This window comes from Chryseoglobus sp. 28M-23 (assembly GCF_014789785.1).
Lineage (GTDB): Bacteria > Actinomycetota > Actinomycetes > Actinomycetales > Microbacteriaceae > Microcella > Microcella indica.
Genome location: NZ_CP061846.1, coordinates 2,434,341 through 2,490,956, shown reverse-complemented (window position 1 = coordinate 2,490,956; position 56,616 = coordinate 2,434,341). Strand labels below are relative to the sequence as shown.

Genomic DNA, 56,616 nt, shown 5'->3' with positions numbered 1-56,616 from the left:
AGCGCCTCGTCGACACGAGCGGCATCGAGGGGGAGCCCGTGCTCGACGCGAGCGGCACCATGACGCTCGAGGCGATCAGCATGGTCGTGCTGCGCGAGTGGGTCGTCACCGAGCCGACGCTCGACGACTCCGTCGCCGCCTCGCTCTCGCCGCCCGCGCAGCTCGACCCCGTCGGCTCCCCCGTGGTGACGCCGTGAGCGAGCTGCCCCGCTCCACGTACCGCCTGCAGGTGTCTGCCGAGTTCCCACTCGACGACGTCGCGGGGCTCGCCGACTACGTGAACCGCCTCGGCGCCGACTGGCTCTACCTCTCGCCGCTCCTGCAGGCGACGCGCGGGTCGAGTCACGGATACGACGTCGTCGACCACGGCCACGTCGACGAGGAGCGCGGCGGCCTCGTCGGCCTCACGCACGCGATCGGGTCGGCTCGAGACCACGACTTGGGGGTGCTCGTCGACATCGTGCCCAACCATGTCGGCGTCGCCGACCCTCGTCAGAACTCGTGGTGGTGGCAGCTGCTGCGCGACGGGCGCGACTCGCGCTACGCCGAGGCCTTCGACGTGGACTGGGAGTTCGGCGGTGGCCGCGTGCGCCTGCCCGTGCTGGGCGACGATCTGCCGACCGTGATCGAGGCCGGGCAGGTCACGCTCCTGCCGCACGCCGTTGGCGGGCCCGCCGTGCGCGTCTACGAGACCGAGTACCCGCTCGCCGAGGGCAGCCTGCCCCGGCCCGGCACCGACCTCACGGCGCCGGAGGCGATCGCCGAGGTGCTCGCCCACCAGCACTACGAGCTCATGCACTGGCAGCGCGCCGACGCCGAGCTCAACTACCGCCGCTTCTTCGCCGTCAACACTCTCGCCGCGATCCGCGTCGAGGAGCCCTGGGTGTTCGACGAGTCCCACGCCGAGATCGTGCGCTGGGTGCGCGAGGGGCTCGTGCAGGGCATCCGCGTCGACCACCCGGACGGCCTCGCCGACCCGGGGCGCTACCTCGACCGCCTCGCCGAAGTCGTGCAGGGGGCGCCCGTGTGGGTCGAGAAGATCCTCGAGGGCGAGGAGCCGCTGCCCGCCTTCTGGCAGACCGTCGGCACCACCGGGTACGACGCTCTCGCGACGATCGACCGCGTGCTCGTCGACCCCGCCGGGCGCCTGCCGCTGAGCGACCTCGACGCCGGGCTGCGCGCCGAGGACACCGAGGCGGCCCCGCGCCGCCTCGACTGGCACGCGCTCATCCGCCGCACCAAGCGGCGCATCGCCGACACGATCCTGCACAGCGAGGTGCTGCGCCTCGAGCGCGAGCTGCCCGAGCCCGTCGAGAACGCCGCAGACGCGCTCGCCGAGCTGCTCGCCGCGTTCCCCGTCTACCGCTCCTACCTCCCGGCCGGCCACGAGCACCTGCAGGAGGCCTTCGACACGGCACGGGATGCTCGACCCGACCTCGAGCCGGCGCTGCGCGCCCTCGAGCCCGTGCTCGCCGACCCCGGTCAGCCCGCCGCGATCCGCTTTCAGCAGACGAGCGGCATGGTCATGGCCAAGGGCGTCGAGGACACGGCCTTCTACCGATACTCGCGCCTCGCCTCGCTTACCGAGGTGGGGGCCGACCCCGGCGAGTTCTCGATCACGCTCGAGGAGTTCCACCGCCGGCAGGCCGTGCGCCAGGCGGCCTTCCCCGCGTCGCTTACGACGCTCTCGACGCACGACACGAAGCGCGGGGAGGACACGCGGGCGCGCATCCACGTCATCGCGGAGGACCCGCAACGCTGGGAGTCGCTGCTCGGCGAGCTGCGCGAGCGCGTCGCGGTGGGCGACGGGGTCTTCGAGAACATCCTGTGGGAGTCGCTCATCGGCGCCTGGCCTCTCAGTCGCGAGCGCGCGCACGCCTACGCCGAGAAGGCCTCCCGCGAGGCGGGCACGTCGACCGGGTGGGCCGACCCGGACGAGGAGTTCGAGGCACGCCTGCACGCCGCCGTCGACACGGCCTTCGACGACACCGACGTGTCGACCCTCATCGAGGCCTTCGTCGCGACGATCGCGCCGGCCGGCTGGTCGAACTCGCTCACCGCGAAGCTCGTGCAGCTCACGGCGCCGGGCGTCCCCGACGTGTACCAGGGCAGTGAGCTGTGGGAGACGAGCCTCGTCGACCCCGACAACCGTCGCCCCGTCGACTACGCGGTGCGGCGCGAGCTGCTCGAGCGCATCGACGCGGGGGAGCTGCCGCCCGTGGACGAGTCGGGCGCGGCGAAGCTGCTCGTGACCGCGACGGCGCTGCGCGCCCGCCGCGACCGCCCGGAGCTCTTCACCCGGTACGCGCCCCTGCCCGTCGTCGGTGCGGCGGAGCGCCACGCGATCGTGTTCGACCGCGGGGGAGCGGTGACGATCGGCACGCGACTGCCCGTGAGCCTCGCCGCCCTCGGCGGCTGGGGCGACACCGCGATCGTGCTGCCCCACCGCCCGTATCGCGATCTCATCACTGGTACGGCATACGACGGCGGCGAGCTGCCGCTGGCACGGGTGCTCGAGCGCTACCCCGTTGCGCTGCTCGTGGAGGAGGAGCTCGCCGAGGAGGGCACGTCATGACGTCGGATGCCCGGGTCTGGGCCCCTCTCGCGACGCAGGTCGCCCTGCACCGCGTACGGGGCTCCGAGACCGCGCGGGTCGAGATGCACCCCGACGGCGAGTGGTGGGTCGCGCCCGGTGCTCTCGAGCTGGGCGACCGCTACGGATTCCTGCTGGACCCTGATGAGAACTCCAGCGATGAGCACCCCTTGCCCGACCCGCGCTCACGCCGCCTGCCCGACGGGGTGCACGGGCTCAGCGCCCTCGACGACCCGGCCGCCTTCCCGTGGAGCGACGCAGCGTGGACTGGCCGCCAGCTCGCCGGGAGCGTGCTCTACGAGCTGCACATCGGCACGTATTCCCCGCAGGGCACGTTCGACGGCGCGATCGCGCGGCTCGACCACCTCGTCGAGCTCGGCATCGACACGATCGAGCTTTTGCCGGTCAACGGGTTCAATGGCACCCATAACTGGGGCTACGACGGCGTCGCCTGGTACACGGTGCACGAGCTCTACGGCGGACCGGAAGGCTACCGGCGCTTCGTCGACGCGTGCCACGCCCGCGGTCTCGCTGTCGTGCAGGACGTCGTCTACAACCATCTCGGCCCGAGCGGCAACTACCTGCCCCGCTTCGGCCCGTACCTGCTCGAGGCGAGCGCGAACACGTGGGGCGACTCGGTCAACGTGCGCCACTCCGAGGTGCGGCGCTACGTGCTCGACAATCTCGCCATGTGGTTCGACGACTTCCACGTGGACGGGCTGCGCCTCGACGCCGTGCACGCACTCGTCGACGAGCCCGAGAACCACATCCTGCAGGCCATGGCGGAGGAGACGGATGCGCGGTCGGCGCACCTGCGCCGCCCGCTCACGCTCATCGCCGAGAGCGACCTCAACGACCCCCGGCTCATCCTGCCGCGCGAGGCCGGGGGATACGGCCTGCACGCGCAGTGGAGCGACGACCACCACCACGCGATCCACACGGCGGTCACCGGAGAGGCGAACGGCTACTACGCCGACTTCGCGAGCGAGGGAGCCCTGGCGAAGACGAGCGCGCACGGCTTCTTCCACGATGGGAGCTACTCGAGCTTCCGCGAGCGGGAGCACGGGCATCCCGTACCGAGCGAGGTGCCCACCTGGCGACTGATCTCCTACGCGCAGAACCACGACCAGATCGGCAACCGTGCCGCGGGCGACCGGCTCTCGCAGAGCCTCACCGAGGACCAGCTCGCGGTCACGGCGGTGCTGAACCTCACCACCCCCTCCACGCCCATGCTCTTCATGGGCGAGGAGTGGGGCGCCTCGACGCCGTGGCCGTTCTTCACCTCGCACCCCGAGCCCGAGCTGGGCCGGGCGACCGCCGAGGGGCGCCTCGCCGAGTTCGTGAAGATGGGCTGGGACGAGTCGGTCGTGCCCGACCCGCAGGACCCCGCGACGTTCGCGAGTGCGCGACTGCAGTGGGAGGAGCTCGATGACGACCGCCACGCTCGGCTGCTGCACCTGCACCGCGCCCTCCTCGCGCTGCGCCGCGCGACGCCCGAGCTGACCGACCCGCGCTTCGCCCACACGAGCGCCGAGTCGCGCGGCCCGGCGCGCGACACCGCGCCGAGCCGATTCCGCATGGACCGCGGGGCCGGTCTCGACCATCCCGCTGCGGGACTCGTGAGCGTGTGCGTCGCCTTCGGTGAGCCGGCGACCTTCCCGATGGAGGCGGCCGATGGACGCGGCGAGCGGTCAGCGCACATTCTTCTCGCGACGACGCCGGATGCTCGCTTCGAGCACCTCGACCGCTCCGACGGCGCTGAATTCTCGTTGCCGGCCTGGTCGGCCGCGGTCGTGCGTGTGCGCTGAGCCGGGCGGTTCGTCGCGCTAGGAAGGCAGCCCCGCGCCGCCCGCCAAGCCGATCGCGACGAGCAGCAGCACGGGGGCGAGCCCCAGGATGATGCTCACGCCGAGTGCGAGCGTCGCGATGCCCTTGCCGCCGAGGCGGGGCGCGCGGTGCAGCGCGCGCAGCGCGAGCACGGCGGTGAGCGCGGCGACGGCGGCCGCGAACGCGAGCGCGAGCAGCACGAGGGCCGTGTCGTCGACGCCGCGCACGCTCACGAGACCGGAGGAGGCGAGCAGCTGCGTGACGAAGCCGAGAATCGTGAGGGCGATGCCGAGGCGCGCGAGCCGGGCATCCCGATTGGGGCCCGGCCGCAGCGAGCGCGCGACGGCGGGACTGAACGCCGAGAAAGGGTCGGGCTCGCGGTGGGCGCGCCCGGTGAAGGCGGTGCCGTCGAACCAGCGCTCGTAGCCTGCGCGCTCGGGGTCGGGCTGCCAGCCGGGCCCGACGGCGTCGAGATCGTCGTCACTCATCGGAGAGCCCTCACAACTCGTAGCGGTAGGCGAGCTCGGACGGGTACTCGCCGCGTGCGGTGAGCTGCGCGGCGGCCGCCGCCAGGTGGTGCAGCGTGAGGCCGAGGGATTGCGGGCCGAAGGAGACGCGGCCGACGCCGAGCTCGGCGAGCCGCTGCAGAGGAAGGTAGCCGGGGTGGGCGAAGACCGCGATCGGTGCCCGCACCGCGGCGACGGCGTCGGCGACTTGTCGCGAGGTGCTGAGGCCGAGCATGAAGATGCTCGTGGCCCCCGCATCGACGTAGGCGTTGGCGCGGTCGATCGCCTCGTCCCAGTTGTCGGGCGAGCCCGCGAGAGTGTCGGTGCGCGCGTTGATCGCGAGGGGCACGCCTGCGGCATCGGCGGCCGCGCGGGCCGCGGCGACGCGCGCGGCCGCCTCCTCGAGCGGGCGGCGCTCGCTCGTCGCGCCGCCGAGCGAGTCCTCGATGTTGATACCCGCCGCGCCCGCGTCGATGAGCCGCGCGACGTTGTCGCGCACCCCGGCTGCGTCCCGTGCGTACCCGCGCTCGAAGTCGACGCTCACCGGTAGCTCGGTCGAGCCGGTGATGCGCCGCGCCGCGTCGAGGGCCTGCTCGACGGTCATGCCCTCGCCGTCGGGAACCCCGAGCGCGAAGGCGACCGAGTGGCTCGCGGTCGCGAGCGCGCGCACCCCCGGTGTGCGGGCGACGATGCGGGCCGTCATGGAGTCCCACACGTTCGTCACGATGAGCGGGTCGCCGGGCACGTGGAGGGCGCTGAGCGCTTCGGCCTTCTGCGCGGTCGTGGGGGAGCCAGGGGTCATGGGTTCACTCTGCCAGGTGATCGGGGTCGAATTCCCGGGAAGCTCCTGCGACCATGAGACATGACCGCCGTGCGCCTTCGCGACTACCAGCCCGCCGACATGGATGCGATCCTGCGCCTCTGGGACGAAGTGCGCGAGGAGGGCGTCGAGCCCGTGTACGCGCTCGCCGAGGTGCTCGCCTCGTGCGAGAAGGATCATGCCGTCATCGCCGTGCGCGGCGAGGAGGTGCTCGGCGTCGCCGTCGCGCGGGCGGCCCACGATCAGGGGTGGATCGTCTTCCTCGCCGTGACGTCCTCGGCGCGCGGATCGGGCATCGCCGGCTCTCTGCTGGCAGCCCTCGAGCAGCGCATGGCGCCGCAGGGTCTCACGCGGCTGTCGATCCTCGTGCCGGATCAGCAGCAGCAGTTCGGGGCGCTCACGAAGGCCGGGTTCGAGGATCGAGCTCACTTGAGCTACTTCGAGCGCGAGATTCCCGTCAAGCAGCGTGAGCTGTCGGTGCTGCGCGACCTCGGTGGGCGCATCCTGCCTCGCGATCTGTGGGGATCGATCGCGGGCATGCACGCGGAGAAGGAGCTGCTCGAGCGACGACTCGTCCTCCCGCTCGCCGACCCGGCTCTCGCGGAGCAGTTCGGTGTGGAGCCGCCACGGTCGATCGTGCTCTTCGGCCCTCCCGGCACCGGCAAGACGACCTTCGCGAAGGCGGTGGCGTCGCGCCTGCAGTGGCCCTTCGTCGAGGTCTTCCCCTCGCGTCTCGCGCACAGCCCCCAGGGTCTCGCCGGGGGGCTGCGGGAGACGTTCCTCAACATCGCGGAGCTCGACCACGTCATCGTCTTCATCGACGAGGTCGAGGAGATCGCGGCGCAGCGCGGCGGGGAGCCGCCGTCGGCCATGCAGGGCGTCACCAACGAGCTGCTCAAGATCATCCCGGCCTTCCGCGACTCCCCGGGGCGGCTGCTGATATGCGCGACGAACTTCATCCGCGCACTCGACGCGGCGTTCCTCCGCCACGGTCGATTCGACTACGTGATCCCGATCGGGCTGCCGGACGCCGCGGCTCGGGAGGCGATCTGGTCGCGGTACATCCCCGAATCGGTGCAGGGCAGCCTCGACGTCGCGCAGATCGTCGCGAGCACCGACGGCTACTCGCCGGCCGACATCGAGTTCGCGGCGCGGTCGGCCGCCCAGGCCGCGCTCGAGCAGTCGGTGTTTGGCGAGGGCGGGGAGCACAAGCTCGGACCCTCCACCGAGGACTACCTCGAGGCGATCGCGAAGACCCGCGCGACGGTCTCGTCGGTCGTCTCCACGCAGTTCGAGGAGGACATCGAGGCGCTCGCGCGCACGTAGCCCTCTAGCTGCGGGAGGCGAGGGAAGCGTGCTCGCCGGGCTTCACGAAGAGCATGAGCACGAAGCCGATGGCGAGGATCACGACGATGCCGAGCACGCCCCACAGGGTTGCGTTGGGGGAACCGAGAGCCGACGCCGTCGAAATGAACCCGGCCCATGCGGCAGGGGCGAGGAAGCTGACGGCGCGACCCGTCGTGGCATAGAGGCCGAAGATCTCACCCTCGCGTCCGGCGGGGGTGACGCGCGCAAGGAGCGAACGACTCGCGGCCTGCACGGGACCGACAAAGGCGGTGAGGGCAAGGCCGAAGATCCAGAACACGACGACGCCCGCGGGCTCGAGCAGGAAGACCAGAACGCCCGAGACACTGAGCCCGGCGAGAGCGAAGAGGATGACGCGGCGTGCGCCGAACTTGTCGTCGAGGCGACCGGCGAAGATCGTGGAGACTCCCGCAATGAGGTTCGCGGCGATGCCGAAGATGATGACCTCGTTGGCGCTGAAGCCGAAGGCGACGGAGGCGAGGATCGCGCCGAACGTGAAGACACCCGCAAGCCCGTCGCGGTAGACGGCGGCGGCGAGCAGGAACCAGAAGGTCTGACGGGCCGTGCGGAACAGATCGACGATGTCGTGCCACAGCACCACGTAGGAGCGGAAGAAGTTGACGCGCGGGCGGCCGGCGGCGGGCTCCGACTCGGGAACGTTGAGGAAGATCGGGATGGCGAAGATGAGCGTCCACACCGCGCAGCCGAGGGCGATGATGCGGAAGGGCAGGCCGTTGTCGAGCGGCAGGCCGAAGAAGTCGAAGGTCTGCGCGACGACGACGATGATCATCGCCACGATCCCGCCGAGGTAGCCGAAGCCCCAGCCGAGTCCGCTCACGCGGCCGATCGTCGCGCGGGTCGAGACCTGCTTGAGCATGGCGTTGTAGTTGACGCCCGCGATCTCGCCGAAGACCGAGCCGGCGGCGATGAGCATCGCGCCGAGCCAGAAGAACTCCGGCATGGCCTCGACGAAGAACAGGCCAGCGGTACAGACGATGAGGAGACCCGTGCCGATGCCGAGCCAGAGCTTGCGATTGCCCGCGGCGTCGGCGCGCTGGCCGAGCACGGGGGCGACGAGGGCGATGAGAAGGCCCGCGATGAGAGTCGCGACGCCGTAATTCGCGGAGAGCCCGTCGATCGCGCGCCGGTACTCCGGGTCTTCCGTACCGAGCGCGACCACCGCCGGATCGATGAAGGCATCGGATGTCAAGTAGAGGGCGGCGAAGACGAAGGTGAGGATGACCGTGTTGAAGGGCTGCGTCGCCCAATCCCACAGTGCCCATGACCACACCTGCCGGCGGGGAACGGGCTTCTCGCTGAACGGTCCACCCGCGGCGGCGACGGCACCCGTGCGGGCGACCGTCGGCGGCTCGATGGAAGAGGAGGGCGTGTCGACATCGTTGTCGCCGGGCTTCTCAGTCATGCGCTCACGCTACTGCGAGCCGGTGAACAGCCGGTAGCGATCGCGCGCACATTCGCAAGACCAAGCGCCAGAACCCTGAGAGTTGAGCCAGGGCAGCTCAAGTTTTCGCCCCTCGACTTGACACCGAGCATCCGGTCTCTCAAACTTGATATCGCGCGACTCAACCTTTCGCGCCCCCGACTTCAGAGCGTCACCCCAACACCAGAAGGAGCACCACCATGGCACGTGCCGTCGGCATCGACCTCGGAACCACCAACTCCGTCGTCTCCGTCCTCGAAGGTGGAGAACCCACCGTCATCGCCAACGCAGAGGGCTTCCGCACCACGCCCTCCGTCGTGGCCTTCACCAAGGACGGCGAGGTGCTCGTCGGCGAGACCGCCAAGCGCCAGGCCGTCACCAACGTCGACCGCACCATCGCGAGCGTCAAGCGCCACATGGGCACCGACTGGACCCAGGCGATCGACGACAAGAAGTACACGCCGCAGGAGATCAGCGCGCGCATTCTCGCCAAGCTCAAGCGCGACGCCGAACAGTACCTGGGCGAGAGCGTCACCGACGCCGTCATCACCGTGCCCGCCTACTTCAACGACGCTGAGCGCCAGGCCACGAAGGAGGCCGGCGAGATCGCGGGGCTGAACGTGCTGCGCATCATCAACGAGCCGACCGCGGCGGCCCTCGCCTACGGGCTCGACAAGGGCAAGGAGGACGAGCTCATCCTGGTCTTCGACCTCGGTGGCGGAACCTTCGACGTGAGCCTGCTCGAGGTGGGCAAGGACGACGACTTCAGCACCATCCAGGTCAAGGCGACCTCCGGTGACAACCGGCTCGGCGGCGACGACTGGGATGAGCGCGTGGTCGACTACCTCGTCAAGCGCTTCAAGGACTCGACGGGCGTCGACGTCACGAAGGACAAGATCGCCAAGCAGCGCCTCAAGGAGGCCGCCGAGCAGGCGAAGAAGGAGCTCTCGAGCTCCACGAGCACCAACATCCAGCTGCCGTACCTCTCGCTCACCGAGAACGGCCCAGCCAACCTCGACGAGTCGCTGAGCCGCGCCAAGTTCGAAGAGCTCACGAGCGACCTGCTCGACCGCACCAAGAAGCCCTTCGAAGATGTCATCAAGGAGGCCGGGGTCAAGGTCGACGACATCGCCCACGTGGTGCTCGTCGGCGGCTCGACCCGCATGCCCGCGGTCAACGAGCTCGTCAAGAAGATGACAGGCGGCAAGGAGCCCAACAAGGGCGTCAACCCCGACGAGGTCGTCGCCGTGGGCGCGGCCCTCCAGGCGGGCGTCCTCAAGGGCGAGCGCAAGGACGTCCTGCTCATCGACGTCACGCCCCTCAGCCTCGGCATCGAGACCAAGGGCGGCATCATGACCAAGCTCATCGAGCGCAACACGGCCATCCCGACCAAGCGCAGTGAGACCTTCACGACGGCGGACGACAACCAGCCCTCCGTGGCGATCCAGGTCTTCCAGGGCGAGCGCGAGTTCACGCGGGACAACAAGAACCTCGGCACGTTCGAGCTCACCGGCATCGCGCCCGCGCCTCGGGGCATCCCTCAGGTCGAGGTGACCTTCGACATCGATGCCAACGGCATCGTGCACGTGAGCGCGAAGGACAAGGGCACCGGCAAGGAGCAGTCGATGACCATCACGGGCGGATCCTCGCTCGAGAAGGACGACATCGAGCGCATGATCCGCGAGGCCGAGGAGCACGCCGCCGAGGACAAGGAGCGTCGCGAGAAGGCCGAGTTGCGCAACAACTCCGAGCAGCTCGCCTACTCGATCGAGAAGCTCATCAAGGAGAACGAGGAGAACCTCCCCGACGACGTCAAGAGCGAGGTGCAGGCCGATGTGGATGCTCTCAAGACGGCGCTCGCCGGTGACGACGACGACGCCGTGAAGTCGGCGTTCGACACCCTCAACCAGTCTCAGACGAAGCTCGGCGAGGCCATCTACGCGGCCTCGCAGGCGGAAGCCGCCGCGGGCGAGCAGCCCGAGGCGCCGGCCGAGGACGACGATGAGGACGTCGTCGACGCCGAGATCGTCGACGACGAGGACGAGAAGTCTGACTCGGACGCCGACAAGGACAAGAAGTAAGCCGATGGCGGCCAAGAAGCGCAAGAACGAGGACGGGGCGGAGGTGCCCGAGGAGGGCACCCCCACCCCGGCCGCGGCCGACGAACACGGTGACGAGCACAGCGATCAGGCTGCTCGCGACGACGACGCCCCTCTCGCCGAGGACGGCGCGACGACGGATGCCGAGGAGCTCGACGAGCTCTTCGCCGTCGAGGATGCCGACGTGGAGGTCTCGGAGTCGGGCAACTCTCTCGACGCCGACATCGACCACATCCTCTCGGAGGCTGGGGCGAAGGAGATCGAGGAGTACCGGGACCGCGCTGCGCGCGCGGAGGCCGAGCTCGCGAACTTCCGCACGCGCGTCGAGCGCGATCGCGCGGCGAACCGCGAAGCGGTCGTCGCCGAGGTGATCCGCTCCCTTCTGCCGGCGATCGACGACCTGGATCGTGCGGCCTCGCACGGCGACCTCGAGGGCAGCCCGCTCGAACTCGTGGCGCAGAAGATGCGCAGCAGCTTCGAGCGGTACGGCCTGCGACGCGTGGGCGAGATCGGCGAGCCTTTCGACCCGGCCCTGCACGAGGCTCTCGTGCAGCTGCCGAGCGCGAAGGCGACGTCGAACACCGTCGCCGATGTGATCGAGGTCGGCTACGCCCTCGGGGAGAAGCTCGTGCGCCCGGCGAAGGTGGCCGTCTCGGTTCCCGAGAACTAGGAGGGCGACATGGCCAGCAACGACTGGTTCGAGAAGGACTTCTACGCCGTTCTCGGCGTGCCGAAGGACGTCTCGGCGGCAGACCTCAAGAAGGCCTATCGTGCCCTCGCTCGCAAGTACCACCCTGACTCGAACCCCGACGACGCGACTGCGGAGGCGCGCTTCAAGGAGATCAGCGAGGCGCACGCCGTCCTCGCCGACCCGGCCCAGCGCGCCGAGTACGACCAGTTGCGCGCGATGGGCTCGGGAGCCCGTTTCACCGCCGGCGGCGGCGGGCAGGGCGGATTCGAGGACGTCTTCGGCGGCATGTTCGGCGGCGGCGCCGGTGGTCGCCGCGCCCAGCAAGGCGGCGCTGGCGGTTTCGAGGACATCTTCGGCGGCATGTTCGGCGACGGCCGGTTCGGCCAGACGACGGGCGGTTTCCGCGGCTACGGCGGCCCGACCAAGGGTCGCGACCAGACCGCCTCGGTGTCCCTGGAGTTCCTCACCGCGATCCAGGGGGACACCGTCACGCTCGAGCGGCAAGGCGGCAAGCCGCTCACGGTCAAGATCCCCGCGGGGGTCTCGGACGGTCAGAAGATCCGCCTCAAGGGCAAGGGCGAGCGCAGCATCGACGGCGGTCCCGCCGGTGACCTCGTGCTCACGGTCTCGGTGCGCAAGCATCCCGTCTTCGAGCGGGACGGTCTCAACCTGCGCGTCGACGTGCCCGTGACCTTCGTCGAGGCGACCCTCGGCGCGACGATCGAGGTGCCGACCCTCGGGGGCGACCCGGTCAAGCTCAAGGTCGCTCCGGGAACACCGAGCGGCCGCGTGCTGCGCGTGAAGGGCCGCGGCGTGACGACGCCGAAGGGAACGGGCGACCTGCTCGCGACCGTGCAGGTCGCGGTGCCCGCGCACGTGAGCGCCGAGGGTACGAAGAAGCTGCGCGAGTTCGCGGCGACGCTGCCGGCCGAGAACCCTCGAGACGACCTCATCGCTCGCGCCCGCGGGTAGCGCGCGACACAATGAGCCGAGGCGGGAGCGACGTGGGAGGAGACCAGGTGGACGAGGACACCCCCATGTTCGCGATCGCGATCGCTGCGGAGCTGGCCGGGATGCACCCCCAGACCCTGCGGCAGTACGACCGCCTCGGGCTCGTGTCGCCGACGCGCACGGCGGGGCAGAGTCGCCGCTACTCGATGCGCAACGTCGTGCAGCTGCGCGAGATCGCCCGACTCAGCGGCGAGGGTCTCAACCTCGAGGGCATCCGCCGCATCCTCGAGCTCGAGAACGAGGTCACCGAGCTGCGTCGCCGCGTGCGCGAGCTCGAGACGGCGCTCGCCGACGAGCTGCTCTCCAAGCCGGGGCGCCGCGTCTTCGCCGCCGGCGCGGAGGGCGAGGTCATCTCGCTCAAGGCGGGAACGCGCGCGCAGAAGTCGAACCAGGTCGTCGTCTGGCGACCGTTCCGCCGGGGCTGATTCGCCCGATCAGGGAGCGATGTCGAGCGGAGCCGAGATCGTCCCGCTCACCCTGAAGGCGTCCCCTTGCAGATCCACATCGACGCAGACGCTCTCCCCCAGCTGCCGTACCTCGACCGCTCCCGTCGCATCCGGCGCGAGCATGTCGAAGCGTTCGGGTGTCCAGTGACTAGCGATGATCGGCGGGTCACCGGCACCGAACTCCACTGAGTCGCCGGCGGCGAGGGAGAGTGGTTCGCCCATGCCGCTCGGGTCTCCCAGATCGATCCACAGGAGCGTGCCATCAGGCGCCATCTCGGGCTGGCGCCCGGGAGCGGTGAGCCCGTCTTGCGCGTAGTCGGTGGCGAACAGGGCGATGACGCGACCCTCGAGCTGCAGCTGGGCGCTCGCGTTCGACAGCTCGACGGCACCATCGGCGCGGTCGCTTACGAGCGCGACCGACGTCGTGCACGTCGGCCCGCTGCCCGCCGTGCACCCAGCGAGGGCCGCGACCGCGGCGACAGTGAGTGCTAGCCCTGCCACTCGAGGAGGGGTCATCAGCGCAGCTCGAAGCTCGCAGCGAGCGCAGGAAGTCGGTCGGCGGCACCCGGGTCGGACTTGACGTGGATGAGCTGGTACAGCGTCGTGTCGTCGACGAAGGCGAGCAGCTCCAGCAGGGCGCCGTCCTGGTCGGCCTCGACGACGACCGCGGGGAGGCCTCGGAAGGTTCCGTCGCCATCCAGGAGCGGGGAACCCGCCACGACCGATCCCAGGCTCGCTCCCGTCTGGAGCAGGTTCGCTGCAGCCTCTCCGTCGCCCTCGGGCAGAGCCACGACCTGCACGAGCATGGCCTCCGTGTCGGTCTCCCAGACAGTGAGATCTGCCGTGAGCTCCCCGATGCCGTCCACGGGAAACGGCTGCTGGCTCTGCGTGACCTCACCGGGGAAGGCAGCGCTCCAGGTCGAGCCATCGACTCGCACGTCGGTGCTCGACTGCTGCTCGTCGACGGTGCGCACTCCCTCTTCCGTAGTGGTGGTGACGCAGCCGCCGAGGGCGAGAGCGACGACGATGGCGATGGCGGATGTGGTCAGGAGGCGAGGCATCATGCCTCCGACCGTAAGCGTGCTCGCGACACCGCGGCCATGGGCAATATTTCCTAGTCCGCGATGGCTGAGTCGGTGTCGGTTAACCTGTCATGACCATGGTGCGCCTCCTCGAACGATCGCAGCTCGTGGCGCGCTATCAGTCGAGCTGGTCCCACGTGGTCGACGGCGCTGTACGCATTCACGTGGTGCAGGGCTCGCCCGGCATTGGCAAGTCGACTCTTCTCGCCGAGCTGAGCGCCCGCATCGGCGACGGCGCGAGACTGGTGCGGGGGGTCGCGCGCGAGGACGCGCGTGGACTGCGAGCGGCGGCGGAGGCCGCGCGACCGCACCGATTGGATCGCTGTCTGGACCCCTTGCGAGCGGCGGACGCGCTCACGCGCTCCTGGGCCCGTCAGGCCCGCAAGGCACCCATCGCGCTCTTGCTTGACGATCTCCACGAACTCGATCCAGCGAGTCTCACGGCCATCGGGACGGCCCTGCGCCGCTACGGCGGTCAGGGCCTTCTCGTGGTCGCGGCTGGCCGCCCCTCCGACGCCCTCACGCAGTTCGCGGACGGCTTCGATCTCGTCGCCCTCGCGGGACTGCCACCCGTGGATGCTCGGCGGCTGCTCCTCGAGAGCGCGGGGCGGCCCATCGACGAGTCAGTCGTGTCGAGGCTCATGGAGCTCGCTGAGGGAAACCCGCTGGCGCTGCGCAATCTGCCAGGTGCTCTGACGACTCAGCAGCTGGCTGGAACCGATCCTCTTCCCGAGCCCATGACGCTCCTGGGTGACTTGCGGAGCCTCCTGACACGGCCGCTCACCCGACTCTCGCCCCCGGCACGCGCCCTGCTGGAGGTCGCGATGGTGTCGATCGACGGCGAGTGGGGCGTGGTGCGCGACGTGGTGGGGGACACGCGAGCGACGGCGACGGCGTTCGGCGAGCTCGAGCGCGACGGCCTCCTGACGGTGCGGGAGGGGCGCCTGCAGCCCTTCCATCCGCTGCTGCGGGACGCGGTCCGTGGCAGCGTGGACGCCGCGCGGCAGCGCACCATCGCGGGATCCCTCGCCGAGGTGCGTTCTCTGCCCGCCGGGCAAGCTCTCCTCTATCGCGCCCTCGCCGCGGTCGGTCATGACTCGCGTCTTGCCCGAGAACTGGTCGATGCGGCGGAGGCGGCGTTGCGCCAGCGTGCGGCCGACACGGCCGCCGTGCTGTTCGAGCGGGCGGCGGACCTCGCTCCTCCTGGGGCGGAGGGTGCCGCGGTGCGTCTGCGGGCGGCGGAGGCCCACGCCATCGCCGGTGATGCGGCGCGCGGTCGAGCGCGTCTCGCGAGGCTTCTGGAGACCGAGAGCCCGGCGCTGAGCGACGACCAGCTCGTGACGGCAGAGATGCTCCTTGCCGCATTGGAGGCAGTCGGCGGCGATGCTGCGCGGTCGCGCGACCGTTTGGAGTCGGCACTCGATCGCGTTCCTGCGGCCCGGCGGGCCTCCGTGCTCGGTGCCATGTCGATACCCCTCGGAATGCTCGGCGACGTTCCAGCGTTGCTCGACACGACCGACCGCGCTCTGCGCGAGGTGCCTGCCGACGAGGGCGAGCAGGGGGCGCTGCGCGTGGTGCGTGCTCACGCCGTGAGCGCCGTCGACGAGGGCGCGGGCGCCGATTTCCTCACCGACGTCCTCGCGAGTCTCGACGTGCGCTCCGCAGTGCGCTCCGACCCTCTGTTCGGTCTGCACATCGGCCGGGCTTTCGGCTACGCGGAGCGCTACGTCGAGGGCGCGCGCCTCATGGCCGCGATCGTCGCCGGCGCGAGACGAGCGGGCGCGCGCACGACTCTGGCCATGGCGCACGGCGCACTCGCCGACCTGCGCCTGCGCTCATCCCGACTCGACGATGCCCTGGTGCAGCTCGACGAGGCGATAGCGATCAGTCTGGGGGCGGGGCAGCGTGCTTTCGCACCGTTCTGGCTGGGCATGCGCGCCCGCATTGCGGGCTATCGGGGCGAATTCGCGGCCGCGAGGGACGATCTGACCCTCGGGTACGAGATCGCCGATGATCTGGGCGTCGAAGGTGCTCGGTACTTCCTCGATGCGCACGCGGGAGTGGTCGCGGCGACGGCGATGGACTGGCAGGAGGCGGTGGAGTGCCTCGAGCGAGCGCGGTTCTTCGAGCAAGCCAACGGAGGGCTGACGCCGCAGGTCGCGCGATGGGCGTACGAGCTCGTCGACGCCTACTGCGCTCTCGGAGAGACGGGCGCGGCCTGCGATCTCGTCGACGACCTCGAGTCCTTCGCCCGCAGGCCGGGTGCGCGCCGGTGGACCAGGGCCACCGCGGAGCTCGCTCGCGGGCTCGTGCTGCTCGAGCGCGACCCGGCGCGGTCGGTGGGCTCAGCGGCGGCGGCGGCACGCTCACTGCGCGCAGCCGACGATCGCCTCGACCGTGTTCGCGCGCGAATGCTGCAGCTGCGCGCCCTGCATGCGGTCGGTGACAGTGAGTCAGAACGACGACCTGTGACGGCGGAGATGCAGCACGGCCTCGCAGCCCTTCGGCTACGGCCCTGGGCTCACCGGCTCGACCAGGAACTGCAGACTCGGGGTGGACGGGGCGCCACTCGAGGGGCGAACGCCGACGCGCTGACAGCGGCCGAACGCCGAGTGCTCGATGAGGTCGCGCGCGGCCTCGGCAATCAGCAGGTTGCAGCTCGGCTCGGCATCAGCGCGAAGACCGTGGCCAACCACCTCTATCGCATCTACGAGAAGCTCGGCGTCTCGTCCCGCACCGAGGCAACCCGACGCCACCTGCTCGGCGAGTGACTCTCCCTGCGTGCGAGGCGGCGCGCTACCCGCGCACCGTGACGTCGACCCCGATCGTGCCGGTCAGGCTCTTCTGGTCGTCCTCGTACTCGATCTCGGCGCACAGCCGATCGCCGACGCCCGTGACGGTCGCCTGACCGGTCACTCCCGCGTTCTGGCCGTACTCCGCGTCGGCGGCCGCGTGCACGACCACGAGAACGTGCTCGCCCGACTGCGTGCCCGCGGGGATGACCTGCCCCTCCTCGATCGGGGGCACGTCGCCCTCCGCGTTGAAGACCGTGAGGGAGATCCAGGCGAGGTTGCCGCCGTCGGGCACGTCGGGGTCGAAGAACGCCGAGACCTCCTCCCCGAAGGGGAAGTCCGAGGCGAAGACCGTGTAGCCGGCTCCGTCGGCGACGCTGATCGCGACCGCTTCGGTGAGAGTCGTGCTCACGCCCGACTCGGCGTTCGAGAGCTCCAGGTCGAGCTCGCAGCCGGCGGGCCCAGCCGGCCCCGAGCATCCCGAGAGGATCAGGGCGGCGGCGGCCGCGGGGGCAAGGGCGCGGAGCAGGTTCATGGTCTCTCTCACCTCGGTCGTCATCCAGAGCGGCGGGGCAGATCCCCGCCGAGAGAGGGTAGTGACACCGCGCGCCGACAGCAAACACCTAGGGTGTGGCAGGTGACCAAACCCGCGACGAGCCCCCTCGACTCCCTGCTGCACGAGCTTCGGCGGCGGCCCGACGTCGAGACGCCCGAGCTGCGGGCCTGGGACGCCGCCGACCGTTACCTGCTCGACACGGCCGAGCCCTGGCTGCGGGACCGGCCCGCCGAGGTCGCCGTCATCGAGGACACCCACGGGGCGCTGACCCTCGGCGCCCTCGCGCTCGGTGCGCAGCGCGTGCGCGTGCACCAGGACTCGCTCGTGGCCCGCCGTGCTCTCGAGGCCAATGTCACCGACACGGGCGTCGCGGCGATCAGCCACCATGCGCTCGCCGACGTCGTCTCGGGGGATGCCCACCTCATCTTTCTGCGCCTGCCGCGCTCGCTCGACCGACTCGACGCGATCGCGCGCGAGGTCGCTCGCTCCGCCCACCCCGATGCCGTCCTGCTCGCGGGCAACATGGTCAAGCACATGACGCCGACCCAGAACGACGTGCTGCGCCGCAGCTGGCAGCGGGTCGACGTCTCGCTCGCGCGGCAGAAGGCGCGGCTGCTGACCGCGCGAGAGCCGCGCGACGTCACGCCGCTCGAGCCCGCCGTGGGCGAGGTGCCCGAGCACGGCCTGCGCATCGTCGCGCACGCGGGGGTGTTCGGCGGGGCATCCCTCGATATCGGCACGCGCGCCCTCCTGGAGGTCGCCGAGCAGTGGCCCGCCTACGAGACCGCGATCGACCTGGCGTGCGGCACCGGCGTGCTCGCCGTCGCGCTCGCGCGCCGCGCTCCCACAGCGAGGGTCATCGCGACCGATGTCTCTGCCGTCGCCGTCGAGAGCGCACGTCTCACGGCCGATGCCAACGGCGTCGAGGTCGACACGGTGCAGGACGACGGCCTGTCGACGCAGCCGACCGACAGCGCCGACCTCATCGTGCTCAACCCGCCGTTCCACGTCGGGGCGGCCGTGCACACCGGCGTCGCGCTGAGGCTCTTCGCCGAGGCGGGGCGCGTGCTGCGCCCTGGCGGGCAGCTGTGGAGCGTGTGGAACAGCCACCTGGACTATGCGCCCGCCCTCGAGCGCGCGGTGGGCCCGACGCGGCAGGTTTCCCGCGGGCCGAAGTTCACGGTGACCGTCTCGCGGCGGCGCTGACGAGCGCCGGGTGAGCTACCGCTCGCCGTAGCTGCGCACGGCCGCGAGCTGCTCCCGCAGCTCGGCCGCGGCGAATCGCGGCCCGTAGCCGGGGGCATCCCGCTGAATGCGCCAGCTGTCGCTGAGCGGCCCGCCGACGATCGCGTCGAAGCCGATCGCCTCGACGAGCTCGCTCACACGCCGCACCGCCGCGTCATCGTCGCCGTACACCATGAGGGCCCGACGCGTGGGGCTGCCCGAGGGCTCCGCGTGGGCCGTGATGTCGGCGGCGGGAATGTGGTTGAACGCCTTCACGACGGTCGACCCGCTCAGGTGGCGGGCCACCCACTCCGCGGTCGTGAGGCGCTCCTCGTCGAGCTCGGAGATGCTGCCGTCGCGGGCGGGGTAGTAGTTGTTGGTGTCGATCACGATGCGCCCCGCGAGCGGTTCGCTCGGGATGCTCGGCACGACGCCGAGCGGAACCGTGAGCACCACGATCTCGCCCGCACGGGAGGCCTCCTCGACGGTGCCCGGGGTGACCGTGCCCCCTCCGGCCGCCGTGACCTCGGCGGCGAACCCCTCGAGCGAGGCGGGGCCGCGCGAGTTCGCGATCACGATGTCGTGCCCGAGCCTCGCGAAAGAGCGGGCGAGCTGCGAGCCGATGTTGCCGGAGCCGATGATGCCGAGAGTCGTCATGGTGGGCTTCAAGCGATTGCCCCGGCGGAGTATTCCCCGCTCGTGAGCGGCCTGCGTGTTCGCCGTGAGCAGAGCCTCGGAACGGGCATCCGCTAGCGGAGTCGAGCGCCGCGGCGTAAACTTGAGTCACCGCGACTCAACATTGCCGCGCACCCTCTGCCCCGCAGGAGAACACGATGGCCAACATGCAAGGCGCCCCCTCCAGCCAGGAGGCCCAGAAGTCTGCCCTCGAGCAGTACGGCGTCAACCTCACCGAGATCGCCCGCTCCGGCAAGCTCGACCCCGTCATCGGCCGCGACGCCGAGATTCGCCGCGTGAGCCAGGTGCTCAGCCGCCGCACGAAGAACAACCCCGTTCTCATCGGCGAGCCCGGCGTCGGCAAGACCGCCGTCGTCGAGGGGCTCGCCCAGCGCATCGTCGCGGGCGACGTGCCCGACTCGCTCAAGGACAAGCAGCTCGTCGGCCTCGACCTCGCAGCCCTCGTCGCCGGCGCCAAGTACCGAGGCGAGTTCGAGGAGCGTCTCAAGGCCGTTCTGAAGGAGATCGACGACTCCGACGGCCAGGTCATCACGTTCATCGACGAGCTGCACTCCCTCATGGGCGCCGGTGGCGGTGAGGGCTCGGTCGCGGCAGCGAACATGCTCAAGCCCATGCTCGCCCGAGGTGAGCTGCGTCTCATCGGCGCGACGACGCTCAACGAGTACCGCGAGTTCATCGAGAAGGACGCCGCGCTCGAGCGCCGCTTCCAGCAGGTCTACGTCGGCGAGCCGAGCGTCGAGGACACGGTCGCGATCCTGCGCGGCCTCAAGGAGCGCTACGAGGCGCACCACAAGGTCTCGATCGCCGACAGCGCGCTCGTCGCGGCTGCCTCGCTCAGCAACAGGTACATCACCGCGCGCCAGCTGCCCGACAAGGCGATCGACCTCGTCGACGAGGCGGCGAGCCGGCTCAAGATGGAGATCGAGTCGAGCCCTGTGGAGCTCGACGAGCTCAAGCGCGCCGTGACGCGCCTCGAGATCGAGGAGCTCGCCCTCAAGAAGGAGAAGGACGACGCGTCGAAGGCCCGGCTCGAGAAGCTGCGCGGCGAGCTGGCCGAGAAGACCGCCGAGCGGGATGCCCTGCAGAAGCGCTGGGCGGCCGAGAAGTCGGGCCTGACCGCCGTCGGCGACCTGCGCACGCGCCTCAACGACGCGCGCATCGAGCTCGACCGCGCCATGCGCGAGGGGCAGTACCAGGAGGCCTCGCGCCTCAACTACGAGGTGATCCCGGGCATCGAGACGCAGCTCGCTGAGGCCGAGTCGGCCGAGAGCGGCCCGCGCATGGTCAACGACCAGGTGACGGACGAGGACATCGCCGCGGTCGTGGCGGCCTGGACGGGCATCCCCGTCGACAAGCTCACGCAGGGCGAGACGGAGAAGCTGCTGACCCTGGAGGCGGAGCTCGGCAAGCGCATCATCGGTCAGAAAGATGCCGTCGTGGCCGTGTCGGAGGCGGTGCGCCGCACGCGCGCGGGCATCAGCGACCCCGACCGCCCGACCGGCTCGTTCCTCTTCCTCGGCCCGACCGGCGTCGGCAAGACCGAACTCGCGAAGGCGCTCGCCGACTACCTGTTCGACGACGAGAAGGCGCTCGTGCGCATCGACATGAGCGAGTACGGGGAGAAGTTCGCCGTCTCGCGCCTCATCGGCGCCCCTCCCGGCTACGTGGGCTACGAGCAGGGCGGCCAACTGACCGAGGCCGTGCGTCGCCGCCCCTACTCGGTGATCCTGCTCGACGAGGTCGAGAAGGCGCACCCCGAGGTCTTCGACCTGCTGCTGCAGGTGCTCGACGACGGCCGGCTCACCGATGGCCAGGGTCGCACCGTCGACTTCCGCAACACGATCCTCATCCTCACCTCGAACCTGGGCTCGCAGCTGCTCATCGACCCGTCGCTCGAGTGGGAGGCGAAGGTCGCCGGCGTGAACGACATGGTGCGTCAGGCCTTCAAGCCGGAGTTCGTCAACCGGCTCGATGACATCGTGGTGTTCGCACCGCTCACGACGGACGATCTCGGCCAGATCGTGTCGCTGCAGATCGATCGCCTCGAGCGCCGCCTCGTCGACCGTCGCCTGCAGCTGGCGGTGACGCCGGATGCTCGCACGTGGCTCGCCGAGCGCGGCTACGACCCCGTGTACGGGGCGCGGCCGCTGCGTCGCCTCATGCAGCACGAGATCGACGACGCCCTCGCCCGCGCGATTCTCTCGAGCACGATCGCCGACGGCGACGTGGTGCGCGTCGACGTCGCCCCCGAGGGCACGGACGGCCTCGTCGTCTCGCGCATGGAGGTCTGAGGTCGCAGGTCCGCTCAGCCGCCCCACGCCGCGCGCACGGCGAGGAGGATGATGATGCCGCCCCCCACGAGGGCCGTGATGCGCGCGCCGATCGGCCCGACGAGGGCCCGGCCCGCCAGGGCGCCCGCGGTCGTGAGCAGCAGCTGCCAGCTGAGCGAGGCGGCGAACGCCGCCGCGACGAAGACGATGCGCTCGAGCGGCGAGGCGTCGAGGGCGAGCGTCGAGCTGCCGATGAGCGCGGCGAAGTAGACGACCGTCACGGGGTTCACGAGCGTGAGGGCGCCGACGGTGAGGAAGAGCCGGCGCGCGGTGGTCGTGCGCGAGGCCGTCGCCGTGCTGCCGGACGGGGCGGGCGCCGGGGTCGTGTCGCTCAAGGCTGCGTCGGCCAAGGCTGCGTCGGCCGGGGCTGCGTCGGTGGGAGCATCCGCGCTGATCGGCGGCACGTGCCTCGGCGCTGCGCGCAGCCCGGGCAGCGCGATCATGATGCCGAGCGCGACGAGCACGATGACGGAGAGCCAGCGGAGAGGTTCTTCGATGAGCACGATGACCGGCGCGATGGCTGCTCCTGCCACGACGGCGATCGTCGCGTAGAGGCCGTCAACCGTCGCGGCACCGAGTGCGCCGCCCGCGGCGACGCGTGCGCCGTGGCGCGCGCCATGCGTGATGAGGAGCGCCGCGATCGCCCCGACCGGGATCGCGATCGCGTACCCGGCGAGCAGGCCTGCGGTGAGGCTGGAGAAGAGCGCATCGCTCACGCTCGGTTCCTTTCTGGAGGGTCGTGCTGACGTGAGTGAGAGGGGTCGCGCACCGCGCTGGCCGGCAGGGCCGATGCGCGCGGTGCGCAACCGGTGTCGTGTCAGCAGCAGACGCCGCCGCAGCAGCCGTCCTCAGTGAACATGGTCATGTCGTCACCTCCTGTAAACATCGATGAACATCAATGTACTCAGCTATATCGATGTCTGTCAATGCGGACGCGCCCCGTCGCCCGTCGCCCCGACGACTGTGCTTCAGAATCGCCAGTGTGCTCGTTCGCGACAGCACAGTTGCCGCGTAGCGGCACAGTGTCGACGGCGCAGGCGGTGAGGGCTCGGGGCGGGAGGGGCTTGGGCGGCAGGGGCTCGGGCGGCAGGGCCTAGACGAGCGCGGGCACGACCTCGCGCTCGAACAGCTCGATGCCGCTCGTGTCGTAGGCCGCCTCGGCGAAGTAGGTGATCGCGTAGGTCATGCCGAGCTGCTGCATGCCCTGCAACTGCTCGATGATCTGCTCAGGGGTTCCCGCAAGCCCGCGACCGTTGCGCAGATCGGCGACGGCCTTCTCCGCACGCTCGGCCCCGAGGTACCGCGTGAGCCGCGCCTCGATGGTGGCGATGCGCTCGGCGACCTCGGCCTCGTCGCGCCCGACGACGGTGTTGTAGTTCGACGACCGCGTGATGGCGTCGAAGCTCGTGCCGAGCCGCTCGCAGTGCCCGCGCAGCACCTCGCTCTTGTGGGTGAACTCCTCGGGGGTGCCGGCGAAGTTCGTGTACTGCCCGTACTGCGCGGCGATGCGCAACGTGACCTTCTCACCGCCTCCGGCGATCCAGAACGGGATGCCCTGCTTCTGCACCGGCAGGGGCCGAACGATCGCGCCCTCGACCTTGTAGTAGCGGCCGTTCAGCGTCGCGGTCCCCTCCGACCAGGCCTGCCGCATGATCTGCACGCCCTCGTCGAGCATCCGCAGGCGGTCTCCGATCTCCGGGAACCCGTACCCGTAGGCGTTCCACTCGTGCTCGTACCAGCCGCCGCCGATGCCCATCTCGACGCGCCCGTGCGAGACGTGGTCGACCGTCGCGGCGACCTTGGCGAGGTACGCGGGGTTGCGGTAGCCCATGCACGTGCACATCTGCCCGAGGCGCACGCGCTCGGTGACGGCGCCGAACGCCGACATGAGGGTCCACGCCTCGTGCGTCGCCTCCTCGCTCGGCACGGGGACGGTGTGGAAGTGGTCGTAGACCCAGATCGACTCCCACGGGCCCGCGTCGGCGTGCTGCGCGAGGCGCTTCATCACCGCCCACTGCTCGTCGGGGTCGATGTCGACCAGGTCGTGCCGCCAGCCTTGGGGAATGAAGAGTCCGAAGCGCATGAGGCTCAGCGTACGCCCGGCTGCGCCCTACCTGCCGAGCTCGTGGTGCACGATGCGCAGGAAGGCGTCGATGTCGTCGGCGCTCGTGTCGAAGGCGCACATCCAGCGCACTTCGCCGCGCGCGCGGTCCCAGTCGTAGAAGCGCACTTTCTCGCGAATGCGGTCGGCCGCATCGTTCTCGAGCACCGCGAAGACGGCGTTGGCCTGGGTCGGCTGGCTGAACGACAGCGAGCCCTCGGGCACCTCTCCCCGCGCGATCATCGTCTCGAGCCCGGTGCGTAGGCGCGCTGCCATGGCATTGGCGTGGCCCGCGGAGCGCACGCCGAGGCCGCCCTCGAAGAGCGTGAGCAGCTGCGCGCTCACGAAGCGCATCTTGCTCGCGAGCTGCATCGACATCTTGCGCAGGTAGGTGAGGCCCGGGGCGCGGGAGGGGTCGATCACGACGATCGCCTCGGCGCCGAGGAGCCCGTTCTTGGTGCCGCCGAGAGAGAGGATGTCCACTCCCACGTCGGCGGTGAACGCGCGCAACGACGTGCCGAGCGCGGCGGCGGCATTCCAGATGCGGGCGCCGTCGAGGTGCAGGGCCATGCCGTGCGCGTGCGCGTAGTCGGCGATCGCGCGAATCTCGTCGGCTGTGTAGAGCGTGCCGAGCTCGGTCGTCTGCGTGATGCTCACGACGAGCGGCTGGGCGCGGTGCTCGTCGCCCCAGCCGAAGGCCTCGATCGCGATGAGCTCCGGGGTGAGCTTGCCGTCCGGCGTCGGCACGGGCAGCAGCTTCAGCCCGCTCACCCGCTCGGGGGCGCCGCCCTCGTCGGTGTGGATGTGCGCGGTCGCGCTGCAGATCACGGCGCCCCAGCGCGGCATGAGCGCGGTGAGCGCGAGCACGTTGGCGCCCGTGCCGTTGAAGACGGGGTACACCTCGGCATGCTCGCCGAACTCCTGCCGCATCACCTCGCCGAGGCGCTCGGTGTACTGGTCTTCGCCGTAGGCGACCTGGTGGCCCTCGTTGGCCTCGGCCAGAGCCGTCAGCACCTCGGGGTGCACGCCGGCGTAGTTGTCGCTCGCGAAACCGCGGCGGGTGGAGTCGTGGAGTCTCGTCACGAGCCCATTCTCCCGCACCCGCCGCGGTTTCGCGGCTGACTGTCGTGAGCGCCGCCGGTCAGCCGCGCAGGGCCTCGCCGAGCTTGACGCGCGACCCGGTGCGCAGGAGCGAGTTGCCGTAGATCCGGGCCCCGAGCGCGACCACGACGACGGTTGTGGCGACGAGGATCGCGAGGGAGACCAGGGGCTCCCACCACTGGGCGGTCTCGAGGAAGATGCGCATGGGCATCCCGACCGGGGCGGAGAACGGCACGTACGACATGATGCCCAGCACGAGCTCGTTGTCGTTGAAGAAGATGACGAGGAAGTACGGGATCATCACGAGGTAGGTGACCGGGGTCAGCACCGAGCCGACGTCCTCCATGCGGGAGACGAGTGCCGCCGACGCCGCGTACATGGCGGCGAGCAGCACGAAGCCGATGGCGAAGAAGCCGAGGAACCAGGCGACCGAGACCCCGAGGTCGCTGATGAGGATGTCTTGCCCGATCACCATGAGCCCGATGCCGGCCAGCACGGCGATCGCGATGATCTGGCCGAAGGCGAGGATCGAGTTGCCGACCACCTTGCCGGCGAGCAGGGCGCGCGAGGAGATCGACGACAGCAGGATCTCGACGACGCGCGTCTGCTTCTCCTCCACGACGCTCTGCGCGATCGTGCCGCCGAAGGTGACGGCGGAGATGAAGAAGACGATGCCGAAGCCGAGGGCCACGAAGTAGACGATGAAGCCGTCGACCTCCGGCTCGTCGAGGAGGGTCACCTCGGGGGCGATCGAGAGGGCCTGAATGAGGATGCCCGGCGCCCCTTCGAGCCCGATGACCTCGATTGCGGGGCCGCCTTCGGCGGGGTCGTCGAGCGGCACGGCGGCGCCGTCGACCTCCCCGTCGCGCACGAGGGTCTCGGCTTCTGCGCGCGTGGGCACCTCGGTGACCTCGATGCCGGGAAGGCCCTCGAGCTGCTCGGCGACGACGCCGACGGCCGCGACGGGGGTGTCTCCCTGGTTGCGGGAGACGAGCCCGCCGATGACGATGGAGGCGAGCACGACGAGCATGAGGATGATCGTCGAGATGACGAAGGCTTTGGAGCGCAGCTTCTGGGTGACTTCGCGGCCGGCGACGAGGGTGACGGACTCGCGGAAGCGCGGGGCAGGCGAGGTGGCGGGGCCGCGGGTGGCGGCGGTGCTGGTGGCGGGGGTGGTGCTCATCACTTCACGACCTCTCGGAAGATCTCGGTCAGGGTGGGTCGGCGGGGGGTGAAGCTGTGCACGGCGCCGAGGGCGGCGGCGCGCTGCAGCACGACCTGGGCGGCGTCGGCGTCGGCCTCGAAGAGCACGTAGCCGCCGTCGAACTCGAGCACGGTCGCGCCGGGGATGTCGCGCACCCAGCCGGCGTCCTCCCCGCTCAGGAGCTCCCACTGGGAGCCGGTGTTGGCGGCGCGGAGCTCGTCCCGTGGCCCCGCGGCGCGAATGGCCCCGCCGGCGATGATGACGAGGTCGTCGCACAGGCGCTCGACGAGGTCGAGCTGGTGACTGGAGAACAGTACGGGGGCTCCCCGGGCGGCGAACTCGCCGAGCACGCCGAGAACCGTCTCGACGGCCATCGGGTCGAGGCCCGAGAAGGGCTCGTCGAGCACGAGCACGTCGGGGTCGTGGACGAGGGCCGCGGCGATCTGGGCGCGCTGCTGGTTGCCGAGGGAGAGCTTCTCGATGGGCTCGTCGCGGCGCTCGGTCAACTCGAGGCGGTCGATGAGCTCGTCGGCCCGCACGGCAGCGTCTCGCGCCCGCACTCCGCGCAGACGCGCGAGGTAGACGAGCTGCTCGTGCACGCGCATCTTGGGGTACAGCCCGCGCTCTTCGGGCATGTAGCCGAAGCGTCGGCGGTCGTCGGCGGTGAGCGGCTCACCGTGCAGCGTGATGCGGCCGCTGTCGCTCGCGAGCACACCGAGGATGATGCGCATCGCCGTGGTCTTGCCCGCCCCGTTGCCGCCGACGAAGCCGGTGAGGCGCCCGGCGCCGACCCCGAAGCTCACGTCGTCGAGCGCGGTGCGGTCGCCGAACGACTTGGTGACGTTCTCGATCTGCAGCATGGTGCTCCTCTCCTGGTGAACTCCACGCTAGGTCGCACCGTGTGGCGCCCGCATCCACCGAGCGGGGGGTCGTTGCTCCGTCAGGAGGATGACGCGCCGAGCCCGCTCTCGCCCGGCACGGCGACGCCGTTCTCGTAGGCGAAGACGACGGCGTGCACGCGGTCGCGCAGCCCGAGCTTGAGGAGGATCTTGGAGACGTGCGTCTTGACGGTCGCCTCGCCGAGGTACAGCTCGCGGGCGATCTCGCCGTTGCTCAACCCCCGCGCGAGCAGCCGCAGCACTTCGGCTTCCCGCTCGGTGAGCTCGTCGAGGCGTCCGTCGGGTGCTGGCCGCTCTCGGTTCGCGGTGACGCGCTCGATGACACGGCGGGTGACATCGGCGGCGAGGAGCGCTTCGCCTGCCGCGACGACGCGCACGGCTTCGAGCAGCTTCTCGGGGCTCGCGTTCTTGAGCAGGAACCCGCTCGCGCCCGCTTCGAGGGCGGCGAACAGGTAGTCGTCGCGGTCGAAGGTCGTGAGAACGAGGATGCCCGGCTCGAGCCCCTCGGAACGGATCCGCCGCGTCGCCTCGAGCCCGTCGACGCCCGGCATCTGCACGTCCATGCAGATGACATCGGGTCGCAGCTCGCGCGCGGCGTCGAGCGCGCGCGCACCGTCGGCGGCCTCCCCGACGACCTCGATGCCCGGCTCGCTCTCGAGGATGACGCGGAAGCCCGCGCGCACGAGATCCTGGTCGTCGACGAGGAGGACACGGATAGCAGGGTCGCTCATGCGCCAGCCTGCTCGGTGACGACGAGGGGCACCGTTGCCCGCACGAGGTACCCGCCGCGCTTGCGCGGCCCCGCCTCGAGCGCTCCTCCGATCGCGGCGAGGCGCTCGCGCATGCCGATCTGGCCGAGTCCGCCGACCGAGCTCGTCGCACCCTGCACCGTGCGCGCACCGTGGCCGGTATCGGTCACCTCGAGTTCGACGCGCTCCGGGGTGAATCGCAGCCGAACATCCATCGTCGCGCTCGCCCCCGCGTGCTTGAGGCTGTTCGTGACCGCCTCTTGCGCGACGCGGTAGAGCGTCGTGTCGATGACGGGGGAGAGCGGCTGCCGCTCGCCGACGATCGTGAAGCTCGCGGTGCGGCCCGTGTCGCGCACGTCGTCGATGAGGGCCTCGAGCTGCGCTGTGCCGCGCGTGCTCGGCCCATCCGTCGCCTCGCCTTCGCCGCCGATGCCGCGCAGGGTGGTCACGAGGCGGTGCAGCTCGTCGACGGCGTCGCGTGCCGAGGTCTCCACCGAGCCGAGGGCCGTGATCGCCGGAGCGGGGGCGTCGGCGCCGAGCGCCCGCCGTGCCGCGCCCGCCTGGATGCCCATGACCGAGACGTGATGGGCGACGACGTCGTGCAGCTCGCGGGCGATGCGGACGCGGTCGAGGGTGACCGCCTGCGCAGCGGTGAGCTCGCGCTCCGCCTCGAGCTCGTGCGTGCGGGCCTCGAGCTCGGCCCTCTCGCGCGCGGCACTCCATGCCCGGTCGCCGAAGGCCCACGCTCCCGCGAAGTAGAGGATGTTGGTCACGATGCTGATGAGCCCGATGGCCACGCCGGGGGCGATGAGGCCGATGCCCGAGTCCTCGGGGGCGAGAGAGGTGTCGAAGGCGGCTCGGGTGATCTCCCAGAACAGCCACCCGAACATGCCGACCACGACGACGATGCGCGCCACGAGCGCGTGCCGACGCGACGACGACCACGCTCCGATCGAGTACATCGCCATGAACAGCGCGATGTTGCTGAACAGCACCTCGGGCACCTTGTTGTAGAGGGCGCAGACGTAGACGATCGAGATGACGACGGTGACGGTGATGGGCGCGACCCTGCGCCACACGAGCGGGCCCGAGATGCCGAGCACGACGAGCGCGGCCATCCACGGCTCGGGCGGCTCGTCGAAGAACTCCGCCGAGGCGTACAGCAGAATCGCGAGCGAGGCACCCACGGCGATTCCCAGAGCGAGCAGTCCGTCGGTGCGCATGCCAGCGACACCCGGCGTCGGGCGCACCCAGTTGCCGTCGGCGTCGACGGGGGAGGGCGCGCGGGTCTCGACAGTCACCCGAGAACGCTAACCCGCGCGCATCGCGCCGCGCATCCGTCTCACGACGGAGCCAGGTGCACGACCGCGCCGTTGAGCTGCTCGTGCCCGAGCTCCCACAGCCCGACGCACGCCGCGGCGAGCTGGGCGATCGTGTCGCCCTCCTCGAGTGCTCCCGCCACGAAGGTCACGGCCGCGGTCGGCGTGCCCTTCACCCGCCAGCCGGTCGCGAGCGCCTGAGTCCACGCTTCCGCAGCAGACTTGAGGGTGACGTAGTTGGCCATGCCCCATCGCGGCGCGGCGACGGATGCTGAGCTCACGATCGCGAGCCGACCCGCGGTCGACGCGCTCAGGTCGTCGCGCAGCTCGCGGCTGAGCACCCGCAGGGTCGTGAGCACGCGGCGCTCGAGCCAGTCGAAGTCGTCGAGGTCGGAGCCGCTGCGCCACCCGCCGACGAGGTGCACGACGCCGTCGATGCTCGGCCGGCGCGCGCGAAGCTCGGCCGCCCACCCGCTCACCGCCACCGGGTCGGCGAGGTCGACGACCGCGGTCTCGGCCGCATCCACCTCGGTCAAGGACTCGGCTCGAGAGCCGACCGCGATGACGTGCGCTCCCGCCTCGGTGAGCGACGCGCACACCGCGCGCCCCGCGGCTCCGCCGGCGCCCGCGACGACGATCGTGCGGTCCTGGATGCTCGACTCGCCCGTCACGCGCTGCCGGTGCCCGTGATTCCCGAGGTCGACTCGATGACCGGCGCGATCTTCTTCTGCAGCGCCTCGTAGAACATCGAGAGGGGGAACTCGTCGTCGAGGACGAGGTCGGTGTACCCCTTGAGGGGCCCGGCGAGCACGTCGTCGGGCAGCCCGCGCGCCCAGGCCGACGCGGGGTGCGGCGTGAGCGTCGTCGTGAGGAAGGCGTACGCGGCGAGCCAGTGCGCCGCCTTCGGCCGGTCGATCGAGCGCCAGTAGAGCTCGTTGATCGCGTCGGAGAGCGCGACGACGACGTCGGGCACCCCCTCCCAGTCGATCGTGAGTCGTGTGTCCGTCCAGTGCAGCACGCCCCGCTGGTGCATCCAGGCGAACAGCAGCTGCCCGCCGAGACCGTCGTAGTTGCGCACGCGCGTGCCGGTGAGGGCGAAGCGGAAGATGCGGTCGAAGATGACGGCGTACTGCACGAGGCGCGCGTGCTCGCGCGTCACGCTGTCGGTGTCGTCCGCGCGCCACAGCCGCACCGCCTCGCGAAACGCCGTCAGATCGCAGCGCAGTTCCTCCAAGGAGTACAAGAAGAACGGCATGCGCTGCTTGATCATGAACGGGTCGAAGGGCAGGTCGCCGCGCATGTGGGTGCGGTCGTGGATCATGTCCCACATCACGAAGGTGCGTTCGGCGAGCTGCTGGTCGTCGAGCAGCCGTGCGGCGTCATCGGGCAGCTCGAGCCGCGTGGTCTCTGCGGCCGCCCTCACGACTCGGCGGTAGCGGGCAGCTTCCCGGTCGGCGAAGATCGCCCCCCACGTGAACGGGGGCAGGGCGGGTGCCGCTCCCGGCCCGCTCCCTGCGGGCACGCGCGGGGTCACCGCGACCGACTCGGGGAACAGCACGGCCGAGTTCGTGTCGTAGCCGGAGGTGAAGTCTGCGAACCGCAACCCGAGGTACAGCGCGTTACCGTACTCGCCGGCCTCGAGCTGCGCGACGAACTCGGGCCAGATGACCTCGCACACGACCGCTTCGATGAGCCGGTCTGGCGAGCCGTTCTGGGTGTACATGGGGAACACCACGAGGTGCGCCACGCCGTCGCGTCGCTCGGCCGCCGGCCGGAACGCATCGAGCGCGTCGAAGAAGTCGGGTATCCCGAACCCTCCCGCGACCCACGCACGGAAGTCCGCTGCACAGGCCCTCAGATACGCCTCGTCATACGGGATGCCCGGGGCGAAGTGCTCGAGCGCGTCGACGATCACGGCGACCTGCCGAGCCGCTTCAGCGTGGTAGCGCGTCTCGACGATGCTCCCGTCGTGCACCTGCAGCGGGCGGATGGCCTCGGCGGCCTGCTTCAGGCGCGACCATGCCGGGTCGGCGACGATCGCGGCGGCGGTGAGCGCAGCATCCGTCTGGGCACCGCCGTCCTCGACGACCTCGGGCTCTCCGATGATGGTGCGCGCGCTCGTCGGTGCTTCTGCGTGCGCTGCGTCTGCGTGCGTCGCTTCTGCGTGCGTCATGGGTCCCTCCTTCGTCGATCGCCGTGTTCGGTGCCCGCGCCGTGCGGGCTCCCTGCTGCTGACGAGCCTAGGGACGGAGCCGCGAGCGGTGGTTGCGATCGACGCAGGAAAGTTGCGTCGACGCAGGATGCTGCCGTCGTCGCGCGCGCGGAATGGCGATTCGTGCCGGATCCGCAGGAAAGGCCCGCGACCAGCGCGCCCACGACTGCTAGCGTCGACAGTCGGTCACCGGTCTTCCTGGGGGTGCGCCGGGCAGGGCAATCGCGGTGATCTGAGCGAGAGGCTGACACGAATGGGGTCTTGGCCGATCGTCGCGCGCCCCGATCACGTCGACCGGCTCGTGGATGCGCTCGCCGCCCGCCCGGCACGCGCACAAGTGTTGCGCGGGCCCAGCGGGGTGGGCAAGACGACCGTGGCCGCGACGGCCGCGTCAGCGCTCGCCGCGAAGGGCCGCACGATCGTGCCCGTCGTCGCTCTCGACGAGCTGCGCGACGTCCCGCTGGGTGCCCTGTCTCCCCTGCTCGGCGCTGAGCGCTTCGCGCCGCACGACGACGTCGCCGACCGGCTGCAGCAGCTCATCGCGCTCGTCGGAGCGCACGCCGACACCTATCTGCTTGTCGTCGACGACGCGCCGCTGCTCGACGCCACCTCGGCTGCAGCGCTGTACCAGCTCGTGCGCGTCTTCGCCGTGCCCGCTCTGCTCACCGCCCGAGACGAGCACCCCATGACGGGAGCGCTCGCGCGCCTTCTGCACGAGGACCTCGTGACGGTGACCGAGGTGCCCGGTCTCGGGCTTGACCAGACGCGTGAGCTGCTGCGCCGCCGCCTCGGCGCCGAGCCGCGACCCGAGACGCTCCGCACGCTGTTCGACGTCACCCGTGGCAACCCGCTCTTCCTGCGCGAGCTCGTGCTCTCGGCCGAGCGCACGGGCCGCGTGCGCTCGGGTCCCTACGGCGTCGAGCTCGACCCCAGCCGCGTGCCGCCGCACATCATCGGCACCGTCGCGAGCCGCCTCGACACTCTTCGCGATGATCAGCGACGCTTCGCCGAGCTGCTCGCCGTCGCCCAGCCGTGGCCGGCGACCGCCACGCGTGCCGAGGAGCTCGACACGGTGGACGATCTCGTCGCCGGGGGCTTCGTCGTGGCGAGCGGGGAGGGTGCGGGCGGTGAGGGTGCGAGCGGTGAGGGCGACCGCGCGCACCTTCGACTGGCGCACCCGATCTTCGCGGAGGCCCTTCTCGCCGACCTCGAGCCCGCCGCGCGGAACCGTCTGCGGGAGTCCGCGGCGCGCCGTCTGCTCGCCCTCCCGTCACCGCCGGTGCGCTTCACGGCCGTGTGCCTTCTGCTCGACGCTGGCGCGACAGTCGCGCGAGACGACACGCTGTGGGCGGCCCGCTACGCGCATGCCGTGGGCGATCACGAGCGCGCGATCGCGGCGGCCGACCGCGTGCTCGCCACCGCGACCGAGGAGGATGCGCCCGCGCTCGCCACGGCCCACGTGACGCGCGCCGCCGCGCTCTCCGCTCTCGGACGGGTGGAGGAGGCTGACGAGGCCTTCGCACGGGCGGAGGCGAGTGCGCGGGCAGGCGCGGCCGCGGAGACTCTGGCCATCGTGCACCTGCGGTGGGGGCAGCACACGGCGCTGCGGCGGCATGAGCCCCGGGCGGCGGCGGACCGCATCGTGAGCATCCTCGACGACCTGGATGCGACCGGGCGCGCCCTGCTCGAGCCCGATCTCGCCAAGTGGCGCCTCATGGCCGGTGATCGCGAGGTTCTCGCTTCGCACGTCATACCGCCGGCAACGCTCGACCGTGCCCGCGGCGCCGACCCTGCCCCGGGCGCCGGCCCAGGGGATGCCGCCGAGCATGCAGCCGGGCATGCCGCCGAGCTCACGGCCGCTCTCGGCACAGCCATGATCGCGACGATGGCCGGCCGCATCGACGACGCGAGCGCCGCCATCGCCTCGGGTCGGCCGCTCGCCGCGCGCTTCGCCGAGGTGGTGCCGTACGGCGAGAGCCTGCTCGACCTCAGTGCGTTCCTCGTCGATGTGGCGCGGGGCCGCATCGATGATGCGAGCGCATTCGCGGAGACGCGCAGGCTCGAGCCCTTCGCGGAGTCATCGGGAGTGTGGTCGTACGCTCTCGCGCTCATCCACCTCCACGGCGGGCGACTGCACGATGCCGCTCCCCTCGCGGTGCTCGCCGTCGATCAGCTGCGGTGGCGCGACTTCACGGGCCTCCTCGGCCCGGCGCTCGCCCTCGCGGCGACCGTGCACGCTCAGCGCGGTGATCAGGCCAGTGCCCGCGCGTTCCTCGACGCGCTCGAGCCGGCCCACCACGACGACGTCAAGGTTCGCCTGCAGGCGGCGGAGGCGCAGGCCTGGCTCGCCGCGGCCGAGGGAGACCCTGAGTCGGCGAGCGCCGCGCTCACGTCGGCGGTGCGCGTCGGCGTCGAGGCTGGCCACCTCCTCCTCGCCGCTCTGACGGCCACCGTGGCGCTGCGGCTCTCCTCCGGCGGCGAGGTGCTCGACCTCGTGTCGAGCGCCGCAGCCTCCTCGGGCGCCCCGTTCCTCGAGCTTGTGAGGAGGGCGGCAGAGGCCCGAGAGCACCACGACGCGGCCGCGGCCGTGGAGCTCGCCCCCGCGCTCACGACGGCCGGCCTCGGAGCGCTCGCGTTCGGCCTCGTGTCAGCGGCGCCCGGGTGGGAACCGGACGACCGGATGCTCGTGCGCCGTGCCCGCGTGACCGCGAGCGAGCTCTCCCGCACCGTGGTGTCGCCCTCCCGCCCCAGGCACGCGCGCGACGATGCCGGCCTCACCGAACGGGAGTGGACGGTCGCGACCGCGGCGGCTCGCCGCGAGCGCAGCCGTGAGATCGCCGAGCGACTCGGGGTTTCGGTGCGCACGGTCGACAACCACCTGTCGAACATCTATCGCAAGCTCGGCGTGCGCGGTCGTACCGAGCTCGAGCGCGAGCTGCGCGAGTTCCTATAACTCGCGCAGCCTGCGCCGCTGGGGGAACCCCTACTGCTGCTCCTTGAGGACGATGCTGTACTGCAGCGTGTCGGCGTTCTCGCCCTCCCCCGCGATGTAGACCGCGGTGACGGTGTACGTGTCGTTCTCGTACAGGTAGTTGAGCAGCCCGCCGTAGTCGGCCTCCTGCGTGAGCGCGTAGCCGGAGTCTTCGAGGTCGCCGCGCAGCTGGTCGACCACCTCGGGCCCGGAGATCTCGAAGCTCGCCGTGAAGTTGCCGTCGACTCCCGCCGAGAACAGCACGGAGCCATCAGGGGTGGGCACGTCGGAGGGCCAGCTGTCGGGCAGGCTCGCCCCGCCGCCTCCGTCGACGTCGATGTTGACGCCGGTCTGGTCCTCGATGAGGTTCTCGACACCGCCCTCAACGAGATTCTCGGTGAGCTGCTCGAGCGGGTTGCCGAAGCATCCGGTCAGGCCCAGGGTGACGGCGAGGGCGAGGGCGCCCACGGCGGGTGCAGTGCGTCGCATGACTTCTCCTGATTCGGGGCTGCCCGCACGAGGCGAGGCGATCGGGGTACGTCGCCGCCCGGGAGCGCCGGGGGCGTCGTGCTGTGCCTCCAGTGTGCCGAGGTCGCGGGCGATATGCCATAGGTAGGCACTACCTAGACCAGACTGGGGAGATGGCGGGCGTGCTCATCGGCTTCGCGATCATCGGGTCGGTGATCGCCGTCGGCTACCTCGTCGGGCGCGTCGGAGTGCTCGGCCCGACCGCCGCCGTCGTGCTCGGGCGGGCCGCCTTCTTCGTGTTCCTCCCCGCGCTCCTGTTCAGCGTCATGGCCGAGGCCGACCTCGCAGAACTGTTCTCGGCGCTGCTGCCCGTCTCCGCGATCGCGGCGCTCTCGTGCATGCTCGCGTTCGTGCTGCTCGCGCGCCTCCTCTGGCGTCGAGGGCCTCCAGCGCTCACGATCGGCGCTCTGGCCTCCGGCTACGTCAACGCGAACAACATCGGCCTGCCCGTCGCCGCGTACGTGATCGGCGACCCCACCCTCGTCGCCCCGGTGATCCTCCTGCAGCTGGTCGTGTTCGCGCCCATCGCCCTCACGATCCTCGATGTCACGACGAGCGGCCGGCTCTCGATCGGCCGGGTGCTCACGCAGCCGGTGCGCAACCCGCTCATCATCGCCTCGGTGCTCGGGCTCGTCGTCGCCCTGCTCGGCGTCGACCTCCCCGACCCGGTCGTCGAGCCGTTCCGTCTGCTCGGCGCCGCCGCGGTGCCGGCCGTCCTCGTCGTCTTCGGGTTGTCTTTGCACGGTCGCCGCATCCTGGAGCCGGGGAGCGGGCGACGGGATGTTCTGCTCGCCGTCATCCTCAAGAGCATCGTCATGCCGCTCGTCGCGTGGGGCCTCGGCGCACTCGTGTTCGGGCTCGAGGGCGTCGCGCTCTTCACCGTCGTCGTGCTCGCGGCCCTGCCGACGGCGCAGAACGTCTACACCTACGCGGCCCGCTACCAGACGGCCATGCCGCTCGCGCGAGACTCCGGTCTCATCTCGACGGCGCTCGCCGTGCCGATCCTCGTCGTCATCGCGGCGCTCCTGGCACCGTAGCGACCCTGCTCACGGAATCAGCCCGAGGCCTCGGCCCGACCCTCGCTAGAAGATCATCGGGCGGTCGTCGTCCTCCTGCTCGAGCGCGAGCTCGACCACGACGGGCACGTGGTCACTCGGGCTGTCACCCTTGCGCTGCTCCCGCTCGATGCTCGCACCCGCCACGAGGTCGGCGAAGCCGCGCGAGCCGAGGATGAAGTCGATGCGCATGCCCTCGTTGCGGGGGAACCGCAGCTGCTTGTAGTCCCAGAAGGTGAAGCCCTCCGGAACGAGCGGGCGCACGACGTCGGAGAGCCCCGCGGCCTCGAGCCCCGCGAAGGCCTCGCGCTCGGCGGGGGAGATGTGGGTGGAGACACCGGGCACGAAGCTCGGGTCGCCCATGTCGGCGTCGGTGGGAGCCACGTTGAAGTCGCCGGTGAGCGCGAGCGGAGCATCCGGATTCTCGCTCAGCCACGTGCGCGCCTCCTCGGCCGCTGCACGCAGGAAGCGCAGTTTGTAGTCGAGGTGCGGGTCGTCGAGGGCGCGGCCGTTGGGAACGTAGAGGCTCCACACCCGCACGCCGTCGATCGTGGCGCCGAGCGCGCGGGCTTCGAGGGGAGCATCCGGTCCCTCGTGCGCCTTCGCGAAACCGGGCTGGTCGGTCAGCTCGGTCGCGACGTCGGTGAGCGGAAGGCGGCTCGCGATCGCGACGCCGTTCCACTGGTTCAGTCCGTGCGCGATGACCTCGTAGCCGGCCTCCTCGAACGGTGCCATGGGGAACTGCTCGGGCTTGCACTTGATCTCCTGCATTGCGAGCACGTCGACGTCGGACTGCACGAGGAAGTCGACGACGCGAGCGTGACGGGTGCGGATCGAGTTGACGTTCCAGGTGGCGATGCGCATGGCACCAGCCTAGGCACGGAGCGGCCGATCGCCCCGCAGTAGAGTGGCGTGCGTGACCGACGCGCGCGAGAAGCTCATCCAGTTCATCCGCGACGAGGCCGTCTTCCACGGCGAGTTCACGCTCTCGAGCGGAGCGACGGCGAGCTACTACATCGACCTGCGCCGACTCAGCCTCGACCACCGTGCGGCCCCGCTCATCGGCCAGGTCATGTGCGACCTCATCGCCGACATCCCCGACGTCGCCGCGGTCGGCGGGCTCACCATGGGCGCCGACCCCATCGCCGCCGCCGTGCTGCACCAGGGGGTCGCCCGCGGACTCACGTACGACGCCGTCGTCGTGCGCAAGGCGCCCAAGGATCACGGTCGCGGCCGGCAGGTCGAGGGGCCCGACGTCGACGGCAAGCGCGTCGTCGTGCTCGAAGACACCTCGACGACGGGCGGGTCGCCCCTCACTGCGGCGCGCGCCCTCGAGGCCGCCGGGGCGACGGTCGTCGCCGTCGCGGTCGTCGTCGACAGGGCGACGGATGCTCGGCGCGTGATCGAGGAGGCCGGCTACGAGTACCGCGCGGCGATCGGGCTGGCCGACCTCGGGCTCGCGTGAGCGACGAGCGCGCGCACGAGACGGGGGCGCCCGCGGGCGGCTCGCCGGGCCCGCTCGGGAAGCGTCCGCGCATCCTTCTCTGGATCGCGGGCGCGATCGTGGCCGTGCTCGCCCTCGCCGGCCTCTTCCTGCTCGGCACGCGCCTGCCCGACCTGCTCGCACCGGCGCCGGTCGTGACGCCGACGCCCACCCCCACCCCCACGCCGACCGAGACGGTCGAGCCGGTGGGGCCCGTTGAGCCCGGTGAGTACCGGTGGGACGACCTGCTCGGCGGCGAGTGCCTCGACCCCTACGTGGATGCGTGGCAGGACGAGTACACGGTCGTCGACTGCGCCGAGCCGCACGGCGGGCAGCTAATCGCGCGGGTGACCTACGACCTCGGAGCGGAGGACGACGCGCCGTACCCCGGCCGGGAGGCGCTGAGCGCGCCGCTCTACCTGGCGTGCACCGACCCGGCGGTGCTCGACCCCTCGGCGGCAGGTGCCTACGACGACCTCGCCGTGCAGAGCTCGTACCCCGTCACCGAGGAGCAGTGGGACGAGGGGCATCGGGAGTACTCGTGCTTCGTGAGCCGCACGTCGGGTGAGCCTCTCACGGGCAGCCTCGCGGTGCCGCCCGTCGATCAGTAGTCGCTCATGGCTCGACGGACAGATCGGGCTCGTAGAGCTCGGTCTCGAGCGGCTCGGCGGTGACGAGCTCGTGCACTCCCGTGAGAATCTCGCTCGGGCGGAACGGGTACTTGGCGATCTCGGTCTCGTCGCTGATGCCCGTGAGGACGAGCACGGTGTGGAGCCCCGCTTCGATGCCGGCGACGATGTCGGTGTCCATGCGGTCGCCGATCATCGCCGTGTTCTCGCTGTGCGCGCCGATGCGGTTCATGGCGGAGCGGAACATCATCGGGTTGGGCTTGCCGACGACGTACGGCTCCTTGCCGGTGGCCTTCGTGATGAGGGCGCTGATCGCACCCGTGGCGGGCATGGGGCCGTCGGCGCTCGGCCCGGTCGCGTCGGGGTTGGTGGCGATGAAGCGCGAGCCGTTGCCGATGAGGCGGATCGCCTTCGTGATCGCGTCGAAGGAGTAGTTGCGGGTCTCCCCGACGACGACGTAGTCGGGGTTCGTCTCGGTCATGATGAAGCCCGCCTCGTGCAGGGCGGTCGTGATGCCGGCTTCGCCGATGACGTAGGCGGTGCCGTTCGGCATCTGACTGGCGCAGAAGTCTGCGGTGGCCATCGCGGAGGTCCAGATCGACTCCTCGGGCACGTCGAGGCCGCTCGCGCGCAGGCGGGCGGCGAGATCCCGCGGCGTGTAGATGGAGTTGTTGGTGAGCACGAGGAAGGGCGTGCCGGTGTCGCGCCACTGCTGGATGAGCGCGGCGGCGCCGGGGAGGGCGGCGTTCTCGTGCACGAGCACGCCGTCCATGTCGGTCAGCCAGCACTCGATCTCGCGGCGGTCGCTCATGCCGCTCAGCCTAGCGAGGCGGGTGAGGGATGCTGTGCTCGCCGTTCAGCTCCGTGACGGGCATCCCGAGCCGGTCGCTCATGACCTGCACGGCCTCGGGGTTCGCGTCGATGCTCACGCTGCGGCGGCCGAGCTCGTGGGCGGCGGCGGCTGTCGTGCCGCTGCCGGCAAAGGGGTCGAGCACCCAGTCGCCCTCGCGGCTTGAGGCGGCGACGATGCGCCGCAGGACGCCGAGGGGTTTCTGGGTCGGGTAGCCGGTCTTCTCGCGGCCGTTGGTGGTGACGATCGTGTGCCACCACACGTCGGTGGGCAGCTTGCCGCGCGCCGCCTTCTCGGGAGTGACGAGGCCCGGCGCCATGTACGGCTCGCGGTCGACGGCGTCGGAGTCGAAGTAGTAGGCGTCGGGGTTCTTGACGTAGACGAGGATCGTGTCGTGCTTCGTCGGCCAGCGTCGGCGGGACTTGGCTCCGTAGTCGTAGGCCCAGATGAGCTCGTTGAGGAAGCATGCGCGGCCGAAGAGCGCGTCGAGGGCGACCTTCGCGTAGTGCGCTTCGCGCCAGTCGAGGTGCAGGTAGAGGGTGCCGTCGTCGCGCAGCACGCGGTGGGCCTGCTCGAGGCGCGGAGCGAGGAAGCCCCAGTAGTCGAGAAAGGTGTCGTCGTAGCGGCCGAGGGTCTCGACGGTGCGTGAGTAGCTCGTGCCCTGGAATCCGAGGTAGGCGCCGTCGGGGTCGCGCGTGCTCGTGGTGCTGCGGCGCTGCTGCGTGCGACCCGTGTTGAAGGGCGGGTCGAGGTAGACGAGCTGCATGCTCGCGTCAGGCAGGTGCGCCATGGCGGCGAGGTTGTCGCCGTGGAGGAGCAGGTCGTCGCCGTCGGGAGTCCACAGCGGCGCGCTCATGGGCTGAGGTTAACAGGCGAGGCGTGTCGCGGGGTCGGTGCGGTACTGCCGCCCGCTGGGTGCGGTCCACTCGAGCACGCCGCCGCCTGCCTGGTGCACGAGCCAGGCGGTCTGATGCTTGAGTCGGTGGTGGGCCTCGCACAGGTGCGCGAGGTTGTCATGTCGTGTGGCCCCGGCGTGCTGCCAGTCGACCGTGTGGTCGACGTCGGCGCTCGCCGCACTGCGACCGCAGCCCGGGAACCGGCAGATCTCGTCGCGAATGCGCAACCACAACCGCAGGTCGCGTGGCACCGCGTAGCGGTCGCGCCCGACGGAGAGCACCGCGCCGGTCTCGGGGTGGGTGAGGAGGCGGGTGAAGCTGGAGGCGTGAGCGGCGAGGCGCCGGGCGACCTCAGCCGAGATGGGGCCGTAGCCCTCGAGCGTCGCTGGCGGCACAGGGGAGACAGGTGCTCCGCTGGCCCAGTCATGGGCGCTCTCACGGGCGCTGTCGTGGGCCCTGATAGTTGCCCTGACCCTGGTGCTGGCGGAGCCAGTGTTAGCAGAGGGTGGGACGTCGGAGGCGTGCTCACCACGGCGGTCGAGGAGGGTGAGGGCGGGCACGGTCACGAGCACCTGCGCCCGCACGCCGCGGCCCGCACCCGAGCCGGACACGATGCCGTCGTGCAGGAGGTCGGTCATGACGTCGGCGCGGCGCTGGGCGAGAGTGCGGTCGTCGCGCTGCTCTGCGTCACCGGAGCCGCCGAGGCTCGAGGCAATCTCGCTCACACGCCGATAGGCCGCGATCGCGTTCTCGGCCGGCAGATAGGCGGTGAGCCAGGCCATGCCGTCGCGGGCAGGCTCGAGGCGAACATCGCGGTGTTCGCGAGCGTCGCGACACCGCTCATCGATCGAGTCGGGGTGCAGGCGCTCGCGCACGATGCGGGCGCGTTGGCGGAGGCCGGCAGCCGTGCGCGTCGTGGACTCCGGCAGGAGGGTCTTCTCGAACTCGTCGTGCGACGACGGCGGCAGGTTGCGGGCTTCATCGACGATCGCCACGGTGTGGGCGTAGCTCAGTGCACCCTCCCGCAGGGCCGCGTGCGTGCCCGGGAGAGTCGTGGTGAGGGCCGCGCTCTCGTCCAGGAGGGACTGCGCGGCTGACTCGGAGACGCGCAGGGCCGCGGCGAGTTCGGTCGCGGCCACGCGGCGGGCGGTCACCGCGGTATCCCAGCCGCCCGAGCGCCCACCCTGCGCATCCCGCTCGGCAGCCGTCAGGATGAGGCGCCGCAGCTCGTCGATCGCGACCGCGCGCGACGCCGCGAGGGAGGCGGTCAGCCGCTCGAGCGCGATGATCGCGTCGAGGATCGCCGAGACGCCGCCGTCGACGGCGGCGGTCGCCGTCCGGGGGAGCTCGGAGGTGGTCATGGGTCTAGTCGAGCAGGGACCACCGACATTCGAGAGGGGGAGACGTGGAGGCGTGTGCCCGGTGGAAAAGCCTTCTGATCAGGGCTTCTGTGAAGGAGCGGCGGGATCGTCACGGGGTGCGATTGAGGGTGCGGGTGCGGGCGGGTGTGCGGCCGCAGGCTCCGGCGCACCGCCCGCCTCACCCACCGGCTCCGGCACCCTGCGCCGCCGCCCGCGCAACTGCACGGCAAGCGCGAGCAGCAGCACGCCGAGTGCCGCACCCGCCGCCGGCGAGAACCCGACGAGCAGGATCACGGTCACCCCCGCGACTCCGAGCAGCACCTTCGTCGCCGCGAGCAGGGGTGACATCGTCACCTCGCGGTCGTCGTGCCGACTGCGGTCGAACTGCCGCACGAGCATGACGATGGGCACGAGCGCGACCGCGATCGCGACGAGGAAGAGCTGCCGCGTCTGCCACCACTGCAGGCTCAGCGGTTCGGGGAACGGCAGGTTCGAGATGAGCATGACGACCACGACGAGCACGATCACGGGCACGTGCCACAGGTAGATCGTCATCGAGTTCGCGTTCACCCACAGGCCGACGCGGGCGACGCGCGGCTTGTCGGCGAGTGCCCGCAGCCACGGGTGCGCCGTCGCGAACAGCATCAGCTGGCCCACCCCGAGCACGAGGATGCACACGGTTGGCGGGTTGAGGTTCTCGTACATGTCGGTCGAATACCCGAACACGGTCGTGAGGAACAGGAGCAGCGCGAACGCCGCCACGGCCAGCAGGAACAGCGCCCAGCGCGGTAGGACGCCGATGATGCCGTCGGCATACGCGAACCCGAGCTGCTGGATGAGCACCCACACGAAGAACAGGTTGAGGGCTCCGAGCAGCTCGAGGCCCGTCGCGGCCACGACGGAGTCGACCGTGACCGCCGCGAGCAGCAGCGCGCCGAGGGTCAGGCGCGGGGCCCGCTCGTGCAGGGCGGTCATCCCGGGAACCAGCCCCGCGCATCCGATGTACACCGCCAAGAACCACAGCGGCTGCCCGATGCGGAAGCCGACCTCGCGCAGAATGTCGGCGGGCAGCCCGGTGAGAGCGAGGATGGCGAGCGTGAGCCCGACGAGCGCGAACAACAGCACCGCCGGTCGCACGAGCCGCGTGATGCGCATGCGCACGTAGTCGGAGGCCGAGACGCCCGCGGCCCGCAGCCGCCGCCACTGCGTGAGGCTCGAGAACCCGCCCAGCAGGAAGAACAGCGGCATGACCTGCACGGCCCACGTCGACCACGCGAAGTTGGGATGCCCGTCCAGAGCGTTCGTGATCGTGAGGCCCTCAGGCCCCACCGTGAAGCCCGCCATCATCGCGTGCAGCCCGACGACGACGATGAGGCACGCGGCCTTCACGAAGTCGACCGCGGTGTCGCGCCCTGTGCTGGGCACGGGAGGCGGGGCGGCGGGCGAGCTCGCTTCGGTCGTGGCCACGCGGTCGTCCCTTCGCGATCGTCGGCGCTCGGCATCCGCCGACGTGCGCCGGCTGCTTCGAGGCTACGTCACGCCGGGGCTACGCTCGAGAAATGACTGACGGAGGAGAGTCGCGGGGGCTCGAGCGCACCCCCGAGCCCACGCCAGAGTGGACTACCCACGGCCTCGGTCCGCACCCTCGACCGTGGCCCGACGACCCCCGACTCGACCCCGAGCTGCTCGAGCACGGCGACACCCGCAACGTGCTCGACGAGTACCGCTACTGGAGCATGGCTGCGATCGTCGCCCACCTCGACGAACGTCGTCACCCCTTCCACGTGGCCATCGAGAACTGGCAGCACGACATGAACATCGGCTCGATCGTGCGCAGCGCCAACGCGTTCCTCGCGAGCGAGGTGCACATCGTCGGCCGCCGTCGCTGGAACAAGCGCGGCGCGATGGTCACCGACCGCTACCAGCACGTGCGCCACCACTCCGACATCGCCGAGCTCATCGCCTTCGCGCGTGCGCACGACCTGCCGATCGTCGCGGTCGACAATGTGCCCGGCTCCGTTCCCGTGGATGCTGCGCCCCTGCCGCGCGCGTGCATCCTGCTGTTCGGGCAGGAGGGGCCGGGGCTCAGCGAGGCGGCGCTCGCCGCGGCCGATCAGGTCATCGAGATCCGGCAGTACGGGTCGACGCGCTCGATCAACGCGAGCGCCGCGGCCGCCGTCGTCATGCACGAGTGGGTGCGGGTGCACGCGGCGGGAGCGGAGCATCCCGAGACGAACGGTTCTTGACGGCGCCCGCCGCAACCGGTGGACTGAGCCCATGACTGCGATCACCGACGATCTGCCCGCCCAGCTCATCCGCCAGGAGCACGACGGGTGGGAGGCGCTGTGCCGCGGCGAAGGCGGCACCCACTACCACCACGCGATGACCGAGGACGCGGTCATGATCGTCGATACGGGCGTCATCGAGCGCGGTGCCGTGCTCGCGGCGCTCGAAGGCTCCCCGTGGGACTCCTACGAGCTGAGCGAGCAGCGCGTCGTGCGCCTCGGCGACCGCGCGGCGATCCTCGTCTACCGGGCGCGCGCGGTGCGGGGCGACGATGTCGTGGACCGACGCATGAGCACGACATACGTGTACCAGGAGGGTCGCTGGCGCACGGCGGCGCACCAGCAGACGCCTGTCGTGTAGCGGCCCGGCACCGCCAGCGCCTCAGCGCACGGGACGCACCCTGATCGGTCCCTTCGCCGTCGACGGGTCGACGACCCGGCCGCCCTGCGTGATCTCGACCTCGCCCGCGGCGACGAGGCGTCGCGCGGCACGGCGTGCCGGCTCCATGAGCGCGCGCCAGGGCTCGGTTCCCGGCTCGGCGGTGGGCGCATCCGGGCGGGAGGCGGCGACGGCGCGCGCCGCCTCGCTCGGGCAGATCGTCGCGCCGGCCGCGCGGCTCGCCAGCAGGCTCCGGATGCTCGCCTCGAGCTCGCGATCCACCGCGGTCACGCCCCGCCGTCGGCACGCGTCGCTGCACCAGCGCACGTTCTCCCAGTCGCGCGCCCACCGTGCGCGCCACTCGATGCGCCGGCCGCACGCGGCGCAGTTCTTCGGCGCTCGCGCGGCCGAGTCGCCACTCTCGAGGTCTCTCTGTCGGCCCACGCTTACAGTGTCGGCGCCAACACCGTGAGTCGGCCGGGTGCCGGGCCGCGCGGGCCGCACCGCGCCCAGCACCCCGCCCATCTCCACAATTCAGGAGATGCGGCTCGGCCTCGGCGTCCACAGTCCCCAGGGTGAGGGCCGTACCGGCGCGTCGCGAGTCGGAGGCGCGCAGGATCTCCTGAGTTGTGGAGGTCAGCGTCGGCGCACGAGCAGCATCCCGACCGCGGCGATCACCGCGACGGCGACCCCCGTTCCGCCGAAGAGCAGCAGCGGGCCGCCCGCCTCGTAGGCGTGGCCGGAGACCATGGCGGCGATCGTCGCGGCGGCCAGACCGATGCCGCGCAACAGGCCCTGTGCCGACCCGGCTCGTGCGGGGTCGACGGCGTGGGCCATCGCGGCACCCGCGCCGATGACGGCGAGCGCCTGCCCCGTCGACTCCACGAACCCGAGCCCCGTGGCGACCCACGGGTTGCCGATGATGCCGTAGATGCCCACGATCAGCAGCAGCAGGAGGAGCCCGCGCCAGTAGGCCGCGACACCTCCGCGGCGGTCGGCGAGGCGCCCCGCCCAGGCGGCGAGGAGAACGTAGGGAATGGCGAAGAGGACGTAGCTCGCTGCCGTCAGCAGGGGGCCAGCCCCGATGTCGGCCATGTACCGCGGCCAGATGCCGTCGTACGCGCCGGTCGGCACCATGACGGCGGCGTAGAGCAGCACGATGCCGATGATGCTGGGGCGGCGCAGCAGGTCGAAGCTCGAGCGCGGGGTGGACGTCGCGGGAGGCGCCGCGGTGGGTTCGGCAGCGGGCTGGGCCGCGGGCTCGGGAGCGCGGTCGAACCCGACGACCCCGGCGGCGATGCCCGCCACGTCCGCGGTGATGCCGCCCGTGCGGGGGTGCGGGTCGTCCCCGAGCGAGGGTGTCGCGCGGTGCTCGCGGAACCCGAGGAGAACGGGCACGAGGGCCGCGAGCACGCACGCGGCGGCGACCGCGAGAATGACGGAGGGGGAGGCGATCGCGACTGCCGCACCCGAAGCGAGCGGCCCGACCGCGATGCCGGCGAGCTCGGCCGCTCCGAGGCGACCGAGCAGCTCGCCGCTGCGCGCGGGATCGCTGCGCACGAGCAGGGCGCTCGCGGCGATCACGAAGATGCCGAAGCCGAAACCGCCGAGCCCGCGCGCGGCGATGAGCTGCCAGCCCGCGCCGGCCGCGGCGCTCAAGGCGAGGGAGGCGGCGATGAGCAGCACGCCCGCGACCGCCATGAGGCGGGCGTGGCCGCGGTCGGCGGCGGGAGCGACGAGAAGCTCGGCGATGAGGGCGGCGCCGAAGCCGGCGGCGGCGAGGTAGCCGATCTCGGCGGTGCTCACGCCGAGGGTGCTCTGCAGGGCGGGAATGAGCGGGAAGATGACGAAGGACCCGCCGGAGAGCAGCACCATGCTCACGACGACGCTCGGCACGAGCCGCGCCGAGGGGCGCGGCGCCCGGGCGTGGGGGGCGGTGCGGGTGCGGCTGAGCATCCCGTTCTCTTTCCGGTCATGGTCGCGATGCGACCTTGTTATCCAACTGGACAATAAAGCTAGCACGTGCTGTCCACCTGGACAACGGGCCCCCGGTCGCGCCTATGCTCGAGGCGTGGCAGAACGCAAGACATCCGACGAGCGGCGCGACGAGATCGTGCGCGCCACGCTGCGCCTCGTCGCCACCAAAGGCTTCGCCGGGGTGACGCTGCGGGATGTCGCGGCCGAGGTCGGCGTCGTGCACGGGCTCATCCGCCACTACTTCGCGAGCCGCGATGAGCTCGTCGCCGCGGCCTTCGACGACGCCGTCACGCGCGAGCTCGCGAGCGACCGCGCCCAACTCGACGGGCTCGAGCCGCTCGCCGCCCTCGCCGGGTGGCTCTCCGCCACGCCCGAGCACCACTACCGCGTGTGGATCGACGCGTGGAGCGAAGCGCCCCGCACGCCCGCCCTCGCCGCCGCCCTCGACCGGCACCACCGCGACTGCGAGCGCATCCTCATCGACCTCATCGAGCGCGTCGTCGACGCGGGCATCGCGACGAGCGTCGACCCCGCAGCCGACGCGCGCATGCTCACCGCGGTGGCCGACGGTGTCGCCGTGCAGCACCACGCAATGGACATCATCGGGGTCGACGAGGCCGACACCATCGTGCTCGGCGCGGCCGAGCAGCGGCTGGGACTCGCCCCCGGCAGCCTCGCGCGAGCCCACCCCGCCCCCGCGCGCGGGCAGTGGGCCGCGGTCTGAAGCACCACCCGCGCCCGCGTGGGTGCCCGCCCGACCCCCGGTGCGGGCGAGGCCGATAGACTCAGGGGTCATCCCGACTCGATCCGAAAGGGACCGCCATGCCTGCCGTCGTCATCATCGGAGCCCAGTGGGGCGACGAGGGAAAAGGCAAGGCGACCGACCTCCTCGCCGGCCGCATCGACTACGTCGTCAAGTTCAACGGCGGCAACAACGCTGGCCACACGGTCGTCGTCGGTGACGAGAAGTACGCCCTGCACCTGCTGCCCAGCGGCATCCTCACCGAGGGCGTCATCCCCGTCATCGCGAACGGTGTGGTCGTCGACATCGAGGTGCTGTTCGACGAGCTCACGGCGCTCAGCGCGCGCGGCGTCGACGTGTCGAAGCTCCTCGTGAGCGGCAACGCCCACGTCATCACGCAGTACCACCGCACGATCGACAAGGTCACCGAGCGCTTCCTCGGCAAGCGCCAGATCGGCACGACCGGGCGCGGCATCGGCCCCGCCTACGCCGACAAGATCAACCGCGTCGGCATCCGCGTGCAGGATCTCTTCGACGAGAAGATCCTGCGCCAGAAGGTCGAGGGCGCCCTCGACCAGAAGAACCACCTGCTCGTCAAGGTCTACAACCGCCGAGCGATCCTGGTCGACGAGGTCGTCGACGACCTGCTGGCGTACGCCGAGCGCCTGCGCCCGATGGTCGCCGACACCGCCCTCGTTCTGCACGAGGCGCTCGAGCGCGGCGAGACCCTCCTCTTCGAGGGCGGCCAGGCGACGATGCTCGACGTCGACCACGGCACCTACCCCTTCGTCACCTCCTCGAGCTCGACCGCGGGCGGCGCAGCGACCGGCTCGGGCATCGGCCCGAACCGCATCGACCGGGTCATCGGCATCGTCAAGGCGTACACGACGCGCGTCGGCGCCGGGCCCTTCCCGACCGAGCTGTTCGACGAGTCCGGTGAATTCCTGCGCAAGACCGGCTTCGAGTTCGGCACGACGACGGGGCGCCCGCGCCGCTGCGGCTGGTACGACGCGCCCATCGCTCGATACACGGCACGCATCAACGGCGTCACCGACTTCGTCATGACGAAGCTCGACGTGCTCACGGGCCTCGAGCGCATCCCCGTGTGCGTCGCCTACGAGGTCGACGGCGTGCGGTTCGACGAGATTCCCGTCTCGCAGAGCGACTTCCACCACGCGAAGCCCGTCTACGAGGAGCTACCAGGGTGGACCGAGGACATCACCGGTGCGCGCACCTTCGACGACCTGCCGACGAATGCGCAGGACTACGTGCTCGCGATCGAGGCGATGAGCGGCGCGCGCATCTCGGCGATCGGCGTGGGGCCTGGCCGCGACGCGATCATCCAGCGCCACGACCTGCTCGACTGACGGCGAGCATGGCGTACCCGACGACCCCGCCGCCGTTCGAGGTGCTCTCCGGGCACGGCGTCACGCTCGAGCCGTACCGCGACGAGCATCTGCCGGGGCTCACGGCGGCGCTCGCGCACCGCGAGGTCTTCGCGGGTGGCTGGGGCGGTGGCCCGGCGGGCTTCCGAGAGGGCGAGGACTTCGCGCGCTGGCTGCCCGAGTACCTGCCGATCGGTCGCGGGCATCCGTACGTGGTGCGGGATGCCCGGGGCGAGGTCGTCGGAACCTCGAGCCTCACCGACTTCTCGCCGATCCTCCAGTACGCCCACCTGGGCTGGACGGCGTACGCGCCCGAGCACTGGGGCTCGGGCGTCAACGCCGCCTGCAAGCTCCTGCTGCTCGGTCACGTGTTCGCGCACGGCTACGGTCGCGTCAAGCTGCAAGCAGACATGCTCAACGAGCGCTCCCGAGCGGCGATGGCGAGCATCGGCGCGCACTTCGAGGGCGTCGTGCGGCGCGAGCAGCCCCGGTCAGACGGCTCGTGGCGCGACACCGCCCAGTTCTCGGTGACCATCGACGACTGGCCCGAGGTTCGCGCCGTGCTCGAGCGACGGGTCGCGCGCGGGCGCTCCTGAGCGCGAGCCCCTAGGAGACTGCTGAACAAGGGGTCTTGACCGTGGTCGGCTGGGCCGTGTCGGTTCTCTGGGCGGGCGTCGGTGGCTCGGTTCTTGGTCTGCCGTGCCAATAGTTGTCTGCCCGGAAGGCGGCGTTGCGGCACTGTTGGCGGGGGTTCCGCCGAGCTGCGACCGTGATTGGGCGCACTGGCTGGCTCTATCCGAGCGCCCAGTTCCCGTTGTGGAAGGTGAGGCCGAGGTTGAGAAGTCGTTTGAGGTTGATTCCGGCGGCGCGGGTGACCCACCAGGCGTTGTTCTTCGCGACGCCACGGAACGGCACGCGTCTGGCGTCGCGGGTGAGCCACGCGATTGAGCGTTCGACCATTGGCCGGTGTTGCCGGTAATCGGCTTGGAAGCCAGGATCCGCGGCTCGGGCCCGGTGTTCGCGTTTGATCCGGTCATGCGCAGTCACGGTCATCTTCCGTCCTCGCGCCGCCGTGGTGCATCGAAGCTTCAACGGACAGGAGGAGCAGACGCTGCCGAAGGTCACTGTTCCCTTGGCGGCGATCGGTCGGGTGACTCCGGCCGGGCAGGTCATCGTTCCCGCGGTGTCATCGACGGTGAAGTCATCGATGGTGAACCCGTCAGGAACCGCCCGGGCCAGCGGCATCGGCTTGATAATCGCGGTGTGACCGGCGGTTCCGATCTGGTCGAGCAGCTCACCGCTGCCGTAGGCCGAATCGGCCAGCACGTCGACCGGTTCCTCGCCGATGCTGGTATCGGCGGTGAGCAGCTCCGCCCCGCGGGCCGCGTCGCTGTTCGCCGCCCCGGACGCCTTCGTGAGGGCGGCAGCGGTGACCAGACCGGTGTCCGGCTCGATCACAACGTGGGCTTTGAAGCCGTCCTGCTTCTTCTCCCGCGACTTGTGCGCATGCCGGGTGTCCGGATCAACGGTTGAGATCATCCGCTCCGGGGCGACCTTCCGGGCGATCCGCCACCGCCCATCGGTGCCATCGGAATCCTCCGCCGGCTCAACGTCCTGCCCTGCGACCAGTGCCAGCAACGCCACCGTTTCCTGCTGCTTCTCGCTCAGTTCGACACCGTCGAGCTCCGCCAGCAGCGTCAACGCGTCGTTCACCAACGCTGAGACGAGCAGATCGCGGGCGGCCGGGTCATCCCAGGCAATGTCCGGCTTCCCAGGCGTGGAGTAGTCATGCCCGGGCAGGCCCGCGATGAGCTCCGCCGTTGCGGGGACCTCCCGCCCGACTCGGCGGATCTGCGCGATCAGCTGGGTCACCGTGTCCTGCCGGGCAACCGCATCGTCGAGGATCGTGGAATCGATCGCCCGTCGCCGTCGACCGGTCAACGCCCCCGACTGAGCGATGACCTCGGCCACGGCATCGAAGATGCGATGCGGCCGCTCACTGCCAGCCAGACGGCGCCGCCAATACGTCAACACCGACGGGTGGAACGCTGTCTGGGCCACCGCGAACCCACAGGCCGCTTTCCAGCGCAGATCAAACGTGACCGCCTCCGCAGTCTCCCGATCGGAGAGGTTATGAATCGTCTGCAACACCAACACCGACGCGATCACATCCGCCGGGATCGAGGGACGACCCCGCCCGGACGGGAACAGATCCGCGAACGCGTCATCCGGGAACAGTTGCCTCCGGTGAGCGGCCAGGAACGCGAACACCGACCCCCGCGGGAGCAAATGACCCGCCCAGGACTGAACATCCAACAGTTGACGCTGACCATCGTCACTACCCTGCATGAACCAAGTCTTAACCCGCAGCCCGGACCAGTCCGCAGGCGCGCCTTAAACCCCCGAATTGTTCAGCGGTCTCCTAGAGCGCGCCCCCCGCGGGCGCGAGCGGCTGCGGGGTCGGACTGGCGGTGAGGCCGGCCCGCTGGGACTGCTGCCGACGTAGCCAGCGCAGGATGGGGAACTCTCGCGGCCAGTGACGCATGATCGTGTACAGGCCGCGCCAGAGGCGCACGAGGAGCGCGCCGTCGAGGGAGAGCGGGCTCGCGGAGGCGGCGAGAGTCAGACGTCGATCGACCGCGATCCTGCGCTGCGGGCCGATGTGGATGCTCAGGTCGATGTCGTCGTGCATGCGCGCGTCGTGGCGGCACACCTCGCCGCGCACCTCGTTCCACACCGTGCGCCGCATCGCGAGGGCCGAGCCCCACAGCGGGGGGTGGCCGAGTGCGAGACCCACGAGCGCGAAGTACGACCGCATGTAGAGGCGCGAGGAGCGCAGGTGCGGCCGCCCGTCGTCGTCCATGAGCGTGCCGCCGCCCGTCACGGCGGCGAGCTCGGGGTGGCGCTCGAGCAGCTCGCAGACCGACGCGATCCAGGTCGCGCCCGGCACGCTGTCGGCGTCGACGCGGGCGATGAACTCGCCGCGCGCGGCGTCGTAGCCCGTGGCGCTCGCGGCGGGGATGCCCACCTCGCTCTCGTGCAGCACGACCGCGCCGTATCGGGCGGCGACCGCGGCGCTGTCGTCGGAGCTCGCGTTGTCGACGACGATGAATTCGAACGGCGGATGCGTCTGGGCGGAGAGCGCGTCGAGGCAGCGCTCCAGGTGGTGACGGTCATCCCGCACCGGAATGACGACCGAGACGGTCGCCCGCGGTCGATGTCGCATCGTGCCCGTGAGCGTGCTCATTGCCATCGTGTCCCCCAGACCTGTGATCCCCTCAGGCAACCCAACCGAACCGTCGGGGTAGCGTCAATCCGCCCCCGACCCCCTGGCGCGAGCCTCTACCGTGAGCTATGCTCCGCCACCGCCACTTCGGCCCCCCGAGAGAGAGGGGCGCAATGATTCCCTTATCGCTCGACAGGGCATGTCGTCAACCCCCTATTCGCGGTACGTCCAGGCTTCTACCGTCATGGGCATGACTCTGACGACACACCAGGTTTCGACCGCCACGGCGCCGCACCACAGTGCCGCCTCGTCGACGGTTCTCGACCCGACGGCCGAGCAGCTCACGCTGCCGGCCGCCTGCGGTCCCGTGAGCGCCGCGATTCGCGTGACCCTGTCGGGCTCCCCCGACCAGCCGCGCATCATCCTCTCCCTCGTCGGGCAGATCGAGCGCGCGATCATCGCGACGCCCGAGCTGCTCGCCGATGAGGACCTCCTCCTCGCCGACCGCATGCTCGAGGGCCTGCACGAGGATCTCTGGGCGGGAGTCGACCACCGCTGGGTGGAGGACCTCGAACTGCTGGAGGCGCGCTCCACCCTGCGCACCGCGATGCTCGAAGAGGGCGCGGGCGCAGGGAGGTAGGCCGACCCGCCACGCGCGGCGAGGCGCCTCGCGACTCACGCGTCGAGGGGCGCCGACCCGTGCGCGGGCCTGCGAGACAGTACGCTGTGGAGCATGGACGCCGCTGCCGCCGATGAGCTCGCCTCGTTGCGCAAGAGCATCGACAACATCGACGCGGCGCTCGTGCACCTCCTCGCCGAGCGCTTCAAGTGCACGCAGACCGTCGGTCGGCTCAAGGCGGCGACAGGCATGCCGCCGAGCGATCCCGATCGGGAGCGCGTGCAGATCGAACGCCTGCGGGCGCTCGCCGAGGAGGCGGAGCTCGACCCCGCCTTCGCCGAGAAGTTCCTCTCCTTCATCGTCGCCGAAGTGATCCACCACCACGAGCAGATCGCCTCCACCGGCAGTATCGCTGCATCCGGCAACGACTGACGGCTCTCGCCCGTGCGCGGGTATCGGACGGCGCGATCGGCGGGAGCCGTACGCGACCTCGCCGGGCAGTAGTCTCACTCCGTGAGTCACGAGAACCCCGCGGCGGCGACGCCTGAGCGCTCCGGCGCAGCCCCGTTCGACGGCGATGAGCCGGCACCCGCGACCGTCCCGGTCGCCCTCCCGGAGTCGACGGAGGCAGCGCCGACCGCGCCGTCCAGGTCTGATACCTGGATCGCCATCCAGTTCGGTCTCGCGGGCCTCGTGTGGGGCGCGAGCTTCCTCTTCATGGCGCTCGCCCTCGAGGGCCTCTCGCCGGCGCAGGTGGCGACGGGCCGCACCGTCTTCGGCGCGCTCACCCTCGGCCTCATCGCCCTCGTCACTCGCGACCGGCTTCCGCGCGACCGGCGCGTCTGGGGGCACCTCGCGGTGCTCTCGGTCACCTTCGCCGCGCTGCCGTACCTGCTCTTCGCATGGGCGCAGCAGTACCTCGCCTCCGGCGTCACGAGCATCCTCAACGCGACGACGCCGATTTGGACGGCCCTCCTGGCCGGGCTGCTGTTCAAGGTGGAGACGCTCGCTCGCGAGCAGATCATGGGCATTGCCGTCGGCACCCTCGGCGTCGTCGTCATCGTCGGCCCGTGGCAGGGGCTCGGTGCGGGCACGGGCGGCATCGTGCCCTACCTCGCCGTGCTCGGCGCCACTGCATGCTACGGCGTGAGCCTCAGCTACATGCGCCGCTTCCTGCGCGACAGCGGTCTCAGCGCCATCATGCTGTCGTTCGTCATGATCGCCCTCGCGGCGGTCTGGATGCTCATCCTCACCCCCGCGATCGGCCTCGACCCGATGACGCTCACGCCCTCGGTGGTCATCGCGATCGTGCTGCTCGGGGCGCTCGGCACGGGCTTCGCCTACGCGTGGAACCAGAACGTCGTGCGCGTGTGGGGTGCGACCCGGTCGGCGACCGTCACGTACATCTCGCCGGTCGTGGGCGTCGCGCTCGGCGTGCTCGTCCTCGGCGAGGTGCTCGTGTGGAACGAGCCGGTCGGCGCTCTGCTCGTGCTGCTCGGAGTGCTCCTCGCGCAGCGACGGCTGCGCCTGCCCGTGCGGCGACGTGCCCGCGCCGGGGTCGTCTAGCGCGGGCCGTGCGGTGATGCCCCTCTAGCGCGGGTCGCTGCGCGAGACGATCCGGTGCAGGACCTCGAGCAGGAGGGAGCCGATCGCGCTCGCTCCCACGGCAACCAGAAGGAGCTCGAGCGGGGCGGCACCGAGCTGCAGGAAGTCGACGGCGGCCGGGATCGCGAACACCACACCGAGCCCCGCGTAGGCCGCGACGACGACGAGGCTCGTGATCCACGTGAAGGGTCGCGAGAGGATCACGAGCACCCACAGCGCCGTGAGGGTGAGGGTGATGACGGCCGCCGTCTGCACGACGGGCGGGGCGTAGCCGCCGAGGTAGGCGTAGGCGACGACGGAGATGAGCGTGCCGCCCACGACGAGGCCGGAGGGGATGCAGAACCGCGCGGCCCGGCGCAGGAACCCCGGGCGGTAGCGCTGGATGTTCGGCAGCAGCGCGAGCACGAGCGCGGGCAGGCCGATCGTGAGGCCGTCGACGATCGACAGCTGCCGGGGCAGGAACGGGAACGGCCACAGCAGCGCCCCGAAGACGACGGCGAACAGGATCGCGTAGGTCGTCTTCGACAGGAACAGCTTGGCGAGGCGCTCGACGTTCGCGATGACCTGTCGTCCCTCCGCCACGACGCGCGGCAGGCGGCTGAACTGGCCATCCAGCAGCACGAGGCGGGCGACCGCGCGCGTCGCGGCGGCTCCCGACCCCATCGCGATGCCCAGATCGGCGTGCTTGAGCGCGAGCGCGTCGTTGACGCCGTCGCCCGTCATCGCGACCGTGTGGCCGAGGCGCTGCAGCGAGAGCACCATGGCCTTCTTCTGCTCGGGCGTCACGCGGCCGAAGACGCGGTGCTCGGCCATGATGGCGTCGAGCGCTGCGTCCTCCTCCGGCAACTGTCTCGCGTCGTACCCGGGGCCCTCATGATGGATGCCCGCCTCGCGCGCGACCGCCGCCACGGTGCGCGGGTCGTCACCCGAGATGACGCACAGCTCGACCTCCTGCTCGCGAAAGTAGCCGAGCGTCTCGTGGGCGTCGTCGCGCACCTTCTCGCGGAACGACACGAGGGCGACTGCCGCGAGGTCGGCGGGCAGGGCGGGCTCGGGCGGCCTCTCGCCCTCGGGCGCCTCGACGGGAGGGTCGAGAATCGCGTCGGTGCGGGCGAGCACGACGGTGCGCTCGCCGGCCGTCGCGCGCTCGTCGAACCGTGCGAGAGCATCCGCCGCATCAGGAACGTCGGCGAGGACGATGTCGGGGGCCCCGAGCACCCACGTGCCGCGGGCCGGGCCGTCGGCGAAGGAGACCGCGCTCCACTTGCGGCGGCTCGAGAACTCGATCGCGCGCACCGGCTGCTCGGTCGGCGGCGCGGTGAAGCGCTCGACGAGCGCACGGGTGGTCGCGTTGGCGTCGCGGTCGGCGCCCATCCAGGCGAGCACGGCCTGCGCGGCGGGCGCGAGGTCGGCAGCTGCGAGCGGCTCGACGCCGTCGAGCACCATGCGGCCCTCGGTGAGGGTGCCCGTCTTGTCGAGGCACAGCATGTCGACGCGCGCGAGGCCCTCGACGGCCGCGAGCTCCTGCACGAGCACTTCGTGCTGGGCGAGCTTCACGGCGCCGACGGCGAGCGCGACGCTCGTCATGAACACGAGCCCCTGGGGGATCATCGCGATGAGGCTCGCCGTCGCCGCGACCGCGGCCTCGCGCCACGCTCCCGACTCGATCGCGACCGCCCAGCCGCCGGCCGCCTGCATCTGGCCGTTGACGACGATCGCGCCGACCGGCAGCAGCAGCACGGTGATCCAGCGGATGATGCGCGCGATGCCGCCGCGCAGCTCGCTGCGCACGAGCGAGAACTGCTTCGCCTCGGCGGTGATGCGCGCGGCATAGGAGTCGCCGCCGACGCGGATCACGCGCGCGAGACCGCTGCCGGCGACGACCGTCGAGCCCGACATGAGCTCGCGCCCCGGGCCGGAGGCGACGGGGTCGGCCTCGCCCGTGAGGAGCGACTCGTCGACGTCGAGCCCGTGCGCCTCGAGCACCTCGGCGTCGGCGGTCACCTGGTCGCCCGCGGCGAGCACGAGGATGTCGTCGAGCACGACCTCCGCGGTGGGCGCCTCGATCGTCGTGCCCTCACGCAGCACTCGAGCCTTCGGGGCGTTGAGCACCGCGAGCCTGCTGAGAGTGATCTTGGCGCGGAACTCCTGCGCCACCCCGATGACGACGTTGGCGATGACGAAGAGCCCGAACAGGGCGTCCTGCCAGTAGCCCAGCACGAGCAGCAGCGCGAACGCGCCGCCGACGATGAGGTTGAACAGCGTGAACAGGTTCGCCTGCATGATGCGCCAGAACGAGCGCCCCGTGCTGCTCGGCATGGCGTTGCCCTGGCCGCGTTCGAGGCGCTCGCGCACCTCCGCCGCGCCGAGCCCCTGCACGGTCAGCCGCCGACGAGGGGGCCGAAGTGCTCGGGCAGCGTGCTGCGGTGGGCGACCGTGAGCTCGGCGTGGCTGAGGGTGAAGCGGTCCTGGATCTCGAGGCCGTCGACCTCGCCGTCGGTCACACCCACGCGCAGCACCGGCACGTCGCGTCCCGCGCACAGGCCGCGGAACTTCACGTCGTCCTCGCGGGCCACCGACACGAGCACGCGGGCGGTGGACTCCGCGAGGAGTGCGGCGAGAGCATCCACGCCATCGCGCTCCATGAGCTCGGTGATCCAGACGCGCGCGCCGACACCGAAGCGCAGCACGCCCTCGGCGAGGGTTGCGAGCAGTCCGCCGTCGGAGAGGTCGTGCGCGCTCGTGACGAGCGCCTCCTCCGCGGCCGCGGCGAGCAGCCCGCCGAGGTTGCGCTCGGCGGCGAGGTCGACGCGCGGCGGCAGCCCGCCCAGGTGGTCGTGGATCGTGCCCGCCCACACCGAGCCGTCGAGCTCATCGCGCGTGACGCCGAGCAGGTAGAGGTTCTCGCCCTCGTCCTGCCAGCCCGAGGGCAGACGGCGGTCGACGTGGTCGATGACGCCCATGACGGCGACGACGGGGGTCGGGTGGATGGGTACGTCGCCGGTCTGGTTGTAGAAGGAGACGTTGCCCCCCGTGACCGGGATGCCCAGCTCGAGGCACGCGTCGGCGAGACCCGTGACGGCCTGCTGGAACTGCCACATCACCGCCGGGTTCTCGGGGCTGCCGAAGTTGAGGCAGTCGCTCACCGCGCGCGGCACGGCTCCGGTGGCGGCCACGTTGCGGTACGCCTCGGCGAGGGCGAGCTGCGCTCCAGCGTAGGGGTCGAGCTGGCAGTACCGGCCGTTGGCGTCGGTCGCGAGCGCGACGCCGAGCCCGCTCTCCTCATCGATGCGGATCATGCCCGCGTCGTCGGGCGTCGCGAGGGCCGTGTTGCCCATGACGTAGTAGTCGTACTGGTCGGTGATCCAGCTCGGGTCGGCGAGGTTCGGCGACCCGAGCACGCGCAGCGCCTGCGTACGCAGCTCGGCGTCATCGGCGGGGCGGGGCAGGGCGACGGCGCTGTCGGCCTGCAGGGCGTCCTGCCACTCGGGGCGGGCGAGGGGGCGCTCGTACACGGGGCTGTCGATCGCGACCGTCTTCGGGTCGACGTCGACGATCTTC

At 71.0% G+C, this 56,616-nt stretch carries 51 protein-coding genes (2 of these 51 running past the window's edge); 23 read left to right on the top strand and 28 right to left on the bottom strand.

What is annotated here, in order from left to right; all coding sequences use genetic code 11:
* The 3 genes in view from glgX to treZ are tightly spaced (each overlapping or abutting the next) and all read left to right on the top strand, a layout consistent with a single transcriptional unit that may run on beyond the window.
* Positions 1-197: the 3' portion of a glycogen debranching protein GlgX gene (gene glgX, locus IE160_RS12140; RefSeq protein ID WP_191151262.1), read on the top strand. 1,996 nt of this gene lie to the left of the window's left edge; 197 of the gene's 2,193 nt are visible here — the last part of the coding sequence; the start codon falls outside the window, past its left edge; the stop codon is at positions 195-197.
* Complete coding sequence (gene treY, locus IE160_RS12135; RefSeq protein ID WP_224744493.1) at positions 194-2,575, top strand: malto-oligosyltrehalose synthase; 2,382 nt, start codon at positions 194-196, stop codon at positions 2,573-2,575. The genes glgX and treY overlap by 4 nt, the downstream gene beginning before the upstream one ends.
* Positions 2,572-4,401 (top strand): malto-oligosyltrehalose trehalohydrolase, encoded by a 1,830-nt coding sequence (treZ, locus tag IE160_RS12130; RefSeq protein WP_191151261.1) that lies wholly within the window; start codon positions 2,572-2,574, stop codon positions 4,399-4,401. The genes treY and treZ overlap by 4 nt, the downstream gene beginning before the upstream one ends.
* Positions 4,402-4,419: 18 nt before the next feature.
* On the opposite strand, the gene IE160_RS12125 is transcribed toward treZ, so the two are convergent.
* Both IE160_RS12125 and IE160_RS12120 read right to left on the bottom strand, forming a co-directional pair.
* Positions 4,420-4,908, bottom strand: coding sequence for a DUF2510 domain-containing protein (locus IE160_RS12125; protein WP_191151260.1), 489 nt, complete (start codon positions 4,906-4,908; stop codon positions 4,420-4,422).
* A 10-nt stretch (positions 4,909-4,918) separates the two neighbouring features.
* Entirely contained in the window at positions 4,919-5,728 is an 810-nt protein-coding gene (locus tag IE160_RS12120) for an isocitrate lyase/PEP mutase family protein (protein ID WP_191151259.1), read from the bottom strand.
* Between the two features lie 60 nt (positions 5,729-5,788).
* Between IE160_RS12120 and IE160_RS12115 the strand changes: the two genes are divergently transcribed.
* On the top strand, positions 5,789-7,072 hold the full coding sequence (locus tag IE160_RS12115; RefSeq protein WP_179872778.1) for an ATP-binding protein: 1,284 nt from the start codon (positions 5,789-5,791) through the stop codon (positions 7,070-7,072).
* A gap of 4 nt (positions 7,073-7,076) precedes the next feature.
* On the opposite strand, the gene IE160_RS12110 is transcribed toward IE160_RS12115, so the two are convergent.
* Positions 7,077-8,534 carry an MFS transporter gene (locus IE160_RS12110; RefSeq protein WP_191151258.1) on the bottom strand — a complete coding sequence of 486 codons (1,458 nt, stop codon included), beginning with the start codon at positions 8,532-8,534 and terminating at the stop codon, positions 7,077-7,079.
* A gap of 218 nt (positions 8,535-8,752) precedes the next feature.
* Between IE160_RS12110 and dnaK the strand changes: the two genes are divergently transcribed.
* From dnaK to IE160_RS12090, 4 genes are read left to right on the top strand one after another with little or no spacing between them, the layout of a single operon-like run.
* Positions 8,753-10,633, top strand: a complete 1,881-nt coding sequence (gene dnaK, locus IE160_RS12105) for a molecular chaperone DnaK (RefSeq protein WP_179872776.1) — start codon at positions 8,753-8,755, stop codon at positions 10,631-10,633.
* 4 nt (positions 10,634-10,637) lie between these two features.
* The gene (locus tag IE160_RS12100) at positions 10,638-11,321 is read left to right on the top strand and encodes a nucleotide exchange factor GrpE (protein WP_191151257.1); all 684 of its coding nucleotides are present in this window, start codon (positions 10,638-10,640) and stop codon (positions 11,319-11,321) included.
* 9 nt (positions 11,322-11,330) lie between these two features.
* Positions 11,331-12,314: a DnaJ C-terminal domain-containing protein gene (locus IE160_RS12095; RefSeq protein WP_191151256.1), complete on the top strand. Its 984-nt coding sequence runs from the start codon at positions 11,331-11,333 to the stop codon at positions 12,312-12,314.
* A gap of 11 nt (positions 12,315-12,325) precedes the next feature.
* Positions 12,326-12,778 carry a heat shock protein transcriptional repressor HspR gene (locus IE160_RS12090; RefSeq protein ID WP_502708741.1) on the top strand — a complete coding sequence of 151 codons (453 nt, stop codon included), beginning with the start codon at positions 12,326-12,328 and terminating at the stop codon, positions 12,776-12,778.
* A gap of 9 nt (positions 12,779-12,787) precedes the next feature.
* On the opposite strand, the gene IE160_RS12085 is transcribed toward IE160_RS12090, so the two are convergent.
* Together IE160_RS12085 and IE160_RS12080 are read right to left on the bottom strand one after the other, a co-directional pair.
* Positions 12,788-13,300 (bottom strand): hypothetical protein, encoded by a 513-nt coding sequence (locus IE160_RS12085; protein ID WP_191151254.1) that lies wholly within the window; start codon positions 13,298-13,300, stop codon positions 12,788-12,790.
* A gap of 14 nt (positions 13,301-13,314) precedes the next feature.
* Complete coding sequence (locus IE160_RS12080; protein ID WP_191151253.1) at positions 13,315-13,863, bottom strand: hypothetical protein; 549 nt, start codon at positions 13,861-13,863, stop codon at positions 13,315-13,317.
* A gap of 89 nt (positions 13,864-13,952) precedes the next feature.
* Between IE160_RS12080 and IE160_RS12075 the strand changes: the two genes are divergently transcribed.
* Positions 13,953-16,652 (top strand): helix-turn-helix transcriptional regulator, encoded by a 2,700-nt coding sequence (locus IE160_RS12075; RefSeq protein ID WP_191151252.1) that lies wholly within the window; start codon positions 13,953-13,955, stop codon positions 16,650-16,652.
* 25 nt (positions 16,653-16,677) lie between these two features.
* On the opposite strand, the gene IE160_RS12070 is transcribed toward IE160_RS12075, so the two are convergent.
* A complete protein-coding gene (locus IE160_RS12070; protein WP_191151251.1) occupies positions 16,678-17,208 on the bottom strand; it encodes a hypothetical protein in 531 nt (176 codons plus the stop codon).
* 102 nt (positions 17,209-17,310) lie between these two features.
* Between IE160_RS12070 and IE160_RS12065 the strand changes: the two genes are divergently transcribed.
* Positions 17,311-18,435, top strand: a complete 1,125-nt coding sequence (locus tag IE160_RS12065) for a class I SAM-dependent methyltransferase (protein WP_224744492.1) — start codon at positions 17,311-17,313, stop codon at positions 18,433-18,435.
* A 15-nt stretch (positions 18,436-18,450) separates the two neighbouring features.
* Here IE160_RS12065 and IE160_RS12060 read toward each other — a convergent pair whose 3' ends face one another.
* Entirely contained in the window at positions 18,451-19,110 is a 660-nt protein-coding gene (locus IE160_RS12060; protein WP_191151250.1) for an NADPH-dependent F420 reductase, read from the bottom strand.
* A 176-nt stretch (positions 19,111-19,286) separates the two neighbouring features.
* Between IE160_RS12060 and IE160_RS12055 the strand changes: the two genes are divergently transcribed.
* Positions 19,287-21,440, top strand: a complete 2,154-nt coding sequence (locus IE160_RS12055; protein ID WP_179872770.1) for an ATP-dependent Clp protease ATP-binding subunit — start codon at positions 19,287-19,289, stop codon at positions 21,438-21,440.
* 14 nt (positions 21,441-21,454) lie between these two features.
* Here the strand turns inward: IE160_RS12055 and IE160_RS12050 are convergent, their stop codons facing one another.
* From IE160_RS12050 to IE160_RS12010, 9 genes are all read right to left on the bottom strand, one after another.
* Positions 21,455-22,195, bottom strand: coding sequence for a LysE family transporter (locus IE160_RS12050; RefSeq protein WP_191151249.1), 741 nt, complete (start codon positions 22,193-22,195; stop codon positions 21,455-21,457).
* 377 nt (positions 22,196-22,572) lie between these two features.
* Positions 22,573-23,562 carry an LLM class F420-dependent oxidoreductase gene (locus tag IE160_RS12045; RefSeq protein ID WP_179872768.1) on the bottom strand — a complete coding sequence of 330 codons (990 nt, stop codon included), beginning with the start codon at positions 23,560-23,562 and terminating at the stop codon, positions 22,573-22,575.
* Between the two features lie 27 nt (positions 23,563-23,589).
* The gene (locus IE160_RS12040) at positions 23,590-24,663 is read right to left on the bottom strand and encodes a threonine aldolase family protein (RefSeq protein WP_191151248.1); all 1,074 of its coding nucleotides are present in this window, start codon (positions 24,661-24,663) and stop codon (positions 23,590-23,592) included.
* A 58-nt stretch (positions 24,664-24,721) separates the two neighbouring features.
* Positions 24,722-25,864 (bottom strand): ABC transporter permease, encoded by a 1,143-nt coding sequence (locus IE160_RS12035; RefSeq protein WP_179872766.1) that lies wholly within the window; start codon positions 25,862-25,864, stop codon positions 24,722-24,724.
* Positions 25,864-26,745: an ABC transporter ATP-binding protein gene (locus IE160_RS12030; RefSeq protein ID WP_179872765.1), complete on the bottom strand. Its 882-nt coding sequence runs from the start codon at positions 26,743-26,745 to the stop codon at positions 25,864-25,866. The genes IE160_RS12035 and IE160_RS12030 overlap by 1 nt, the downstream gene beginning before the upstream one ends.
* Before the next feature lie 80 nt (positions 26,746-26,825).
* Positions 26,826-27,515: a response regulator gene (locus tag IE160_RS12025; RefSeq protein ID WP_191151247.1), complete on the bottom strand. Its 690-nt coding sequence runs from the start codon at positions 27,513-27,515 to the stop codon at positions 26,826-26,828.
* On the bottom strand, positions 27,512-28,834 hold the full coding sequence (locus tag IE160_RS12020) for a sensor histidine kinase (protein WP_191151246.1): 1,323 nt from the start codon (positions 28,832-28,834) through the stop codon (positions 27,512-27,514). Before IE160_RS12020 ends, IE160_RS12025 begins: the two co-directional genes overlap by 4 nt.
* 41 nt (positions 28,835-28,875) lie before the next feature.
* Positions 28,876-29,523 (bottom strand): SDR family NAD(P)-dependent oxidoreductase, encoded by a 648-nt coding sequence (locus tag IE160_RS12015; protein ID WP_191151245.1) that lies wholly within the window; start codon positions 29,521-29,523, stop codon positions 28,876-28,878.
* A complete protein-coding gene (locus tag IE160_RS12010; RefSeq protein WP_191151244.1) occupies positions 29,520-31,025 on the bottom strand; it encodes a DUF6421 family protein in 1,506 nt (501 codons plus the stop codon). The genes IE160_RS12015 and IE160_RS12010 overlap by 4 nt, the downstream gene beginning before the upstream one ends.
* Before the next feature lie 292 nt (positions 31,026-31,317).
* On the opposite strand from IE160_RS12010, the gene IE160_RS12005 reads away from it, so the two are divergent.
* Positions 31,318-34,017 (top strand): helix-turn-helix domain-containing protein, encoded by a 2,700-nt coding sequence (locus IE160_RS12005; protein ID WP_191151243.1) that lies wholly within the window; start codon positions 31,318-31,320, stop codon positions 34,015-34,017.
* 30 nt (positions 34,018-34,047) lie between these two features.
* Here the strand turns inward: IE160_RS12005 and IE160_RS12000 are convergent, their stop codons facing one another.
* Positions 34,048-34,524, bottom strand: a complete 477-nt coding sequence (locus tag IE160_RS12000; RefSeq protein ID WP_179872760.1) for a hypothetical protein — start codon at positions 34,522-34,524, stop codon at positions 34,048-34,050.
* Positions 34,525-34,676: 152 nt separating this feature from the next.
* On the opposite strand from IE160_RS12000, the gene IE160_RS11995 reads away from it, so the two are divergent.
* The gene (locus IE160_RS11995) at positions 34,677-35,600 is read left to right on the top strand and encodes an AEC family transporter (protein ID WP_191151242.1); all 924 of its coding nucleotides are present in this window, start codon (positions 34,677-34,679) and stop codon (positions 35,598-35,600) included.
* Positions 35,601-35,645: 45 nt separating this feature from the next.
* On the opposite strand, the gene IE160_RS11990 is transcribed toward IE160_RS11995, so the two are convergent.
* The gene (locus tag IE160_RS11990) at positions 35,646-36,482 is read right to left on the bottom strand and encodes an exodeoxyribonuclease III (protein WP_179872759.1); all 837 of its coding nucleotides are present in this window, start codon (positions 36,480-36,482) and stop codon (positions 35,646-35,648) included.
* A gap of 52 nt (positions 36,483-36,534) precedes the next feature.
* Here IE160_RS11990 and pyrE point away from each other — a divergent pair, with 52 nt between their 5' ends.
* Together pyrE and IE160_RS11980 are read left to right on the top strand one after the other, a co-directional pair.
* On the top strand, positions 36,535-37,083 hold the full coding sequence (pyrE, locus tag IE160_RS11985) for an orotate phosphoribosyltransferase (RefSeq protein WP_179872758.1): 549 nt from the start codon (positions 36,535-36,537) through the stop codon (positions 37,081-37,083).
* Positions 37,080-37,712: a septum formation family protein gene (locus IE160_RS11980; RefSeq protein WP_191151241.1), complete on the top strand. Its 633-nt coding sequence runs from the start codon at positions 37,080-37,082 to the stop codon at positions 37,710-37,712. The genes pyrE and IE160_RS11980 overlap by 4 nt, the downstream gene beginning before the upstream one ends.
* A gap of 4 nt (positions 37,713-37,716) precedes the next feature.
* Here the strand turns inward: IE160_RS11980 and IE160_RS11975 are convergent, their stop codons facing one another.
* The 4 genes from IE160_RS11975 to IE160_RS11960 form a co-directional block, all read right to left on the bottom strand.
* A complete protein-coding gene (locus tag IE160_RS11975) occupies positions 37,717-38,541 on the bottom strand; it encodes an HAD-IIA family hydrolase (protein ID WP_179872756.1) in 825 nt (274 codons plus the stop codon).
* Positions 38,542-38,551: 10 nt separating this feature from the next.
* Complete coding sequence (locus IE160_RS11970) at positions 38,552-39,436, bottom strand: DNA-methyltransferase (protein WP_191151240.1); 885 nt, start codon at positions 39,434-39,436, stop codon at positions 38,552-38,554.
* A gap of 9 nt (positions 39,437-39,445) precedes the next feature.
* Positions 39,446-40,837, bottom strand: a complete 1,392-nt coding sequence (locus IE160_RS11965) for an HNH endonuclease signature motif containing protein (protein WP_191151239.1) — start codon at positions 40,835-40,837, stop codon at positions 39,446-39,448.
* A gap of 78 nt (positions 40,838-40,915) precedes the next feature.
* Positions 40,916-42,304, bottom strand: coding sequence for an acyltransferase family protein (locus IE160_RS11960; RefSeq protein WP_191151238.1), 1,389 nt, complete (start codon positions 42,302-42,304; stop codon positions 40,916-40,918).
* Positions 42,305-42,396: 92 nt separating this feature from the next.
* On the opposite strand from IE160_RS11960, the gene IE160_RS11955 reads away from it, so the two are divergent.
* Together IE160_RS11955 and IE160_RS11950 are read left to right on the top strand one after the other, a co-directional pair.
* Entirely contained in the window at positions 42,397-43,083 is a 687-nt protein-coding gene (locus IE160_RS11955; RefSeq protein ID WP_179872752.1) for a TrmH family RNA methyltransferase, read from the top strand.
* A gap of 31 nt (positions 43,084-43,114) precedes the next feature.
* Positions 43,115-43,483 carry a nuclear transport factor 2 family protein gene (locus tag IE160_RS11950; RefSeq protein WP_191151237.1) on the top strand — a complete coding sequence of 123 codons (369 nt, stop codon included), beginning with the start codon at positions 43,115-43,117 and terminating at the stop codon, positions 43,481-43,483.
* A 21-nt stretch (positions 43,484-43,504) separates the two neighbouring features.
* On the opposite strand, the gene IE160_RS11945 is transcribed toward IE160_RS11950, so the two are convergent.
* Complete coding sequence (locus IE160_RS11945; RefSeq protein WP_224744491.1) at positions 43,505-43,945, bottom strand: DUF2256 and DUF3253 domain-containing protein; 441 nt, start codon at positions 43,943-43,945, stop codon at positions 43,505-43,507.
* A 192-nt stretch (positions 43,946-44,137) separates the two neighbouring features.
* Positions 44,138-45,457: an MFS transporter gene (locus IE160_RS11940; protein ID WP_191151236.1), complete on the bottom strand. Its 1,320-nt coding sequence runs from the start codon at positions 45,455-45,457 to the stop codon at positions 44,138-44,140.
* 115 nt (positions 45,458-45,572) lie between these two features.
* On the opposite strand from IE160_RS11940, the gene IE160_RS11935 reads away from it, so the two are divergent.
* The 3 genes from IE160_RS11935 (at position 45,573) to IE160_RS11925 (ending at position 48,201) form a co-directional block, all read left to right on the top strand.
* Positions 45,573-46,202: a TetR/AcrR family transcriptional regulator gene (locus tag IE160_RS11935; protein ID WP_191151235.1), complete on the top strand. Its 630-nt coding sequence runs from the start codon at positions 45,573-45,575 to the stop codon at positions 46,200-46,202.
* Between the two features lie 98 nt (positions 46,203-46,300).
* Positions 46,301-47,587, top strand: coding sequence for an adenylosuccinate synthase (locus IE160_RS11930; RefSeq protein WP_191151234.1), 1,287 nt, complete (start codon positions 46,301-46,303; stop codon positions 47,585-47,587).
* 8 nt (positions 47,588-47,595) lie between these two features.
* Positions 47,596-48,201, top strand: a complete 606-nt coding sequence (locus IE160_RS11925; protein WP_191151233.1) for a GNAT family N-acetyltransferase — start codon at positions 47,596-47,598, stop codon at positions 48,199-48,201.
* A 196-nt stretch (positions 48,202-48,397) separates the two neighbouring features.
* Here the strand turns inward: IE160_RS11925 and IE160_RS11920 are convergent, their stop codons facing one another.
* Positions 48,398-49,954, bottom strand: a complete 1,557-nt coding sequence (locus tag IE160_RS11920; protein WP_179871905.1) for an IS1182 family transposase — start codon at positions 49,952-49,954, stop codon at positions 48,398-48,400.
* Positions 49,955-50,027: 73 nt separating this feature from the next.
* Positions 50,028-50,852 carry a glycosyltransferase family A protein gene (locus IE160_RS11915; RefSeq protein ID WP_191151232.1) on the bottom strand — a complete coding sequence of 275 codons (825 nt, stop codon included), beginning with the start codon at positions 50,850-50,852 and terminating at the stop codon, positions 50,028-50,030.
* Positions 50,853-51,081: 229 nt separating this feature from the next.
* Between IE160_RS11915 and IE160_RS11910 the strand changes: the two genes are divergently transcribed.
* The 3 genes from IE160_RS11910 to IE160_RS11900 all read left to right on the top strand — a co-directional run bounded on the left by IE160_RS11910 (position 51,082) and on the right by IE160_RS11900 (position 53,016).
* Entirely contained in the window at positions 51,082-51,471 is a 390-nt protein-coding gene (locus IE160_RS11910; protein ID WP_191151231.1) for a hypothetical protein, read from the top strand.
* A gap of 93 nt (positions 51,472-51,564) precedes the next feature.
* Entirely contained in the window at positions 51,565-51,882 is a 318-nt protein-coding gene (locus IE160_RS11905; RefSeq protein WP_191151230.1) for a chorismate mutase, read from the top strand.
* Between the two features lie 81 nt (positions 51,883-51,963).
* On the top strand, positions 51,964-53,016 hold the full coding sequence (locus IE160_RS11900) for a DMT family transporter (protein ID WP_224744490.1): 1,053 nt from the start codon (positions 51,964-51,966) through the stop codon (positions 53,014-53,016).
* Between the two features lie 24 nt (positions 53,017-53,040).
* Here the strand turns inward: IE160_RS11900 and IE160_RS11895 are convergent, their stop codons facing one another.
* Both IE160_RS11895 and purL read right to left on the bottom strand, forming a co-directional pair.
* Positions 53,041-55,434, bottom strand: a complete 2,394-nt coding sequence (locus tag IE160_RS11895) for an HAD-IC family P-type ATPase (RefSeq protein ID WP_224744489.1) — start codon at positions 55,432-55,434, stop codon at positions 53,041-53,043.
* A 2-nt stretch (positions 55,435-55,436) separates the two neighbouring features.
* Positions 55,437-56,616: the 3' portion of a phosphoribosylformylglycinamidine synthase subunit PurL gene (gene purL / locus IE160_RS11890; RefSeq protein WP_191151229.1), read on the bottom strand. It continues 1,133 nt past the right edge of the window; the window shows 1,180 of its 2,313 coding nt (coding positions 1,134-2,313); its start codon lies beyond the right edge, outside the window; its stop codon occupies positions 55,437-55,439.

Excerpts from the sequence above, each read along its gene's own strand:
- treZ (WP_191151261.1), top strand. The coding sequence starts at position 2,572 with ATGACGTCGGATGCCCGGGTCTGGGCCCCTCTCGCGACGCAGGTCGCC.
- IE160_RS12125 (WP_191151260.1), bottom strand. The coding sequence starts at position 4,908 with ATGAGTGACGACGATCTCGACGCCGTCGGGCCCGGCTGGCAGCCCGAC.
- IE160_RS12120 (WP_191151259.1), bottom strand. The coding sequence starts at position 5,728 with ATGACCCCTGGCTCCCCCACGACCGCGCAGAAGGCCGAAGCGCTCAGC.
- IE160_RS12115 (WP_179872778.1), top strand. The coding sequence starts at position 5,789 with ATGACCGCCGTGCGCCTTCGCGACTACCAGCCCGCCGACATGGATGCG.
- IE160_RS12110 (WP_191151258.1), bottom strand. The coding sequence starts at position 8,534 with ATGACTGAGAAGCCCGGCGACAACGATGTCGACACGCCCTCCTCTTCC.
- dnaK (WP_179872776.1), top strand. The coding sequence starts at position 8,753 with ATGGCACGTGCCGTCGGCATCGACCTCGGAACCACCAACTCCGTCGTC.
- IE160_RS12100 (WP_191151257.1), top strand. The coding sequence starts at position 10,638 with ATGGCGGCCAAGAAGCGCAAGAACGAGGACGGGGCGGAGGTGCCCGAG.
- IE160_RS12095 (WP_191151256.1), top strand. The coding sequence starts at position 11,331 with ATGGCCAGCAACGACTGGTTCGAGAAGGACTTCTACGCCGTTCTCGGC.
- IE160_RS12090 (WP_502708741.1), top strand. The coding sequence starts at position 12,326 with ATGAGCCGAGGCGGGAGCGACGTGGGAGGAGACCAGGTGGACGAGGAC.
- IE160_RS12080 (WP_191151253.1), bottom strand. The coding sequence starts at position 13,863 with ATGATGCCTCGCCTCCTGACCACATCCGCCATCGCCATCGTCGTCGCT.
- IE160_RS12075 (WP_191151252.1), top strand. The coding sequence starts at position 13,953 with ATGACCATGGTGCGCCTCCTCGAACGATCGCAGCTCGTGGCGCGCTAT.
- IE160_RS12070 (WP_191151251.1), bottom strand. The coding sequence starts at position 17,208 with ATGAACCTGCTCCGCGCCCTTGCCCCCGCGGCCGCCGCCGCCCTGATC.
- IE160_RS12060 (WP_191151250.1), bottom strand. The coding sequence starts at position 19,110 with ATGACGACTCTCGGCATCATCGGCTCCGGCAACATCGGCTCGCAGCTC.
- IE160_RS12055 (WP_179872770.1), top strand. The coding sequence starts at position 19,287 with ATGGCCAACATGCAAGGCGCCCCCTCCAGCCAGGAGGCCCAGAAGTCT.
- IE160_RS12045 (WP_179872768.1), bottom strand. The coding sequence starts at position 23,562 with ATGCGCTTCGGACTCTTCATTCCCCAAGGCTGGCGGCACGACCTGGTC.
- IE160_RS12035 (WP_179872766.1), bottom strand. The coding sequence starts at position 25,864 with ATGAGCACCACCCCCGCCACCAGCACCGCCGCCACCCGCGGCCCCGCC.
- IE160_RS12030 (WP_179872765.1), bottom strand. The coding sequence starts at position 26,745 with ATGCTGCAGATCGAGAACGTCACCAAGTCGTTCGGCGACCGCACCGCG.
- IE160_RS12025 (WP_191151247.1), bottom strand. The coding sequence starts at position 27,515 with ATGAGCGACCCTGCTATCCGTGTCCTCCTCGTCGACGACCAGGATCTC.
- IE160_RS12010 (WP_191151244.1), bottom strand. The coding sequence starts at position 31,025 with ATGACGCACGCAGAAGCGACGCACGCAGACGCAGCGCACGCAGAAGCA.
- IE160_RS12005 (WP_191151243.1), top strand. The coding sequence starts at position 31,318 with ATGGGGTCTTGGCCGATCGTCGCGCGCCCCGATCACGTCGACCGGCTC.
- IE160_RS12000 (WP_179872760.1), bottom strand. The coding sequence starts at position 34,524 with ATGCGACGCACTGCACCCGCCGTGGGCGCCCTCGCCCTCGCCGTCACC.
- IE160_RS11995 (WP_191151242.1), top strand. The coding sequence starts at position 34,677 with ATGGCGGGCGTGCTCATCGGCTTCGCGATCATCGGGTCGGTGATCGCC.
- IE160_RS11990 (WP_179872759.1), bottom strand. The coding sequence starts at position 36,482 with ATGCGCATCGCCACCTGGAACGTCAACTCGATCCGCACCCGTCACGCT.
- IE160_RS11975 (WP_179872756.1), bottom strand. The coding sequence starts at position 38,541 with ATGAGCGACCGCCGCGAGATCGAGTGCTGGCTGACCGACATGGACGGC.
- IE160_RS11970 (WP_191151240.1), bottom strand. The coding sequence starts at position 39,436 with ATGAGCGCGCCGCTGTGGACTCCCGACGGCGACGACCTGCTCCTCCAC.
- IE160_RS11965 (WP_191151239.1), bottom strand. The coding sequence starts at position 40,837 with ATGACCACCTCCGAGCTCCCCCGGACGGCGACCGCCGCCGTCGACGGC.
- IE160_RS11955 (WP_179872752.1), top strand. The coding sequence starts at position 42,397 with ATGACTGACGGAGGAGAGTCGCGGGGGCTCGAGCGCACCCCCGAGCCC.
- IE160_RS11950 (WP_191151237.1), top strand. The coding sequence starts at position 43,115 with ATGACTGCGATCACCGACGATCTGCCCGCCCAGCTCATCCGCCAGGAG.
- IE160_RS11940 (WP_191151236.1), bottom strand. The coding sequence starts at position 45,457 with ATGCTCAGCCGCACCCGCACCGCCCCCCACGCCCGGGCGCCGCGCCCC.
- IE160_RS11930 (WP_191151234.1), top strand. The coding sequence starts at position 46,301 with ATGCCTGCCGTCGTCATCATCGGAGCCCAGTGGGGCGACGAGGGAAAA.
- IE160_RS11925 (WP_191151233.1), top strand. The coding sequence starts at position 47,596 with ATGGCGTACCCGACGACCCCGCCGCCGTTCGAGGTGCTCTCCGGGCAC.
- IE160_RS11920 (WP_179871905.1), bottom strand. The coding sequence starts at position 49,954 with ATGCAGGGTAGTGACGATGGTCAGCGTCAACTGTTGGATGTTCAGTCC.
- IE160_RS11915 (WP_191151232.1), bottom strand. The coding sequence starts at position 50,852 with ATGAGCACGCTCACGGGCACGATGCGACATCGACCGCGGGCGACCGTC.
- IE160_RS11910 (WP_191151231.1), top strand. The coding sequence starts at position 51,082 with ATGACTCTGACGACACACCAGGTTTCGACCGCCACGGCGCCGCACCAC.
- IE160_RS11905 (WP_191151230.1), top strand. The coding sequence starts at position 51,565 with ATGGACGCCGCTGCCGCCGATGAGCTCGCCTCGTTGCGCAAGAGCATC.